The sequence below is a fragment of the Pirellulales bacterium genome, assembly GCA_036499395.1.
GTDB lineage: Bacteria > Planctomycetota > Planctomycetia > Pirellulales > JACPPG01 > JACPPG01.
Genome location: DASYDW010000122.1, coordinates 1 through 57,671, shown reverse-complemented (window position 1 = coordinate 57,671; position 57,671 = coordinate 1). Strand labels below are relative to the sequence as shown.

Annotated in this window: 36 protein-coding genes (1 of these 36 running past the window's edge); 19 read left to right on the top strand and 17 right to left on the bottom strand. The window is 61.3% G+C overall.

The features are described 5' to 3' along the window. Positions 1-4,568 carry the 3' portion of a response regulator gene (locus VGN12_22965; protein HEY4312328.1) on the top strand. 1,432 nt of this gene lie to the left of the window's left edge, so the window shows 4,568 of its 6,000 coding nt (coding positions 1,433-6,000); the start codon falls outside the window, past its left edge; its stop codon occupies positions 4,566-4,568. Between the two features lie 117 nt (positions 4,569-4,685). Here VGN12_22965 and VGN12_22960 read toward each other — a convergent pair whose 3' ends face one another. Then, positions 4,686-6,068 (bottom strand): Gfo/Idh/MocA family oxidoreductase, encoded by a 1,383-nt coding sequence (locus tag VGN12_22960; GenBank protein HEY4312327.1) that lies wholly within the window; start codon positions 6,066-6,068, stop codon positions 4,686-4,688. Positions 6,069-6,278: 210 nt separating this feature from the next. Between VGN12_22960 and VGN12_22955 the strand changes: the two genes are divergently transcribed. The 5 genes from VGN12_22955 (at position 6,279) to VGN12_22935 (ending at position 11,205) form a co-directional block, all read left to right on the top strand. After that, entirely contained in the window at positions 6,279-6,689 is a 411-nt protein-coding gene (locus VGN12_22955) for a J domain-containing protein (protein ID HEY4312326.1), read from the top strand. A 234-nt stretch (positions 6,690-6,923) separates the two neighbouring features. Next, positions 6,924-8,732 carry a PQQ-binding-like beta-propeller repeat protein gene (locus VGN12_22950; GenBank protein ID HEY4312325.1) on the top strand — a complete coding sequence of 603 codons (1,809 nt, stop codon included), beginning with the start codon at positions 6,924-6,926 and terminating at the stop codon, positions 8,730-8,732. Positions 8,733-8,977: 245 nt separating this feature from the next. Then, positions 8,978-9,799, top strand: coding sequence for a hypothetical protein (locus VGN12_22945; GenBank protein HEY4312324.1), 822 nt, complete (start codon positions 8,978-8,980; stop codon positions 9,797-9,799). A 341-nt stretch (positions 9,800-10,140) separates the two neighbouring features. Beyond that, positions 10,141-10,272 (top strand): hypothetical protein, encoded by a 132-nt coding sequence (locus VGN12_22940; GenBank protein ID HEY4312323.1) that lies wholly within the window; start codon positions 10,141-10,143, stop codon positions 10,270-10,272. A 348-nt stretch (positions 10,273-10,620) separates the two neighbouring features. Next, on the top strand, positions 10,621-11,205 hold the full coding sequence (locus tag VGN12_22935) for a PDZ domain-containing protein (GenBank protein HEY4312322.1): 585 nt from the start codon (positions 10,621-10,623) through the stop codon (positions 11,203-11,205). Between the two features lie 42 nt (positions 11,206-11,247). Here VGN12_22935 and VGN12_22930 read toward each other — a convergent pair whose 3' ends face one another. Both VGN12_22930 and VGN12_22925 read right to left on the bottom strand, forming a co-directional pair. Then, on the bottom strand, positions 11,248-12,231 hold the full coding sequence (locus VGN12_22930) for a tetratricopeptide repeat protein (protein ID HEY4312321.1): 984 nt from the start codon (positions 12,229-12,231) through the stop codon (positions 11,248-11,250). A gap of 230 nt (positions 12,232-12,461) precedes the next feature. Further along, positions 12,462-13,985: a porin gene (locus VGN12_22925; protein HEY4312320.1), complete on the bottom strand. Its 1,524-nt coding sequence runs from the start codon at positions 13,983-13,985 to the stop codon at positions 12,462-12,464. 887 nt (positions 13,986-14,872) lie between these two features. Here VGN12_22925 and VGN12_22920 point away from each other — a divergent pair. The 3 genes from VGN12_22920 (at position 14,873) to VGN12_22910 (ending at position 17,034) form a co-directional block, all read left to right on the top strand. Further along, complete coding sequence (locus tag VGN12_22920) at positions 14,873-15,265, top strand: hypothetical protein (protein ID HEY4312319.1); 393 nt, start codon at positions 14,873-14,875, stop codon at positions 15,263-15,265. Positions 15,266-15,371: 106 nt separating this feature from the next. Continuing rightward, positions 15,372-15,920, top strand: coding sequence for a hypothetical protein (locus VGN12_22915; protein ID HEY4312318.1), 549 nt, complete (start codon positions 15,372-15,374; stop codon positions 15,918-15,920). 655 nt (positions 15,921-16,575) lie between these two features. Then, complete coding sequence (locus VGN12_22910; GenBank protein HEY4312317.1) at positions 16,576-17,034, top strand: hypothetical protein; 459 nt, start codon at positions 16,576-16,578, stop codon at positions 17,032-17,034. On the opposite strand, the gene VGN12_22905 is transcribed toward VGN12_22910, so the two are convergent. Next, entirely contained in the window at positions 17,021-17,569 is a 549-nt protein-coding gene (locus VGN12_22905; GenBank protein ID HEY4312316.1) for a hypothetical protein, read from the bottom strand. The two genes, VGN12_22910 and VGN12_22905, sit on opposite strands and share 14 nt — an antisense overlap. A gap of 412 nt (positions 17,570-17,981) precedes the next feature. Here VGN12_22905 and VGN12_22900 point away from each other — a divergent pair, with 412 nt between their 5' ends. From VGN12_22900 to VGN12_22880, 5 genes are all read left to right on the top strand, one after another. Next, positions 17,982-18,665, top strand: a complete 684-nt coding sequence (locus tag VGN12_22900) for an FCD domain-containing protein (GenBank protein HEY4312315.1) — start codon at positions 17,982-17,984, stop codon at positions 18,663-18,665. Then, entirely contained in the window at positions 18,662-22,894 is a 4,233-nt protein-coding gene (locus VGN12_22895) for a DUF1592 domain-containing protein (protein HEY4312314.1), read from the top strand. The genes VGN12_22900 and VGN12_22895 overlap by 4 nt, the downstream gene beginning before the upstream one ends. A gap of 132 nt (positions 22,895-23,026) precedes the next feature. After that, a complete protein-coding gene (locus VGN12_22890) occupies positions 23,027-24,331 on the top strand; it encodes a DUF1552 domain-containing protein (protein ID HEY4312313.1) in 1,305 nt (434 codons plus the stop codon). A 2-nt stretch (positions 24,332-24,333) separates the two neighbouring features. After that, the gene (locus VGN12_22885) at positions 24,334-27,324 is read left to right on the top strand and encodes a PSD1 and planctomycete cytochrome C domain-containing protein (GenBank protein ID HEY4312312.1); all 2,991 of its coding nucleotides are present in this window, start codon (positions 24,334-24,336) and stop codon (positions 27,322-27,324) included. A 9-nt stretch (positions 27,325-27,333) separates the two neighbouring features. After that, positions 27,334-28,773: a DUF1501 domain-containing protein gene (locus VGN12_22880; GenBank protein ID HEY4312311.1), complete on the top strand. Its 1,440-nt coding sequence runs from the start codon at positions 27,334-27,336 to the stop codon at positions 28,771-28,773. Between the two features lie 50 nt (positions 28,774-28,823). On the opposite strand, the gene mgtE is transcribed toward VGN12_22880, so the two are convergent. The 7 genes from mgtE to VGN12_22845 all read right to left on the bottom strand — a co-directional run bounded on the left by mgtE (position 28,824) and on the right by VGN12_22845 (position 38,351). Beyond that, positions 28,824-30,206 carry a magnesium transporter gene (mgtE, locus tag VGN12_22875; protein HEY4312310.1) on the bottom strand — a complete coding sequence of 461 codons (1,383 nt, stop codon included), beginning with the start codon at positions 30,204-30,206 and terminating at the stop codon, positions 28,824-28,826. A 226-nt stretch (positions 30,207-30,432) separates the two neighbouring features. Next, a complete protein-coding gene (locus VGN12_22870) occupies positions 30,433-31,251 on the bottom strand; it encodes a class II glutamine amidotransferase (GenBank protein HEY4312309.1) in 819 nt (272 codons plus the stop codon). Between the two features lie 316 nt (positions 31,252-31,567). Further along, positions 31,568-32,815 (bottom strand): glutamate-cysteine ligase family protein, encoded by a 1,248-nt coding sequence (locus VGN12_22865; GenBank protein HEY4312308.1) that lies wholly within the window; start codon positions 32,813-32,815, stop codon positions 31,568-31,570. Then, on the bottom strand, positions 32,812-34,281 hold the full coding sequence (locus VGN12_22860; GenBank protein ID HEY4312307.1) for a RimK family protein: 1,470 nt from the start codon (positions 34,279-34,281) through the stop codon (positions 32,812-32,814). Before VGN12_22860 ends, VGN12_22865 begins: the two co-directional genes overlap by 4 nt. Continuing rightward, positions 34,259-35,002: a hypothetical protein gene (locus VGN12_22855; GenBank protein HEY4312306.1), complete on the bottom strand. Its 744-nt coding sequence runs from the start codon at positions 35,000-35,002 to the stop codon at positions 34,259-34,261. The genes VGN12_22860 and VGN12_22855 overlap by 23 nt, the downstream gene beginning before the upstream one ends. Before the next feature lie 408 nt (positions 35,003-35,410). Continuing rightward, positions 35,411-37,186: a redoxin domain-containing protein gene (locus tag VGN12_22850; protein HEY4312305.1), complete on the bottom strand. Its 1,776-nt coding sequence runs from the start codon at positions 37,184-37,186 to the stop codon at positions 35,411-35,413. A gap of 247 nt (positions 37,187-37,433) precedes the next feature. After that, positions 37,434-38,351 carry a sugar phosphate isomerase/epimerase family protein gene (locus VGN12_22845; protein HEY4312304.1) on the bottom strand — a complete coding sequence of 306 codons (918 nt, stop codon included), beginning with the start codon at positions 38,349-38,351 and terminating at the stop codon, positions 37,434-37,436. A gap of 186 nt (positions 38,352-38,537) precedes the next feature. Here VGN12_22845 and VGN12_22840 point away from each other — a divergent pair, with 186 nt between their 5' ends. Together VGN12_22840 and VGN12_22835 are read left to right on the top strand one after the other, a co-directional pair. After that, positions 38,538-40,886: a hypothetical protein gene (locus tag VGN12_22840; GenBank protein ID HEY4312303.1), complete on the top strand. Its 2,349-nt coding sequence runs from the start codon at positions 38,538-38,540 to the stop codon at positions 40,884-40,886. 183 nt (positions 40,887-41,069) lie between these two features. Beyond that, the gene (locus VGN12_22835) at positions 41,070-42,542 is read left to right on the top strand and encodes a hypothetical protein (protein ID HEY4312302.1); all 1,473 of its coding nucleotides are present in this window, start codon (positions 41,070-41,072) and stop codon (positions 42,540-42,542) included. Between the two features lie 42 nt (positions 42,543-42,584). Here the strand turns inward: VGN12_22835 and VGN12_22830 are convergent, their stop codons facing one another. Beyond that, positions 42,585-44,510: a polymorphic toxin-type HINT domain-containing protein gene (locus VGN12_22830; protein ID HEY4312301.1), complete on the bottom strand. Its 1,926-nt coding sequence runs from the start codon at positions 44,508-44,510 to the stop codon at positions 42,585-42,587. Positions 44,511-45,033: 523 nt separating this feature from the next. Between VGN12_22830 and VGN12_22825 the strand changes: the two genes are divergently transcribed. Beyond that, the gene (locus VGN12_22825; protein HEY4312300.1) at positions 45,034-47,346 is read left to right on the top strand and encodes a hypothetical protein; all 2,313 of its coding nucleotides are present in this window, start codon (positions 45,034-45,036) and stop codon (positions 47,344-47,346) included. An 84-nt stretch (positions 47,347-47,430) separates the two neighbouring features. On the opposite strand, the gene VGN12_22820 is transcribed toward VGN12_22825, so the two are convergent. From VGN12_22820 to VGN12_22805, 4 genes are all read right to left on the bottom strand, one after another. Then, positions 47,431-48,417 (bottom strand): ROK family protein, encoded by a 987-nt coding sequence (locus VGN12_22820; protein ID HEY4312299.1) that lies wholly within the window; start codon positions 48,415-48,417, stop codon positions 47,431-47,433. 117 nt (positions 48,418-48,534) lie between these two features. Beyond that, positions 48,535-50,583 carry a WD40 repeat domain-containing protein gene (locus VGN12_22815; protein HEY4312298.1) on the bottom strand — a complete coding sequence of 683 codons (2,049 nt, stop codon included), beginning with the start codon at positions 50,581-50,583 and terminating at the stop codon, positions 48,535-48,537. A gap of 110 nt (positions 50,584-50,693) precedes the next feature. Continuing rightward, positions 50,694-51,335, bottom strand: coding sequence for an SIS domain-containing protein (locus VGN12_22810; GenBank protein HEY4312297.1), 642 nt, complete (start codon positions 51,333-51,335; stop codon positions 50,694-50,696). 246 nt (positions 51,336-51,581) lie between these two features. Continuing rightward, a complete protein-coding gene (locus VGN12_22805) occupies positions 51,582-53,381 on the bottom strand; it encodes an MFS transporter (protein HEY4312296.1) in 1,800 nt (599 codons plus the stop codon). 353 nt (positions 53,382-53,734) lie between these two features. On the opposite strand from VGN12_22805, the gene VGN12_22800 reads away from it, so the two are divergent. Then, positions 53,735-55,129, top strand: coding sequence for an efflux RND transporter periplasmic adaptor subunit (locus VGN12_22800; protein HEY4312295.1), 1,395 nt, complete (start codon positions 53,735-53,737; stop codon positions 55,127-55,129). 32 nt (positions 55,130-55,161) lie between these two features. On the opposite strand, the gene VGN12_22795 is transcribed toward VGN12_22800, so the two are convergent. Beyond that, the gene (locus VGN12_22795) at positions 55,162-56,277 is read right to left on the bottom strand and encodes a mandelate racemase/muconate lactonizing enzyme family protein (GenBank protein HEY4312294.1); all 1,116 of its coding nucleotides are present in this window, start codon (positions 56,275-56,277) and stop codon (positions 55,162-55,164) included. A 156-nt stretch (positions 56,278-56,433) separates the two neighbouring features. On the opposite strand from VGN12_22795, the gene VGN12_22790 reads away from it, so the two are divergent. Next, complete coding sequence (locus tag VGN12_22790; GenBank protein ID HEY4312293.1) at positions 56,434-57,309, top strand: creatininase family protein; 876 nt, start codon at positions 56,434-56,436, stop codon at positions 57,307-57,309. Positions 57,310-57,671 lie beyond the last annotated feature (362 nt).

Here is a 57,671-nt window from a genome sequence, read left to right as displayed (position 1 = left end):
TGACGTATCGGTTGATTCGCCGCTGGCAAAACCAACGCGCCGATGTGGCCGCAAGCCACGTGATGCTGGTCGTAGCGTTCCGCAGCGAGGAAGTCGCCGAGGGGCACTTGCTGCGGCGCGTCGACCCCGATTTGCATCTGCGACTTTCCCCCTTCGCGCCCCCCGAGATTCGTCAACTTGTCGAATCGATGGCCGGGCCGCTACCTGAAGAGGTCGTGCAGGCCATCACGCGATTGGCCGATGGCAGCCCCTTCATGGCGTCCGCCGTGTTGCGGGGGCTGGTGGAATCAGGCGCGCTCGTGCGCGAGGCGACCGAGTGGCGCGTCGATTCGCTGGACGTCGATGACGTGCAATCGTCGAGCGCGGCGGCCACGTTCCTGGCGCGGCGCCTGCAAATGTTGCCCGAGGATACTCGGCACCTGCTCGCGACCGGCGCAGTACTAGGCAAAGAATTCGAGCTCGACGTCGCGGCGGAGTTGAGCGCGCAGTCAGCGGCAAGATCGATCGTCGCGCTGGACGTGGCACGACAGCGTCGCCTGGTCTGGGTGCGCCCCGACGGTGCCCGCTGCGTGTTTGTACACGACAAGATCCGTTCGGCGCTGCTCGAAACGCAAGTCGCAGGGGACCGTCGCACGTTGCACGGCCGGGCGGCCGGATATTTGCAGCATCATCATGGCGAGCGGAACGCCGAAATCGCTTACCACTTCGACGAGGCCGGCGATTCGGCCTCGGCATTGCCGTACGCGCTGAAGGCGGCCGGCCAGGCGCGTGCGCAATACGCCCTGGAAGTCGCCGAACAGCAATATGGCATCGCCGCGCGCGGCGCCGTCACGGCCGAGTCCAAGGTCCGCTACCAGGTGGCCGAGGAACTGGGCGGCGTGCTCATGTTGCGCGGCCGCTACGAAGAGGCAGGCTGGCAACTGGCCGCGGCCGCCACGGTCGCGGAAGGAAGCTTCGCGAAGGCACAGATTCGCAACAAGCTGGGTGAACTGGCCTTTAAACGTGGCGACATGGAGGGGGCAATCGAATCGTTCGAGGCGGCCCTCCGCGAGCTCGGGCGGTTTGTTCCGCATCGCTGGGCTGTTTTGGTATCGCAAGTGGTCCGCGAAGGGGGCGTGCAACTTATGCACACCCTGCTGCCGAGCCTGTTCGTGCATCGGCAACGACGACTGCCCAACGAGACCGAACGATTAACCCTGCAGTTACTCTCGAATCTGGCTCACGGCTGCTGGTATTGTCGCAGCCTGGTCCACGTGATGTGGGCCCACTTGCGCAATATGAACCTGGCCGAGCGTTACCTGCCAACACCCGAACTGGCGCAAGCCTATGCCGAGCACGCGCCGGGATTGACGCTGGTGGGCTACCTGAGCCGGGCCCGAAACTATGCTCAGAAATCGCTGGATATTCGCCGGCGATTTGGCGACTTTTCCGGCCAGGGACAGTCGCTGCATTATTACGGCGTCGTGGCTTATGCAGATTCGAAGTTTACGCTGTGCATTGAGAAGTGCCGCGAAGCCATCCGACTACTCGAACGCACCGGCGACTACTGGCAATGCCATATCGCCCGCTACCAGATCGCCGCGTCGCTCTACCGCATGGGCGATTTGCGCGGCGCCTTAGAAGAAGCGCAGCTCAACTACCGATCGGGAATCGAACTCGGCGACGAACAAGCCTCGGGCATCAACCTCGATCTGTGGGTCCGCGCGACCGGTCTTATTCCGGAAGCAATCCTCGACGAGGAATTGGAACGCCCGCGTCATGATGTGCAGGGCAAGGCGCAGGTACTGTTCGCCCACGCGCTGCAAATGCTCAGCTCGGGGCATTTGGACGAGGCGGAGGATCTGATCCAGACCGCGATTGACGTGGCCTACACGGCCGGGGTTCGTAATGCCTACACGCTGCCATTCTTGCCCTGGCTGGCGACGATCTTGCGTCAACAGGCCGCGGCGGTGCGCGATCAGTCGCCCGCGCGCCGCGAGGCGCTGTTACGGCGGGCCGAAAAGGCGGCACGCCGTGCCGTGCGTGCTTGCTGGCTGTGCCAGAACGACTTGCCACACGCCCTGCGCGAGTTGGGATTGATCCAGGCCATGCGCGGCGCAACGCGCCGGGCGATGCGCTCCTTGAATAAAAGTTTGGCCGTGGCCAAGAAGCAGGCGGCGCGCTTCGAATACGCACAAACCTTGCTTGCCAAGGCTGAACTTTCTGAAGAGCTAGGGCTGCTCGACGCAGCAGCCCAGAAGGCCGAAGCCCAAGGCGTACTCGCCGACCTGAACACGTTCTCGACGCCGCAAGCCGACAGCTTGGCCGCGGCGCCCCCCAGCCTGTCGCTGGCCGATCGCTTCGACGCCGTGCTCGATTGGGGGCGCCGCATCGCATCGGCGTTGTCGCCGCGTTTGATCCAAGACGAAGCACGGACCGCGGCGCTGCGGCTGCTGCGCGCCGAACACTGCCTGATCCTGCAAATCGTGCAAGAAGATGACGGGATCCGCTTCGAACGCGCCGGGGGCGGGATTCCGGGCGAATATAACGAAGCGAAGCTGCGCGAAGCGTTGCGCGTGCGGCGAGCCGTGGCGTTTATCGAAGAGCGCGGCGGCCGCAATGGCAACAGCGCCGATGCCGGCGGCGAGCGATCGGCACTCTGCACTCCGCTGTACGTACGCGGCGCGGCCGTGGCCTGTTTGTACGTCACGCACGAGCACGTCCGCGGATTATTTGGTGCGGATGAAGAGCGGCTGGCCGATTACATCGCCACGATCGCCGGTGCCGCTTTGGAAAATGCCGAAGGCTTTACGCAACTGCAAACCTTGAATGAAAGCCTGGAACAGCGCGTCGAAGAGCGCACCGCGGCGGCCGAATCACGTTCGCAGGAATTGGCTGCGTCGAATCGCGAGCTGGAACGCGTGGCACACGAACTGCTCGACGCGCAAAGCGAATTGACCGTCGCCAAGCATGCCGCCGAAGCCGCCAATCAGGCCAAGAGCCGCTTCCTGGCCGCGATGAGCCATGAAATTCGCACGCCCATGAACGGCGTTATCGGCATGACCGAGCTGACGTTGAACACCACGCTCAGCTCTCAGCAACGCAACAATCTCACGATCGTCAAGGATTCGGCCCGGGCCCTGCTGATCTTGTTGAATGACATTCTCGATTTCTCGAAGATCGAGGCCGGCCGCCTTGACCTGGAATGCATTGAGATCTCGGTTCGCGACGTCGTCGAGGATGCGGCGCGGCTGTTGGCCGTGACGGCCTCGCGAAAGGGGCTCGAACTGACCTGCCACGTGGCCTCGGACGTGCCGGAAGCATTGCTCGGTGATCCCGGACGGTTGCGACAAGTCATCATGAATCTGGTGGGCAATGCTATCAAATTCACCGAGCGCGGCGACGTCCTGGTGCGTGTCGAACTGCGACATCGTCAGGATCACACCGTCACGTTGCATTTCGCGGTCCAGGATACCGGCATCGGCATCCCGGCAGAGAAACAGCAGTGCATCTTCGAGGCGTTCCGTCAGAGTGATAGCTCGATGACAAGGCGTTTCGGTGGCACCGGGCTGGGGCTCGCCATCTCGTCACAATTGGTGACCCTGATGGGAGGGCGTATCTGGGTCGAAAGCACGGCCGATCATGGCAGTACGTTCCACTTCGACGTCGAGCTGCAGGCGGCGCCGGAAACCGCGACGTCCGAATCGCCCATTCAGACATCAACGACTTGGCAGGTCGCGCCCGGAATGCGCGTCCTGCTGGCCTCGGCGAACGAACGCGCGCGGTGCGCTTATGGCGACATGCTGGCCGCCACGGGACTCGAAGTCACAACAATCGACCCGAGCGAGGCCGACCAGCTCTCATGGGACGGTGCGGATGTCGATTCGCGCCCGGACATGTTCGTCGTCGATGTCTCGTCGGCGGATCCCACGGAATTCGACTGGCTGCGATCGGTGCGCGAACGCACGACACTCCCCTTGCCGCCGATCATGTTGCTGGTTCCGGCCGGGCAGGCCGATTGCTCGGATCAGTGCCAGGAGCTGGACATCAAACATTGCCTGACCAAACCGGTGAAACGCCGCGAGATCGTGGCCTCGATCCAGTCGATCGTCGGCGCCAGCGACGCGGGCGACGCGGATCGAAAAGTCGGCTCGATCGATGCTTGCGGACCGGAGCTGCGCGTGTTGATCGCGGATGACAGTCCCGTGAATCAAGAAGTCGCAGCCGGTTTGCTTGAACTGTTCGGCCACTCCGTCACCAAGGCCAGCTCGGGACGCGAAGCACTCGAGGCGTGGGAGCAGGGCACGTTCGACGTCATCTTGATGGATGTCGAGATGCACGACATGGACGGTCTGACCGCGACGGCCGCCATTCGCGAGCGCGAAGTCGCGACCGGTCGGCGCACGCCAATCATTGCGCTCACGGCGCACGCTTACAAAGGCTTCGAAGACCGCTGCCAACAGGCAGGCATGGACGGCCACATCTCGAAGCCACTGCAGCCCGACGAGCTGTTCCGCATCCTGGCCGCGATCAGCGCCGCGCGCGAAAGTGCGACGGCCGACGAGGCACTGGTCTCCGCGCCGCGCTAGCGGACCGTTGCGGGCCGTGCCGTACCGAGCGGCATCCTACAAAAAAACGAACCCGGTCGCCGTGAGCGACCGAGCCCGTTTGAATAGCACATCTTGATGGCGACAATGCGACGCGATTTAGTATTCGCGCGTCTTGTTGATGCCAGGCTGCGGCACAGCGTACTTGCCGTCCGAGCCGGCCAATAGCGGCGCCGGCGAATCCATCGTTAGCTTGTCGATGTCTGGCGCGAACTCGTGATCGTGCGCCAGCATCTGATCGTACGTGACGACTTGGCCGGTGTGGCAAGCCAAACGACCCATCGAGGTCACCAGGCTGGCCTCGGCCCCGCGGCGGCACTCGTTGTACGGCTTGTCCTCGCGGATCGCCTGCATCAGGTGATCCCATTCCAACTGGTACGGGTTCGGCTCGGGTTGCTTGCAGCGCCACGCCAGGTCGGCACTGTCCATCTTCTGACCGCGATAGATGCGGCAGCGGGCGGGCGAGTGGCCGGCGGTCGAGATCACGGCCGAGCCCTTCGAGCCGTGGGCGTAGCTGGCGAACTCGGGATAACACCCTTCGACCGTGCGCCCTTCGAGCATGAACTTCGAACCGTCAGCGAACGTGTATTCGGTCGTATAGGTGTCGAAATTCTGGTCAATGAAATCGCCGCGGTAATGACGACCGCCAAAGCCCTTGGCTTCGACGGGCCAGGCGTCCTTCATCCAGCAGCATTCGTCGATGTTGTGAATCAAGAAATCGCTAAAGGCGCCGCCGCTAGCCCACAAGAAGGCGTGGAACTCTTGAATTTGATAGAGCAACTCGCTGGAGAAATCGGCCGGCTTCGGCAGCGCGAACGCGTGAGCCGTGGGGCCCGCGGCGCGATAAGCTCGCATCAGGACGATATCGCCGATCTCGTCATTCTTGATGCGATCGTGCAACTCTTGCCGGGCGGTACAGTGCCGGCACATCAGGCCGACGCCGACCTTCAGGTTCTTGGCCACGGACTTGTCGGCCAACTCGAGCATCTTGCGCGTCGTGGGGCCGTCGACCGTGGTCGGCTTCTCCATGAACACGTTCAAGCCCTTGTCGATCGCGTAGTTGAAATGGACCCAGCGGAAACCGGGGGGCGTGGCCATGATCACCACATCGCCCGGGTTCAGGCAATCCATGGCTTGCTTGTAGCCGTCGAAGCTGACGAACTTGCGATCGTCGGCGACGTCGATTTTGTTCGGAGTCTCGGCAAACTGCGCTTTCAGCGCGTCGTAGCTGCCATGCAGCTTCTTGGGGAAGACATCGGCCATCGCCACGAGCTTCGTGGGGCCGGACGTCGTCGACAGCGCATTCACCGCGGCGCCAGTGCCGCGCCCGCCGCAGCCGACAAGCGCGACTTGAATCGTATTGCTCTCGGCAGCGTGTACCTTTGGCACGATCATGCCGGCCAGCCCCGTAGCGGCGGCAACGCGCCCCGTGGTCTTCAACAGCTCGCGGCGCGACAGGCCGCTCGAGGAACTTTCGCTCACGGCGAATCTCCTGGTGATTTCGGTGTCAGGCGTGGAAACGTCATGCAACCAGCGCGGTGGGCTGGTTGGGTGCGCCAAGCGCAGGCGCGGTGGGCGGTAACCCCAGTAGAGTAACCGATTTGGGTACCGGATGCAAAGATTTCTACCTGCGTTGTCGGTGCCTGTCCTGGGTTAGCGAGGTTTTGCGCGCCGCGATATAACAAACCCTCAATGGCCCAAGCTACTCCCCACTCCTGGCCCGACTCCCTTGATGCCTTGGCGTTGGTGGCTTTTATCGCGGTGGCCATCGCGCTGCCGGTGCTGGGTTACATCTTTGCTTACGTCGATTTTCGACGTTATCTGCGGTCCCTACGTCGCGCCATTTCGACGATCGTGTACCGCGATATGGGGACGCCGGAATGGGCGCGACCGAAGATTCCGCGCTGCGTCGCGGTGTTCGGTTTGGAATGGCCGTGCTCTGAGGACGAGTTGACGAAGTCCTACCGTAATAAGATCAAGACGCTGCATCCCGATCGTGGAGGGGACGAGCGGCGCTTTCGGATGCTGCAAGGGTATTTCGAAGAGGCCTTACGGCTGGTCCGCGAGCAAAGCACGGCCGCCAGCCCAGGTTCCAAAAACTAGCACGTCAGGGGGTAGCACCCTGGCAGATTTCGATGGGCTCATCCGCAGATTCTAAGAGTACGTGGCGTTTCGGCGAATTCATCTGCGTCATCTGTGAAATCTGCGGCTCAAAGTCTTTGATCCGTCGACGGCCTGAGCACTATCACGGCCCAATAATGGATTGTCGACGGCGAATAGCTCTAAACGGACCGTTGCGTAATCACTGGGGCGGCCCAGCTATCAGGAGATCGTGTCATGTCGGTTGCTACTCCAGACGCACCACAGAATCTTGGTTCGCAGGCGACGTCCCCAGTCGCCGCATCCCGACGGCCGGCCCAGATGTGGCTGCCCGTGGCGTTAGTTGCGCTGTTCTGGGCTGTGTACATGATCCCCACGATCGTCGACCTGCCGATCTTTGCCCAATTCTTTACCAGCGTGATCGCCACGTTGGTTCTGACGATTGTGTTCGGCCTCTGGTGGTTGCTGACCAAGAAAGTCACGCGGTCCGAGCGACTGTGGGGTTTGGCGGCATTATTGCTGGGAGCAGTCGTCGCCGTGGCCGTGTCGCAACAGACGCTGCAGACCGTCGGTGCGCTGCTTTTCGGACTGCCGGTGACGTTCACCGTGTGGGCGCTATGGCTGGTCGTAGGTAGCTTGGTTTCGGCCAATGTTCGCACGATCGGCCTGGTCGCGGTGATCGCGCTTAGTTGGTCTTCGGTGGCTCTCGTGCGCAGCGACGGATTAAATGGCGATCTGCACGCTAACGTCAAATGGCGCTGGGCACCGAAGGCCGAAGATCTGTATCTGGCCGAGCGCGCCGCTCAATCAGCCGACACCAAAACTGACGAAGCAACCACGGCCGACGTCCAACCGGTCCTGCTCGGCCCGGGCGATTGGCCGGCCCTGCGTGGTCCAACGCGTGATGGCGTCGTCACCGGGCTCACGATCGGCACCGATTGGGAAAAGAATCCACCCGAGCAACTTTGGAAGCAACGTGTCGGGCCGGCCTGGTCGTCGTTCGCGATCGTCGGCGACCACGTCTATACGCAAGAGCAGCGTGGCGAAAACGAGGCGACCGTTTGCCTCGACCCGGCCACAGGGCGTGAGATTTGGGCGCACGAAGATGTCGCGCGCTTTTGGGATGGCCAGGCCGGGGCCGGTCCTCGCGCCACGCCGACTTTCGTTGATGGCAAGATTTACGCTCTCGGCGCGACCGGCATTTTGAATTGCCTCGACGCCGCGACGGGCGCCGCGCTCTGGTCGCGAAACATCGTGACTGACTCCGCGGCGCCACTTCCCATGTGGGGTTATTCCAGTTCTCCCTTAGTGGTCGACGACGTGGTCGTCGTCTATGCCGGCGGGCCAGATCAGAAGGGAATCCTCGCCTATCGCGCCGGCACAGGCGAACCTGCCTGGAACGTGGCGGCCGGTCCGGTCAGCTACGGATCGGCGCAACTGGTTAACGTCGCCGGGCAGAATCAGGTTCTCTTCCTTAGTGACCTGGGACTGGTGGCGATCGCCCCCTCGACCGGCGAACTTCTGTGGCAGCACGACGCCGCGGCCAACGGTATCTGGCGCGCCGTTCAGCCACGCTTGATCGGGGAATCAGGGGTGCTGCTCGGCTCCGAGGACTTGGGCCTCGTGCGACTTGAACTTTCGAAGACGGGCTCGGCCTGGTCGGCCGAACAGCGCTACGCCTCGCGCAGCATGAAGCCGGCCTATAACGACTTCGTCGTCAGCGACGGCATTGTCTACGGCTTCGACGGCGCTATCTTTTGCGCGGTCGATGCCGAAACCGGCCAGCGCCGCTGGCGCGCCGGACGTGACGCGCGCTATGGTCACGGGCAACTGCTGCTCTTGGCCGACCAACACCTGTTGCTCGTCTTAAGTGAAACGGGAGACGTGGTCCTGGTCGAGGCCAATCCCGAGAAGCACGTCGAACTGGCGCGGATCCATGTCTTCGAGGGCACCACGTGGAACCACCCAGCCATCGCGCACGGCCGCCTGTTCGTCCGCAATGGCGAAGAAATGGCGTGCTTCGAACTGCCGAGTGCTGAGAAGTAACGAGCACTGAGCTTGTTCTTTAGCTCCGGTGCCATGCGTTTTCGCCGCAGGCGAATAAGCTGCGGCATTTGCGCGGTCCGGCAACTATGCCGGTTAATCCGTGATGCCAGCGGTTACTAAGTAAGCATCTCAACTAAATGTAACATTCTGCTTTTGCATTCGTTAACCCGACCGCGGTATTATGCGGTTGTCCCGAGGCGTCGATCGAACCGATTGTCCGTTTCTCGATCCGGGGGAGGCGTTCGATGAAGACTTCCGTGTTGGTAGCGTTCTTAATCTGCACGTGCGCGATCCGCGCTTCGGCCGTTGAGAAGACCTTCTACGTTGATCTCGAACCGTACCAAAATCGCAAGCTCGACGATAACCAAGGGCGCGGCCTGAACGGCAATAGCCTGGTCGAGTTGCCTCGCGGCGAGCAGACGCTGGCCGACATCAAATTCCAGATCGGTCCCGGGCTCATCCAATTAGGAAGCCAGGTGCTCGACACCCTGCCGGCCAATATGGACGGTATCAAGATCAAGAAGCAGTTTTCGAAGCTGCACATTTTGCAGGCCACTTGCTTCGGAATCTCGAATATCGGCGACGGCACCGAGGTGGGCCACTACCTGGTCCATTACGAAGATCAGAGCACCGAACGCATCCCGATCATCTACGGCGAGAATGTTTACGATTGGTTTTGCGCGCAAGGAGCCAAAGAGCCCAGCAAGGCGAAGGTTGCCTGGCAGGGAGAAAATGACTTTGCGAAAAGCCGCGGCTGCCACCTGCGGCTGTACGCCTCGACTTGGACCAATCCCAAGCCGGACCAGCGCGTGATGCGCATCGACTTCGTCGGGCGCAAAGATCAAACCCAGGCCGCGCCGATCTGCCTGGCCATGACGGCTGTTCAAGAGAACGATCGCGAAGCATCGGCCGACCGGACTTCGAAGGTCGACGCGAAAACTCGCGAGCGTCTTCTCAAAGCCGCATCGGCCGAGGCAAGGCTTCGGTCAGCCCTTGGCCCGCCACCGCGTGGCTGGCGCCGTCAAGAATTCAATGGCAGCGTCTACTACATCGTGCCGCTGCGGTAAAAGGGCTCTTATCTACCGAGGGCGTTTGTGCCCTGCTGTTTCGCCACGGGCGAATCAGCATGCAACATTCGTGACGCGGATCTCGAAGACGCACCGTGCTTATTGCGGGAAGCACTTACGGCTAGCGGGCGAATAACCGCGCCTTGGCGTCTCCAGAATATCGTCAACCGCCATATCCCGGATGCTCGGGCTCATGCCAGCCTGACGAGCCATCGCTGCTATTGTCGCGATACTTCGGCGCAACTCGCGGTGCGGCCGACGCTGATTCCCGATTACTTTGCGAATCGGTTAGGGGTGCTTGATAGCTCACTGGCAAAACGGTCGCCGCAGGGGACGATGCCGTGGCTTGGTTCGAAACGGCAAGCGGCGCGCTGGTGCGGGCGCTCGTCGCGCGACCATTCGCGCAACCCGATATTAAGCCGATTGCCAATAATGCCGCGATCGACAACATGCAGTTCCAGGCCATCGAATAGCATCCGCACTTTTAAGTGGTCTTGAAACCGGCGCGACGATCGCGAGCCAAGCAACTCGTTGGCATTTGCCTATTCAGAATTATCGGAAAATCCTGCCACCTGGATTACGAATCACCAGCGACAATGTAGGAGAAAGCTGCGTCGGAGGAATTGGTAAGCTTGGCAGTGATCTAGAGTAGTTGTCGCCACGTTCAGAGTACCCTTGGCAAAGTTGCTAGCGGGAAATACCGACTTTGACATCTGTAGGTTAGGCGCATATAAGTTGATTAGAGGATCGCTAGAGAAGCATCCCATCCTGTGCATCTTCGCATTTCCGCGGCTTCGCGAGCGTTTTGAAGAGAGCCTCCCATGGCAAAGGCCCCGCATTGGATTGCATTGATCGCGGGTTGCGCCAGCCTGGCAGCAGGGGCAGAAGTTGCATCCGGCCAAGTGGTACGTCAGATGCCACGCGCGTCTCAATCACGCCCGGCGGCCGCGCCCAGGCAACCAGATTCCGGCTCTGAAGCGGCATCGCAAAGGGCGTCGTTGGGTGTCGCGATGAGCGACAACACCCGGGGCGGTGTGTTGATCCTGCGCGTTCTCCCCGGCAGCGCGGCAGCAGCCATTGGGTTGCAAACGGGCGACCGGATCATGGCCATCGATGGCAAGTCGGTCTCGAATTACCGCGACGTGGCTCGCCTGGTAGCCAGCTATCGCCCCAACACGCGCGTCGAGTTGAAAATCGACCGCGGCGGCTGGTCGAAAAACGTCGTCGCCACTCTGGGTAACGCCAGCGCCCTTGCCGTCCCTGTAGCTCCGACGGGCCCTTCGGCGCAGGCCCTGGTCGCACCTCCCGCACCACGTGCGGTAACGCCGGGTATTCTCGCGCCGCATCCGTATTACGAAGACGAGACCCCCGCCGATATCGACGACCAGCACGGCTATGGCGGCTGAGACGAGATTCTTGGAAGACGGCAGCGGACCAATGCCGTAGCGTTACGACCTTTGATCTTCCGGCTCTTGCTTGAGGTCGTGCCGTTTGGCGGGACCGAATTTTGGGTCGAGTTCAAGCGCCTTCGCCATGTCGCGATCGGCCTTATCTGCGGCGCCTAGGCGCCCCCAGGCGAGTGCTCGATTGAAGTAGATCTGCGCGGTTGGGCCCAATTCGATGGCCACGGTGTAGTCCGCCAGGGCGTGCGAATAGTCGCCCTTCTTGAACCAGGCGTTGCCTCGATTATTCCAGATGGCCCGCAGGTAAGGGTTAATCGCCAGCGTGGCGCCGAAATCGGCAATCGCGCGGTCATAGTCGCCCAAGGTAGCCTGCGCGCGGCCCATGCCGCCTCTCGTCCATGCCGATCGCGGGTCGAATTCCACGCCGCGATCAAAATCCTCGAGTGCCTTGCTCGGATCGCCAAGTTCCAAGTAGAGATGACCGCGGCCGGCGTATGCCACTCCGCATTTGGGGTCGATTTGAATCGCCCGGTTCAGATCCGTCATTGCCTGGTCGTGTTGGTTAATGCGGGCTAACGCTCGCGCGCGCATGCTCAGTGCCGAGGTCGATTCCGCTTCCGGCACCAATGCGATCGCCTGACTGCAATCCGCCACGGCCAGGTCGTACTCTCGTCGCTCGTAATAGACGCGAGCGCGAGTCACCAAGGCAAAATAGGTGGGCTGTTGGTCAATCTGCTGACAATAGAAGGCCAACGCGCTGTCCATCGGCACGACGTCGTGCGCCGGCACCCAGCCGCGACCGACCCATAGCCAGGGCCCCTGGACCTTGATGACATCCAGCATCATCCCCGGCAGTACGGGGCCGATGCTGCGATCTTCGTCACGGAACGACATTCCTGCATGTCGTGCAAAGACATGAGCCCCCTCGGCAATGCCGTCGGCCCGAGCGTTGCCGTCGGCCCGAGCAATGGCAGGTACCGTAAGGAGGGCAAACGAAACGACTTGGGCCGCGCGCAGTGCGTAGGACACAGGATTCGCCCGAAAAAATGTATGGCCCCCGAACCGGCACCCCACATCCGGCTCTGAGTAGGTAATCAATCTAGCGACGAATTGTTAGGAATCGATTAGGGCAATGTGAGCAATTCGTTTGGCTCGGGCTTCATGCCGTCTAACTCGCAGGTCGGCCGAACCGTGCCCCCAAACCGCTTGGCCGCGGCGAATCGAGTAGAGCCGAACCCAAGACATCGCGCATCCGGACTTTAAAAGTCTGCTGCCACACGCATTCCAAAGCCGTAAATAATCCCTTCGGTGCCACCCCCGAGCGGACTATTTGTCGCGGCATTCGCATCTCGGAAAGTCACGTCATAGTTGGCCTGAATCTTCATATTGGGATTCAAGAACCAATTGACGCCAAAGGTCATGGCATTGAGCGCGCCGCCGTTCACCCCTTTGTCGTTAAGGTTCAGGTAGTTCCAGCGGGCCCCCACCTGCCATGCGCCTGGGCCGAAGATGCGACCATCCTTTCCGCGAAGATAAAAGGCATTCGAGCGCGGAATGACGCGGCCGACAAGCCCTTTTTGATAGTCGTAAATGCGGTGCTCGCCCGTCAGAAAGTACATCACTTGCACGTACGAGCTGTAAAAGAATAACTGCCCCAGTTGCTCGCCCGGCGCGACATCGCCCTTGGTCCCTGCCTGCGCCACGGCATTCGTCGTCCAGTTGGCTTGGAACTCGGACTGCACAAATAGCGGGCCGTACTGGAACAGGAACTCCGGGTTCAGGATGTTTTGCAGTTGCCCGCCGATCGGGCCCGTCGTTGCCCAAGTTGGCACAAGAATGTCTGGTCCATTGCGTAAGTCGCCGCGCACACGGTAGGTGATAATTCCGTTGTCAATGCCGCGGATCGCGGCGCCCATTCCAATGTGTGCAAAGTAGCGGCCCCCCGATGCTTCGTCGTACCAGGGCAATAGCGTAATCCGCCCCGCGCCTTCGGCCTGTCCGTCACCGACGTTGTACGCGTAGGCGTCGGTCACGTTCTTGAATAAGCCATAGGCGTACGTACCGCGCCGGCTGGGCAACCAGTTCCAGGCCAAGATTCCCGGCGCAAAGCCGTTTGCCGTTGGTGAAATGAAGGCGTCCTGCCCCCAGTTGCGTTCCATAAAGTCCAGGTAACGGCTGCTTTCCAAGCGCTCCAAGCTAAAGGGCTCCTTCTCATTGCCGATTTGGATATTCCCAAAAAGCGGCACCTCGCGAATGTTCCACCATAAGTCGGTGGGCGAGGGAGTATTGATCATTCGGCTCTGCGCTGTCGCGATGCCGGTGCCGACGCTGCTCTGCCAGCCATTGGGAATCTGCGGCGCCGCAACCGTGGGATCCTGCACCAGAATTTGATGCACGAAGTCGATTTCGACGCACCAATCGACAATTTCGTACATCGATCCTTCGGTACGAATGCGCAGACGGCGAAAGAACGTGCCCTGTTGAAAGGCATCGTTGTTAACCCCTGTGTTCTCCAAGGCCGCGGCCTGGTCGTTGCTGTTGAGCCAGACGTTGTCCCATTGCACACGTCCCCCCACGTGGAAGTAAAAGTCACGATTCGGTGACCGCGCCTCGGGACCAAAATTCCAGTTCCAATCCAATTTCGGCAGCGAGCCAATCTTGTAGGGCTCGGGCGGAGGAGGCGGCGGTGGCGTCGTCGCGATGCGCAATTGATCTTGCAGATAGTCAACCTGCGTCTGTTGCTGACCAACAAGCTGCTCCAACTCGCGCAGCCGTGTATCCATGCTAGGCGCCGGTTGAGGCGGCGCCGCAAGGGCAGCCGGCGCTTGGTCTTGATAGGACGCCAACAGCACAGTGGGCTGCGGCCGTTTGAGCGAGCCCGGCGCGATAGGTAGCAACCGAGGTTCAGCAGCCGCCCCGTCATTCTCGACCGGCGGCAGTCGAGTCAACTCGCGAGGCGCGCCGTCTGGCGATTGGGCCGAAGCATGGCCCGCAGCCAACAGGACAAAACAGGCCCACAGGGGGGCAAAAATAATTCTTGGAATGGAGCGATGCACTTGCGAGATTAGCTAATTGAGGAGGACCTTGCGGCCCGCATTGTCACCGTGACCGCCAATGTTTCACGGATGTACCCAAATCACCAGAAAGCGCGCGTTACTCTGTCCGGTCTTCTCTGCTCAACGAAAGGTCCACTCTCGTCAAGAGTTCCGGTTTTTTCTGGTCAGGTAGAAATTAACGATCAGCGAAACTCTGTTGGCTTTATCGGAGATGACGCAGCGAACCTCTAATCTGTCCGATCCTTACCAACGTGCGTTTTTCTCCCATTTCCGAAGCTCTAACGAGCCCTGCCACGCGGTGCATTCGTCCCAGTTGCTAGCAAATGCTTCGGCGCCTCTTCTTCGAGTTGGATTCCTGTCGCGTCGCGCCTGTTTGGCAATTCCCCCCTCGCTGCTTCAAATCTCTGCCTACCGGCCGCATGGCCACAACTGCCCTTCATAGTCCACGTGCCAACGCCAGCCATTTCCGGCGCGAGAGTTAGCCCATGCTCAGAAGCTTCTTAATAGCGGTTGTTTTCGTTCCGGTTTCCGTCATGGCGGCTCGGGGAGACGAATTTCGTTGCGCTCGCTGCGGATCGTGCCGGCATGGCAGCGTCTGCTGTCCGGTGACCGAAATGCGCGAGAAGACGACTTACGAATACAAGTTGATTTGCGAACCCGTCTGCTTGCCGGGGCCGAGCGTCAAATGCGGCGAGAAATGCGTGCCCGATAACCGCTGCCGGGGATTCCACTGGGAAACGGTGTGGAAACCGCGTTGCGGCTGCGTGCGCGAGCAGCGCACGCTCGCCAAGGTCCCGGTAAAAACCAAGGAACCCTACTACACGTGCGTTTATCGCCGCGTGTGCTGCGCGTGCGGCTACAAGGAGGGAGACGAGATAACGCCCCCCGAGAAGCAGCCGGAAGAAACGCCGCCGGAGCCCGGACCCCTGCCGAGTGAAAAACTGGCCTCGTCCAGGGCCGCGCAGCGCGACATCAGCGCGATCTCCCTAGTTCCAATCCCTCGCTGAGCGCGCCCGCAAAAATATCCCTATCGCCGTGTGAGACGCGCCTTCGAGCGGTTTCGTCGCACCAACCACGACTTGCCGAGCAACATCGGTTTCAAATAGGCGCAAAATGAACTTACGGCACGGGATCGCGTGGTGTGCCGCACTGTTCTCTACAGCAGCGGCGCTGCCGCATGCGCTTGCCGATACGTCCGCCACTTCGCGCCGGACCGTGCCGGTTACGAGTTCTGCGCCCGAGCCTCTTCCGGTGCCCGACAGTGGAGACGTAGAGTCACCACCTGCCGACGATCTCCCGGCCCCCCCGATCGCCGAGCGCGAGGAAGCCTGGCGATATCGGTATCACTTGGGTCGCTGGTGGTACTACGTCGAGCGAAAGCACTGGCTGTATTGGGATGGCCAGAGTTGGCAAGACGCGCGGCCGCAAACCCCGAAGGTCATGCCTGATGGCAGTGTGCAACGGCCCGGCCTGGCGCGTCGCGCGCTAGCGGCCTGGCCGCAAGTGCCTTCCTACCGCGAGCATCACGGCTGGATCGGCGGATTCTATTCCAGCGGCGGCGGCTACGGTTCGTCGGATTTCGGTTACGGTTATGGCATTCCCTCCTATGGACCTGGCGCGCCTTACGTCAACGGCGAACTTTCGGGACCATCGCGGCCGTAAACGCTCGAACGGGCCATCTATATCGGCGGACACGGTCCAGATTTCGACAGCAGCGTCGAGGACATCGTCCCGCTGCGATAGGAAACGTGCCGCGAATCTCGCAATGCGCGGCGCACTGAGTCGGCGCTATGACGATTTCACTATCGTTCAAGGATGACGAGTACTAGCTTCGTACCTCCGCAGCATTGCCGACGCTCGTCTGACAACACCTTTTTCCCAAGTCTTCCCGGTTTCGATCCACTGCCAATAGTGTGTGAGTTCGTGATTTAAGGACAACATATAAGCGGCAATCGCGCTGTCGCGGCCCCGCTGTTTGCTCAACTCGGCGTAATCCCCCGTGGCAATCCTGACATAGGGTTCGACGGATCGGCTAAACGGGGCGAAAAAGGACGCTGTGACCTGTTGCCCTTCGCGGGTGATGATGTACTCAGACGGAAAAAGATATACCGGTACCCGTATTGGAAACTCGTATTCCACCCGCAACCAGCGGGCGTAACGGACAAGTGCGCGACGCACGACTGAATTGCCGCGCGCTCCGCAAATCCGCAGTCCTCGCCGGGGAAGGGTTGCCGGCAACATCTGTTCCAAATTCCTTTAGACTTGCGGTCGGCCCTATAATGTATTGAGGGCAAACCTTTGGTATTGGTTCGCAGCAATGAATCTCGATGTATTTCTCGCGCGTGTCGTCCAGGGATGCCTGATGAAGGCCGACGCTTTCGAAAGAACCGCCGGCGATTTCCTCGCCGGTGCGCGTGCCCCGAACTGGAGCGGCTCAGATCTGTACGCCTTCGGTGACTTGCTTGTGTATCGCGGTGAACTCACGCGGTGGCAATTTGATGCAATCCTCAACGGGTTCACGGACTTCCACTTTGCCAACTTCAAGCTGCTCGAGCCGCTCGCCAATCAAAACGCCACGAATAAATACTTGGCGGAGGACACGAACTCCGGCCGTCGAGTGGCACTTACGTTCGGCAAACAACCCTCGGATGATGTCGGAACTCTCTTTGAAGTAACGCCGATTGACGGTGGTCAGCCTGTACATGTCGATATGGAAATCAGTTCGGCCCTTCGCTGGCGCGGTACGCAGGCGTTTCGATCAATCAGCTACCGCTGAATTCCAAAGAAACCACGTACATGCGGAACGCCAGGTTCAGCAGGAAATGGATCTTGAGCAACCGCGGGTCGTTGACTTCTGGTGATCCCTGGGGGATTACGGTGTCATACAATCCCTCCCCGTATCTTGGCCCGGCAACACGAACCGGCAGCACGCCCGTCTCGGCCGTGAATTCAATGATGCGTTTCTTCCCACCCAACGGATAAGTGAATTGCACGATGCCGAGCCGCTTCGCATCGCAGGTCACATCCCAACGCTCGCTGCCAAGAAAAGTCTTCTTGACCCAGTGCCGAAAGCCGGAACCCTCGGGCAACGGCGGCGGCAACTCGACGAGCTGACACATCTTCTCGCCACTGACGAACGCGTGCAGGACGCCTGCGTCATCATGACGTTCGAAAATTTCGAATGTTTGCCCATCAAGCAATAGCACCGCTAGGTATCCATCGAAAATCGCGGCCTGTCGTCGTGGAAAAAAAGGAGGGGCCGAGTCATCGTAGATCGCATCCCCCACCGGATAACGATCACGGTCATGCAAAGCGCAGTATCGGTGACCGCTCGACGAAGTAAGCCCAAACTCGCATTCGCGCAAGTCGACAACGCGACCCTGCCATCGCTTTCTCGATCGTCGGGCAAAGAATCCATTTGCGCTCTTCAGCAGTCCGCGCTGGACCTTTGCGGCGATCGGGCTCTCTTCTTTACGCACAGCCCAACGAGGTTCGAGAGGAGGAACGGCCGGCCGCATGGTTTTCTGCCTAGGCGTCGCAACGAGTTGCGTTTTTTGAGTGGCGACTTTGAAAGTATAATCGCTTTGCACTCGTGCCAGCCCGACGCCTCTGGCCTTTATGCTCCGCTGTTGCCGCGGATTTGACACGGCCGGTTTATCAGATAATCTAATGGCTGGTTTCCACGCAGCCTTGGCTGGCTGCCCCCGCCTGGAGCCCGCCCCGATGCTCGAAGCTCTTCCCAAGCGTAAAATCCGCGACGTCGTCGCCGAGCATCTAACCAGCTTCATCACCAGCGAACGGCTGAAACCGGGCGATCGCTTACCCACCGAGACGGCCCTGGCCGAACAGCTGGGTGTCAGCCGCTTGAGCCTGCGCGAAGCCACGAAGGCGCTTGAGTTCCTCGGCATTGTCACCAGCAAGCCGGGCGTCGGACTGACCGTCGGCTCGGTTGATTTGGAACGCGTGACGTCGTACCTCGGCTTTCATCCGGCACTGCAAGAAGCGCCGGCCTTGCAACTGATTCAAACCCGGGTTTTGATCGAAACCGGCGTGCTGCCGTACGTGATGCGGCGAATGCAGGAAGATCCGTCGGTCTATGAAAGTCTGGAGGAAATCGTCGAACAGATGCGGCGCGAACGCGACCTGGCCCGCTGGGTCGAGTTGGATATCGCTTTTCATCGACGATTAGTCGAGTCGAGCAACTTGGCGCCGCTGCTGCCGTTTAACGATCTGCTGGCCGTTTTCTTTCAGCGCTTTCGCGAGAGCGTCAAGCGTGCCGAGTGGAAGACGGCCTTCGACGGCCATCAGCGGCTGATCGAACTATTGCGCGAAGGCAAATTGGAAGCCGCCTGTAAGGAAATGGAAGAACATATCGTTTGTCACCAGCGTCGTATGGACATCGCATGAATCTGCCCCACGCACCCCGCCCCCCCGCCCTGCCCCTTGCGCGAATCCCGTTTGCCGCCGCGTTCGTCGTCGTCGCAACCACGCTTGCGCCCGCGCACGCTGACGATGCCGCGTTCGCCCGCCTGGCGGACGAATACCGCGACCAGACTCACGCCGTACTAAAGCGATTTTGTATCGAATGCCATTCGACCTCGGACCAAGCCGGCGAATTGGATCTCGAACGATTTGCCGCACTAGCCGACGTGCGCCGCCATCCGCGCGTGTGGCAAAAAGCGGCCGAAATGCTCGACAACGGCGAGATGCCGCCGAAGGACGCCGCTCAGCCCACGGCCGAAGAGCGCAAACAATTGCGTGGCTGGATCGAGCGGTATCTGCATGCCGAAGCGCATGCCTCGGCAGGCGATCCTGGTCGCGTCGTGATGCGGCGGTTGAACAATGTTGAGTACACCAACACGGTCCGCGACCTGACCAGCGTCCCCCTCTCGCCGGCCGAAGAATTTCCGGTCGACGGCGCCGCCGGCGAAGGCTTCACGAACACGGGTGACGCGCTCGTCATGTCCCCTTCGCTATTGACCAAATACCTCGACGCCGCCAAAGGAATCGCCTCGCACGCGATGCTATTGCCGGACGGCTTTCGCTTCTCGCCTGCCACGAACAAGGGGGACTGGATCGACGAACTGCTGGCCGGCATCCGCGGCATCTACGGCCGGTATAGCGACAGCGACGGTCGGGTCCCACTCGATGCCTACCTCGAAGCAATGATCGTCGAGCGCGACGCGCTCACGGCCGGCACCAAAACGATTGCCATCGTAGCCGCCGAAAGAAAGCTGAGCCCGAAGTATCTGGCCACATTATGGACGCTATTCACCACTGGCGGTGACGCCAGCACCGCGGCGGCTGATCCGGCCACGACGACGTTAGCGAATTATCCCGGCAGCGTGATCGACACACTACGCACGCGCTGGCGCAGCGCGACGGCCGAAGACGTGCCGGCGCTCGTCGCCTTGGTTCGTCCCTGGCAGACCTCGCTGTGGCGAACGAATACCGTCGGCCACTTCAAGCCGTGGCATGCATCGGTCGACCCGGTCGTGCCCTCGCAAGAGCTGCGATTGAAGTTGGCTCCGGCCGCCGATGCCGAAGAGGCGCTCGTTTACGTCTCGGCGAACGACGCAGGCGATGGTCCGGCCGGCGATGTAGTCGTCTGGCAGGATCCGCGTTTCGAAGGAGGGGGCCGGGCGCCCCTGGCGCTCAAAGACCTGCGGCGGCAAAGCGAGTATCTGATCGCGCGACGACAAGAAGTTCTCGCGGCAACGACCCGTTATCTCGATGCGTGCGTTGCGGCCCAAGCAAAAGATAAGGCCGAAGAAGTCGACGTTGCGGCGCTAGCCGCCGAACGACAGTTGGATCCGCAGGCCCTGGCCGGTTGGCTCAACTATCTGGGCACCGTGCCGCAGGGAGCCGTCGTGGTCGAAAATCATCTGACGGGTCGGATTACAACCTCCGGCGGTTACAACTTCGTGCAAGGCTGGGGGACGAACGAGTTGCCGAGCCTGGTGGCTAACTCGTCCGATCAAGAGGCGCATATCCCAGGTCTATCGCGGCCGCATGCCGTGACTGTGCATCCTTCGCCCACGCAGCAGGTCGTCGCCGGCTGGCTCAGCCCGGTTGCCACGACCATCGAAATCAGCGCTCACGTCGTGCGGGCGCATACGGCCTGCGGCAATGGCATCACTTGGGCGCTCGACGTGCGGCGTGGCTCGTCGCGTCGCCGCCTGGCCAGTGGAACCAGCGATCAACAAAAGGAGCCGATCGCCGGCCCATTCGACAACGTCAAAGTTCGCCCAGGCGATCTTGTCTCATTGGCCATCGGCCCGCGCGATGCAAATCACGCCTGCGATCTGACCGAAATCGATCTGACGCTGAAAGCCACGGACGGCACGAACCGCGTCTGGCAACTGGCGCGAGACATCTCGCCCGACGTTCTGGCCGGCAATCCGCACGCCGACCTGCTGGGCAACCAAGGTGTGTGGCATTTCTATACCGAGCCGGCAGCCGCCGATGTGCAATTCGCGCCATTGATCCCCACCGACTCGGCACTGGCGCGTTGGCGCGACGCGACCGATCCCGAGCAGAAGAAACAACTGGCGGAGGAAGTTGCGCGGCTCCTCTCCGGCCCTCGTCCCGGTCCTGGCGATGAGCCTGACAAGTTGCTCTATCGACAGGCGACGTCGTTGGTCGGCCCAGTGATGGGCATGATCGCCAGCGCCGCACGTTCGCAGCCGGCCGACTCACTTCCCGTCCCAGAACCAATGGCCGGCGCGGTTCGTTGGGGAATCGATCCCGCGCTGTTCGGCAAAAAGCCGGACGGCAGTGCCGCCGAGCCGAACTACCTGATCGTGCAGGCGCCCGCGGTGCTGACCATGCGTCTGCCGGCCGAACTGGTCGCCGGCACTGAGTTCATCGTCACCGCCGCGCTCGATCCTGCCTTGGGGGCCGAAGGCAGCATTCAGCCGCGCGTCGGCACGGCTGCGCCCGACTCGCTATCGTCGCTCCTTCCGGGCACGCCGATCGTGACGGCCGAAGGAAGCCAGGCGCGGGGGCGAGTCGCCGCCGCTCTGGCCGAGGTCCGCCGGTTGTTTCCACCGGCAGTCAGTTATCCGCGCATCGTACCCGTCGACGAAGCGGTAACGCTTCAGCTTTTGCACCGCGATGACGAACCGCTGTGCCAACTGATGCTGGATGATGCCGAGCACGCGCGGCTCGACAAGCTGTGGGACGAGCTGCGTTTCATGAGCCAAGACCCGCTGCGATTGCAAGACGCCTTCGACCAGATCATGGAATACGCCACGCAGGACAGCGATCCAGGGCTATTCGAGCCATATCGCAAGTCGATCGCCGAAGGGGTCGTATCGTTCCGGCAACGGCTATTGGATTGCGAGCCTGTGCAAGTGGACCGGCTGATCGACTTCGCCTCGCAGGCGTATCGACGACCGCTCACACCGCAAGAAGCTGACGAGCTGCGCGTGTTGTACCGCAAGCTGCGTGGCGAGGAACTTTCGCACGACGAGGCGTTTCACGTCGTGCTGGCGCGGATTTTCGTCTCGCCGGCATTCCTGTACCGCGTCGAGAACGCCGGGCCCGGTACTGAACCGCTGCCGGCCACAGACTGGGAAATGGCTAGCCGGCTGAGCTATTTCCTCTGGTCGACTGGCCCGGACGCACAGCTATGGCAACGGGCGGCGCACGGCGAATTACGCGACATCGACATTCTGACCGGTGAAGCGCGGCGCATGCTGGCCGATCCGCGCGTGCGAGCGCTCGCCACCGAGTTTGCCTGCCACTGGCTGGACGTGCATGACTTCGACAAGCTTGACGAGAAGAGCGAACAGCACTTTCCGGCATTCGCCTCGCTACGTGGCGACATGTACGAGGAGTCGATTCGCTTTTTCGCCGATCTGTTCCAGCGCGACGGTTCGCTATTGGACATGATCGACTCAGACCACACTTTCGTGAACGGCCCCTTGGCCGAGTTCTATGGCATCCCCGGCGTCAGCGGCCCCGAGTGGCGGCGTGTCGACGGCATCAAGCAGTACGGTCGCGGCGGCATACTCGGCCTAAGCACGACGTTGGCCAAAAATTCCGGCGCGTCGCGTACCAGCCCGATTTTGCGCGGCAACTGGCTGTTGGAGATGATCCTGGGCGAAAAGCTACCGAAACCACCGAAGAACGTGCCGATTTTGCCGGAGGATGAAGCCGCCACCGACGGGCTGACCGTTCGACAACTCGTCGAGAAGCATCGCAGCGCCGCCGGATGCTCGGTGTGCCACGCCAAACTCGACCCGTTCGGCTTCGCGCTGGAAGGGTTCGACGCGATCGGCCGAAAGCGGGACAAGGACCTGGGCGATCGCCCGGTTGATACCGCGGCAGATCTGCCGGACGGCACGCATGTCGACGGACTGGCCGGCCTGCGCAACTACTTGCTCACCCAGCGTAAGGACCAGATGCTGCGCTATTTCTGCCGCAAGCTGTTAGGCTATTCGTTGGGGCGTGGCGTGCAACTGTCCGACCAGCCGCTGGTGGACGAGATGCTCGTACAGCTCACCCAGCACGACTACCGATTTTCGGCCGCGGTCGAAACAATTGTCCGCAGCCAACAGTTTCGTTATCACCGCGGTGCCGCGGCCGTGGATGTAACCGAGGAGCCAAGCACGGCAGACGCCGCCCGCTAAACGATAATTATTGTCCGCCTGTTTAGACTGCCCGTCCTGACTACTTCAACCGCCGAACTTGTTTCGGCGCGTTCGATCGCACAACAACCAACCTGACAAACTCACACGCCCTGGAAGATACAGGTGTCCCCGATGCAAGATTTCCGCCTTACACGCCGTTCGGTCTTACGTGGTCTGGGGGTCACGATGGCGCTCCCCTGGCTCGAATCGTTGCCCGCCTGGGCCGAGGACGCGGGACCGGCCGCTAAGAATCAGGAACCGCCGGTTCGCCTGGCCGTGTTGTTTTGCGGCAATGGCTTTCACTCGAAGGAGTGGTGGGCCAAGGGCGAAGGGCGCGACATGCAGTTGGGCAAGGTGCTCGAACCGCTGAACGATTTCCGCGAGAAGCTGCTGTTCTTCAGCGGTTTGTACAACGAGCAAGCTCTGAAAGGGAACATTCACAGCTCGCAGACTGGCAACCTGCTCTCGGGTGCGCCGCTCGCCTCGGGGGGCGAAATCCGCTCCGGCACGAGCGTCGACCAGATGATTGCCCAGCACAACGCCCGGGCCACGAAGCTGCCGAGCCTGGTCTTGGGCTGCGAGAAGTCGAACTCGTCGGTACACAAGAATTATTCGATGCTTTACAGCTCACATATTTCCTGGACATCCCCGACGACCCCCACGCCGCTTGAGCTATACCCGGCGCTGGCTTTCGATCGTTTGTTCAAGGACGAAGTCGTCCGCGGCGACGAAAGCGTGCTCGACGCGGTCCTCTCCGACGCGCGCGACCTACGTCGCACGATCAGCACCTCGGACCAGCGCAAGCTCGACGAATACCTGGACAGCGTCCGCGAAGTGGAGCAACGCATCGAGACCGCCGGGCAAGCCGGCCAGTTACAGGGTTGGCGCCCCACGCTCGACAAGCCGAATATTCCCCGCCCCGCCGATGGACTGCCGCAAGACATTGGCGAGCACATGCGTTTAATGTGCGACATCCTGGTCCTGGCGTTCCAGACCGACACGACCCGCGTGACAACGCTGAAGCTGAATAACGACCATTCGTCGCTGCGGTTCCCGAACCTGGGCGTGGACTACATGATCCACCACCTGCTGTCGCACACCGATTCGGACGACTGGTTAAAAGTAAATCGCTTGTTCGTCGAACAATTGGCCTACATCGCCCGCAAGCTCGACAGCGTGCAAGAGGGCGAACGTACGGCGCTCGATAACTCGATGATCATGTTCTGTTCGAGCATGATGACTGGCGGTCACGATGCAACCCGCTTGCCGGTGGTAATGGTCGGACGGGGCGGCGGCAAAATAAAAACGGGCCGTGCCCTCGACTACTCGGACAAGCCGAACCGGCAGATGTGCCGGCTCTACATGTCGATGCTCGACAAAGTCGGCATCCACACGGATCGCTTCGGAGATGCCAGCCAGCCGCTTTCGGAGGTGTAAGCGTGCTTCTGGCCCGGCCGCTGATTGCGCTGGCTATCGCGCTATGGATCGTGGCCGGTGCGCGCGCGGACGAAGCTAATCCCGCCGATGGCTTGCGGCTGTTCGACGAGAAGATTCACCCCGTCCTGGCCGGCACCTGTTTTCGCTGCCACGGTGACCAAAAGGTGGCCGGCGATCTGCGCGTCAATTCACGCGAGGCGTTGATCGCCGGAGGTGATTCCGGCCCCGCGATCATCCCGGGCAAGCCCGCCGAAAGCCTGCTCATTAAAGCGATCAAACACGCCGACGATGTGTCGGCCATGCCGCCGGACAAAGAGCTGCGCGCCGATCAAATCGCGGCCTTCGAAGCCTGGATCGCGGCAGGCGCCCCTTGGCCTGAAAAGAGAGCGCAGTTTGACGCCACTAAGCACTGGTCATTCGAGCCGGTGCGCGAGCCCGCCGTACCCCCGGTGCAGGACGCGACCTGGGTGCGAAACGATATCGACCGCTTCATCCTGGAGAAACTCGAAGCGAATGGTCGGCGTCCAGCTCCTGCGGCCGATCGGCGGACGCTCATTCGTCGGTTGACGTACGACCTGACCGGCTTGCCACCGTCGGCCGAAGACGTCTTGGCATTCGAGCACGATGCCTCGCCCGAAGCCTACGAACGACTGGTCGACCGTCTGCTCGCCTCGCCCGCACATGGCGAGCAGTGGGGCCGGCACTGGCTGGACGTGGTGCGCTACGCCGACACAGCGGGCGAAAATTCCGACCATCCGCTGCCCCACGCCTGGCGATATCGCAATTGGGTCATCGGCGCTTTCACGCGCGACCTGCCCTACGACCAATTCCTCAGCGAGCAGATCGCGGGGGATCTTCTGGCACTCGATGGACCGGACGAGTTGTACGCCGATCGTGTGATTGCAACCGGCTACTTGGCGATCGCACGGCGCTTCGGTCATGACATCGAAAAGGACATGCACCTGACGCTGGAGGACACGCTCGACACGCTGGGCAAGTCGTTCCTCGGCCTGTCGATCGGTTGCTGCCGCTGCCACGACCACAAGTATGATCCGCTCACGGCACGCGACTATTACGGGCTGTACGGCATTTTCTCCAGCACGAAGTTTGCCTTTCCCGGCTGCGAACCGCAGCAACAGCCGCGCGATCTGGTGCCGCTACTGTCCCCTGCTGCGTATGAACGCCAAGTGCAAGCCGCGGCCGAGAAAATTCCAGAGGCCGACGCACAGGTCAAAAGCCTGACCGACGCCCAGTCCGCGCAGAGCGCACGTTTGCAGGCCTCGTTATTAGCGAGCGCGAAGCTATTGTCAGCACGCGAGATCGACGACGGACAGTCAGGCGATCTCACGCAGGGCGCGCAAACGCCCATGGAGAACGTCGCCGTGCGTCGCGGCGAAGTGATTCAACTGGCCATCACCCCGCGCGGCAATCATGGCGCGGACAGCACGCAGGTTGAATTCGAAATCGCGGAACTCGGCGACGCGGCACAGCGCTGGAATGCCGCCGACTTGATCGATGATCTGGCAGCGGCGAACCCGCACGCCGGCTCGCATGGCGAAGTGGGCACGTGGGGATTTCTCGACGTTTCCGCCGCGCCGACTTTTCTGGGTGAAAGCCTGGAATCGATTGAAGGGCGCACCGAGCTGCGCGGTTGGCGCAGCGGCGAAACACCGTCGGTGTTCGCCAACACGTCGCGTAAACGGGTGAAGGTGTGGACCAGCCTGCCGCCGCGACAGTTTTTCATGCATCCGGGCCCGCGAGGAGCGGTGGCGCTCGCCTGGCTTTCACCGATCGACGGTCGCGTTTCGATTAACGGTCGCGTGACGGACGCGCACCCCGGCGGAACAGACGGCGTCGGCTGGCAAGTAACGCACTACGCTGACCCGACGCTCACAAACGCGTTTCTCGAATTGGCCGCGACGGCACGACAACTAAACGACGCCAAGCGCAACCGCGACGCACTCGCCGATCGCGATCGGCAGGTACCGCGCGCTTTCGCCGTGAGCGAAGGAGAGCCCAAGAACGCGCGCCTGCAACGGCGCGGCGAACCACTGGATCTGGGAGACGAGGTGCCGCGCAAGTTCCCCGATTTTCTGGGCGGGCAACAAGTCACGGCCTCGACCGGCAGCGGACGGCGCGAGTTGGCCGGCTGGCTCGTTGATCCGGCCAATCCGCTGACAGCGCGTGTCATCGTGAACCGATTGTGGCAGTGGCACTTCGGCCGCGGCCTGGTAACAACCCCCAACGATTTCGGTTCGCGCGGCGCTCCTCCGACGCATCCTGATTTGCTCGATTACCTGGCCAGTCAGTTGGTCAAAAACGGTTGGAGTCTGCGCGCGATCGATCGTTTAATCACCACCAGCGCCACCTATCAGCAAGCGGCGACCGGCGTCACTGACAATTCATACGCCGGATTCGCGCGGCGCCGCCTGACGGCCGAGGAGTTACGCGACACGCTTCTGGCAGCCAGTGGTACACTCGATCGCACGCCGGGCGAGACGCATCCGTTTCCTCCTGAATCAAACTGGTCGTTCACGCAGCATGGCCCCTTCGCCGACGAATACGACACTCAGAAGCGCAGCGTGTACGTGATGCAAAAGCGAAACCGCCGCACGCGATTTTTCGCCCTATTCGACGGCGCCGATCCAAACGCCAGCACGCCGACACGTGACATAACGACGGTGCCGACACAAGCTCTGTTCTTTTTGAACGACCCGCTGCTGCACGAATGTGCCGCGAAGTTCGCCGCGCTCACGGTCGCCACGACAGCAGATGAGACAGCGCGTGTCGAGTTCGCGTATCGGCAGCTATTCGGCCGTTCGCCGGCAGCCGACGAACAAGTCGACGCGATCGCCTTCCTGTCCACGTATCGCGATGCGCCGGCGGTTAGCGATGCCGATCAGCCTAACAGAGCCGCGGATCGCGACGCGACAGCCTGGGCGGCGCTCGCTCGCGTATTGTTTTCCAGCAATGAGTTTTTGCACGTCGATTGAGGCCGCACGATGAACCACGCCGACGACAACTCCGCCACGCACGATCGCTGCGGCTGTTCGCGCCGGCAGATGCTTCGCTCGTTCGTGGGGGGATCGCTGCTCATGCCGGGGCTCTTGCACGAGCTATTGGCCGAGGATGCGACGCGTTCCTCGACGCCCGATCCGCTGACACCGCGCCCGGCCCATTTCCCGGCCAAGGCAAAGAACGTCATTTTTCTGTTCATGACCGGCGGCGTGTCGCATATCGACACCTTCGATCCGAAGCCGAAATTGCACGCCGATGTCGGCCGCGAAGTGAAACTCGACCATCCCGAGATTCAAAATCGCCCCGGCTACGAGCATATCTATCTCAAGCGGCCGCAGTGGGAGTTTCGACCACATGGCCAGTCGGGGACCGAGGTCAGCACGCTCTTTCCACATGTCGCGGCGTGCGTGGACGACATTGCCCTCATTCGGTCAATGCATACCGACCATTCGAATCATTACAACGCCACGCTCGGCATGCATACCGGGTCGTTTGCGTTCGCGCGTCCCAGCATCGGCTCGTGGGTCAGTTATGGACTGGGGACCGAAAACCGCAATCTGCCGTCGTTCGTCGTGATCGCGCCTCGGCAAACTTATGCCGGCTCGCAAGTCTACGCCAGCGACTTTTTGCCCGGCGCGCATCAAGGGACGCTGGTCGTGCCAGGAAAGGAGCCAGTCGCCAATATCGCGCCGCGCGTGCCGATGGGCCGACAGGAGATCGAACTAGCGGCGCTTACAAAAATGAATCGCCGTCACCTGGCTGCGCGCAGCGACGACGCGCTGTTGGCCGCGCGGATGAAATCGTTCGAGACTGCCTTCGGCATGCAAATGGCAGTGCCCGAGGGCTTTGATCTGTCGCAGGAAACCGCGACGACGCACGAACTGTACGGCCTCGAACCGGGCAGCACCAAAGGGTTTGCCTGGCAGTGTCTGGTGGCGCGGCGATTGATCGAGCGCGGCGTCCGCTTCGTCGAGTTGATCGACACTGGCTCCAGCAACAATTGGGACTCGCACGGCGACATGATGGATCATGAGCGGCTGGCCTTGAACGTCGATCGCCCGATCGCGGGCTTGCTACGCGATTTGAAACAACGCGGCTTGCTCGACGAGACGTTAATCGTGTGGACCACGGAGTTCGGTCGTACCCCGTTCAATAATCTGGCCGACGCCAAGGGGCGCGAGCACCATAACTGGGCGTTCAGCTCGTGGCTGGCTGGAGCCGGCGTTAAGCCGGGCATCGTACACGGCGCCACCGACGAATACGGCGTCCGCGTCGCGGAGGATCCAGTTCATGTACACGATTTCCACGCCACGATCCTGCACTTGATGGGCCTGGACCACGAGCGTCTGACCTACCGCCACAGCGGTCGCGACTATCGCCTGACCGATGTACATGGCCGCGTCGTGCGCGAGTTGCTGGCGTAAACCGCTAGCGCATGACAGCCGTTAGCGCCTGTCGCGCGGCAAACTGCGTTCTACATCAGGAACGCTTCGGCGATGGCGAAGTAGACCAGAATGCCTGTCACGTCCACCAGGCTGGCGACCACGGGATTCGACATCAGCGCCGGATCGAGCCCCAGACGCTTGAGTAAAAGCGGTAACGTCGCCCCCACCAGGTTGCCGCAGACAACGACGGTCGCGACCCCCATCGCCACGACCATGGCCATGTGTGCCACGGTCACGTTTCCTACAGTTTCGTCGTGGCCCCCCAGCGTGCGCAAGAATCCGATGGCGCCCACCAATCCCAACGCCCCCAGAGTCAGCCCCAGCGATGCCCCCATCATGATTTCATGCCACACAATATGAAACCAATCCGAGGGGCGCACTTCGCCCAAGGCTAGGGCCCGGGTGATGATCGTGGCCGATTGCGATCCGCAATTCCCGCCCGCCGAAATAATCAGCGGGATGAACAGCACCAGCCCTGGCACCGCGTCGAACGTTTCCTTGTACCGCAATAGCACCATCATCGTCATGAATTCGGCGCAAAACAGGATCGCCAGCCAGAAGCTGCGTTTCCCCCACATCGTCACCAGTGGCGTGCGCAGATAACTATCGTCCAGCGGACCAACGGCGCCTAAGCGATAGACGTCCTCGCTGGCTTCTTCAACGATCACGTCCGCCACGTCGTCGTGCGTGATGATGCCGACCAGACGATTCTCATGGTCCACGATCGGTAGCGCGAGCAAGTCGTATTCCATCAACTTGCCGGCGGCGATTTCCTGGTCCTCGTCCACGACCGACGAGATGACCTCACGCTGCATGAGATCGACCACGCGCCGCTGCGGCGGCGCCAGAATCAGATTCTTCAGCGACACGAATCCGACCAGACGGCGATGATCATCCAGCACGTAACAATAGTAGATCGTCTCGCGGTCCGGGGCCTCGTGCCGCAGGCGGTCGATCGCCGCGGCCGCCGTCAATTCGGCCGGCACCGTGGCATAGTCGCTGGTCATCACCGCGCCGGCGGTGTCTTCCTTGTACGCCGTCAGCCGCCGGATATCCTCGCGCTCGGCCTGGGCCAACAATGGCAGAATCTGCTGCGTCCGTTCCTCGGGAAGCCGCGTAATCAGGTCGGCCCGTTCGTCGTGCGACATCGCGCTCACGAGTGCCGCCAGCACGCTGCGATCCATCAACTGCGCGATACCGTCCTGCAGTTCCGGCTCGAGATACGAAAACACCTCGGCTCGCACCCGTCCCCCGAGGAGCGCCAACACGTACAACGATTCCTCCGGCGCCAGGTCGTCGAGCAATTCGGCCGTGGCCGCGGGATGGTGCGGCACGAAGAAATCCCGCAGCGCCTTCTCCTCACGCTCGAGCACTAGCTCGCGCAGATCCGGCGCTAATAGGGGATGACGCATAACACGGCCTTTAAAATGCGATTCGGCGGTCGGCGATTAGGAAGAAATAGTCTCGGATCTCGGTTTCGCACTCACCCAATTTCTGGTCGAGCAACAATTTCGTTCGGCGGAGCACTCCCCCTGGCTAAAGGTGCTGCGTTCCGCATTCAGTCTATCTTACGAACTGCGACTAAAGGCCGTTCCCGCCTGCGCCAAATATCCGAATTTCCGCGCCTGCGATCGATTGTCAGATTGTCCGCCAGTGAACGACCATATCCGCATCGACCGCCAGGATCTGACCGTCGGGCACCTCGGACCACGGTGCCTGGCCGATTGTTTCCGAAGCCACGGCCACACCACGAAACGTCCCGCCATCGGCACCATTCGGCCCAGCGATCAACGGCCCCGCGCGATTCGTCCAGTACAGACTATGCCTCCAGCGCGAGGCGATCAGCACCACACCATCGGTCAGCAAAAAGTTCAGTCGCGTCGGCTCGTCCGGTTGGGTTTCCTCGCTGCGGCGGGCCAGAATCCGAATCGCCGCGGCCATCTCGCCCGCGACGACCGCCAGGTCCCCGCACGGCCCCTCGGCCGACTGGCCGGCGCGCCGCAGCCGGCTCAACAGCCAGAAAAAAACTTGCTCGCTGTCGGTCGTTCCGCCCACCTGGCGCCGCAGATCGCCGTCGGTTTCGTCGATTAGCCCCTGCCGCAACTGGTCGAAACCGGTCACGGTTCCGTTATGGACGAACACCCAACTTCCGAACGTGAACGGATGCGCGTTAGCGACACACAGGTCACCCACCGAAGCCTGGCGTACGTGCGCCACTGCAACCGGCGACACGATCTGCCGCGCGGCGGTCACGAATTCGTTGTCCTCGGGCGCCGCGGTTGGACGGCGAATCACCCGCGGCTCGTGCTGCTCGAAATAGCCGATCCCCCAACCGTCGCGATGCTTCTCCCCGCGCCAATCGCCGCAACTCTGTGCGCGGAGCGCATGCGGCTCGTCAAGCAACATGCCGGAGAGCGGCAGCGGACGCGCGGCGATGTGACCGTACAATCGGCACATAGTCTGACCCGGGACGAAACTGGCGAAGAGGGAATCAGGCTCCGCGGGCCTCTTGCCAGGCGAACGGATCCAACGGGAAAGCGGCGGGAGCCAAAAACGAGCGGTGACGGTCAGCCCCTTATCGCACCAAACGACACGTCGCGCACCGAGGAATTATACTGACGAGCGACCACATGGCCTAGGTCAGAGATGGATGTGTGCCACAGGCTCCGCCCATATTCGTAGGGTGCCCTGTGGGCACCATGGGTTGCACGTACCGCGTCACCCGCCGAACGGTGCTGTGGTGTAAAAACGAAGATGGTGCAGACAGTACACCCTACAAAAACATCTCGCCGCGCGACAGGCAATCGCACAGCCGGCCGTATACCTGCGTTAGCGCTGCCCGGTCTGGCGATTCGCCTCCCAAGGCCCGCAACAGCCGCCGCGCGAGCGGTCCCTGTTGCAAAATCACCTGTAGGGCCTCGTCCGTTTCGGGTGTTCGACCCGGCCGATCGGCGACGCGATCGTTGATGTGGCGCCACAGATCGGCCAGCGTGGCCGACGAGGCGTCCAATCCGAACAGACGCAAGTATTCCGTGTCACGGACCATGGCCTGCTCGCCATCGCGAATTGCCGAGAGCAGGATCTCGGCCAACCGCTCGGCCGGCCACGCCTGCTGCTGGGCGAGCGTCGTGAACCGCCCGTCGACCAATGCCCGCAGCGCCGCCACGGTCAGACCGCAGATGGCCAGATCGGCGGCCGGACATTCCTGGATATCGAGCACCCGGATTTCGATCGTGTTGCGCTCGAAGCGCGCGATTGCTCCGCGCGCGTTGAGCCATTCTTCTTGCAGCACCCCCTCGGGATCGTGCGGCGCGATTTCGGCGTACAGCGTATTCAGAATGACTTGCCGATAGTCTGCTTCGCTGAACACCGGCTCGGGCACGACATGTCCCGTGATCGCCGGAATCCGCCGGCTGTTCGTGCGGTAGACCTCGAGCCGCGTATCGAGCGTGCCGGAGCCACGCCCTTCGACGATCGGACTGCTTGCCGCCAGGGCGGGCAGGATCGGCAGCACCAGCCGGATCGCGGCATGCAGCCGGCCAAACTCTTCGTCATTCCCAAACGGCAGATTCAGATGCACGCTTTGCAGGTTCGACCAGCCATGCCCCTGGCAATCGAAAATCTTGTTGAAGGCCTCGTAGATCTCGTTGCAATCGTGCGGCCATAGCTTTGTCTCGCGCAGCGGATCCATCCACGGGTGCATGCCGCCGGGCATCAGCTTGGCGCCATGCCGTGCCAGCAGCTCATTAATTCGACGCACCTGTGATTGAAATGAGCCGGCGAGAGGCACCAGCGAAGTGGCCGGATCGGTCGTTTTCAATTCCACCACGTGGGCGACCAGTTCATTCGACCAGGAGACGTCCCCGGACTCGACTTCGCCGACATATTCCTCGCCGCCGGTCGCGTCGCGCAGCAACTCGTCGGCGATCGCACGCACGTCGAGCGACCGTGCGTCGACGATCATATATTCCAGCTCGACGCCAAATGCTTCGAACAATCGCAATCGCAAGGCGGTGCTCACGTGATCCTCTTGCCAGCCTTCGTGGCTTCAATGCGTTCCAGAAATACGTCCATGATGCGGCTGTACAACTCGTTCTTTAAAAAGCCGTCTTCCACGCCGGCGTCGATATTGGGATTATCGTTGATCTCGATCACGTAACAGTGGCGACCGCTCTGCTTGATGTCGACGCCGTATAGCCCATCGCCGATCAAGTTCGCCGCCCGCAACGCCGTACTGATCACTTGCCGAGGGGCCTGCTGCACTGGAAATGTTTCGGTCCGGCCATAGCGGCGCTTGCCCGACGATTCGTTCTTCACGATCTGCCAATGGTCCTGCACCATGTGGTATTTGCAGGCGTACAGCGGCTGTCGATCGAAAATGCCGACGCGCCAGTCGTAGGTCGTGGGGAGAAACTCCTGGGCGATCAGCAGGTCCGACTTCTCCAGGAATCGTTCGGCACATTCGTCGAGCGCGGCCTGGCTCTCGACCTTGACCACGCCCAAAGAAAAGGCCGCGTCCGGCTGCTTCAACACGCAGGGAAAGCCCAGTTCTTGGCCGATCGTGTCGACGTTGTCCTTGTTGACGATCGCGCTGCGGGGAATCGCGATTTTGTGCCGGGTTAGCAATTCCGCCAAATAGACCTTGTTCGAGCAACGCAGAATCGACTCCGGATCGTCGACGACAACCAGCCCTTCCATCGCCGCCCGCCGGGCAAAGCGGAAGGTGTGATGCGCCACGGCCGTGGTCTCGCGAATGAACAGCGCGTCGAACTCCGCCAGCCGGCCATAATCGTCGCGGCCTATCAAGTCAGTCTGTAAGCCCACGGCCTCGGCGGCGCGGACGAATCGATCGAGCGCCTTTTCATCTGACGGTGGCAATGGCTCGTCGGGATTCACGAGCAAAGCCAGGTCGTACTTCGCCGGATTCCGCTTTCGAAGTGGCGCTCGCCGGCCGGCGAAATGCTCGGTCGCCACGTCCAGCACGAACGAACGATGCTGCTGCGGAATGCCGTCGACTGGCACCGGGCCGATCTGCCGCAACTGCCACTTGCCGTTCTTGGTGAATTGCGCTCGCAGAAGCGGCGCCTGAAACAGATTGAATAAGTGCAGGCTCAACCGGTCGTAGCGCCGGGCCAAATTTCGCCCGAAGTAAATGCTCAGCGTGAACTTGTCCGACTCGATCGGCGCCAGGCTGTTCTGGATCAAATCGTCCAGGTCGTCCGATACGAAGCGCACCACCGTCTGCGACTTCATATCCTGGATGGTCATGATGTTGGGCAGTGGCTTGTGCCCGCGGGCCGTGGCCAACAGCGTCACATAGTAGCCCAGACTTTGATAGCGATACGAACGGCACAGGTTAAACACCTTCGCACCGCGCACTTCGCCGTATTCGGGCTTAGTGAGATAACTCTTCGCGTCGACGACCGCCACCCCCGGTATCTGAAACGGCCACTCGTTGACGTTATTAACGATGATCAATACCGCCATGACTTCCTTGTTTGCGCTGCTTGCGCGGTTCAATAATCAAGAGGTTCGCATCGTAGGTGAGGATGCCCAACAGAATGGCACAGATCACGCGTTCGATGCTGACGACGTAGCGGTTGTCACCAGCCACGGGATTCGGCGCCAGCGGATCAGCGACCAGCACCTCGCGGGTGTCCCGGTTGTAGCCGCAGAGAACGACAAAATGCCCGGTCGGCTCGCCGCGCACGGTGTCCGGCTCGCAGTTGGGACCGTGTTCGCGCGCCGCGCGGTGTAGGTAAGTGGCGCTTAGCCCCGTCAGCACCGGAATCGAACGACTGAGGTATTTGCGAATCAGGCTGCCGGTTAGATCCTCGAAACGCAGTTGCCCGCCGCGTTCGAGAAATTCCAGGTAGGCCCGCGTGGCCACTTTCAGTTTCGGCGACGCCTTGTATTCCATCTGCTGCAAGAGCAGGTCCGCCAGGTCGGGCCGGGCCGGACGGAACCAAGTGGGATCGAACAGCGCCAAGTTATAGGTGTAGATCGTGGCCGTGTAGCCGCGGCGCAATGCGTGGCAGGCCAGAAAGACGTCGAGCGTACCGCCCCCTTCGACGCGCCCCACCTCCGAGATCACTTGCTCCAGGTCGATCTGGTCGCCGTGGTAGCGGTAAACAGAGTGTAGGCAGGTCGGGCCGCATGTGTAGTCATCCGGCTGCGGCAGCATCTCGACAATCAGATTCGTATCCAACGTCCCTGAAACCTCCCAATGGCCCCGCAAAGCAGGGCCCTCGCCGGCTGTAATTGCATCCCTCGCGCCTCGGCAGATTTTACCCCGTTTGCCGATTTTGCACGAGAGCAGCAGCCCGGGCCGTGAGCAGCACCGGGTACCGGGGCCGCCGCCGGAAGGGAATCAAACCCGCGCACGAATCGCCAGGAATGGCTCAGAAAGGTGGCCGACACATCACCGGCCGGTACTCAAAACCAGAGGTCAGCGGCACGTGGTCGGTCGCGCCGCCAACGGGATCAGTAGTCTTTTTCAACCACGAATGACACGAAAATGGTGAAGAAAGACTGTCCGCCGACTCGCCTCTCTGTCATTGTGTTATTCGTTCTATTCGTGGTTCCTGTCTTTTTTAGAATCGCGTTTGACGCCGCGTTACTCGCCTGCCATCGGCTGCGTCGCGACCGGCGCCGGCGACTGACCTGGCAGGGTCGTGAAATACCCGATCATCATTTCGTCCCAGGTTTGGTCTCCCCAGCGGACGTCGCGATTCGGATCGGGATTGCTGAGGTTTTGTTCCGAGTTGTCGAAATGCGCCGTGCATAGCAGTCGGGTGCCACGCGGCAGCAGCTTGGGCTCGGCCAGATCGTATCGCATCTGCCAGTTGAAATCGTACTTCGGCACATCCAGCAGGATTTCCTTCCGGCCGTCCGGATACTCGGCCTCGTAGCGGAATGCCTTGCCGCGCATGTGCATGTGGGGCGTCATCGAGACCAGCCGCACATCGTCCTTGAACTCATGACGCGAATTTACGGGATGGTTGTCCGCGCCTGCGGGAATGCGGAAATGCGTATTCGCCGCTTCGTCGCCGTCAACGCGTTCGCGGACGTCCTTGGGATCGGCGAAGACCATGCCCACGCAACTGCGGTCGAATTGCTCGCTGCCGTTGGGGGTGTAATGCACCTGGAAGACCACCTTCGAACCGGCCGGTACAAAGAGCGCTGCGCCGTCAGGATATTTGGCCGGCGGCATGCCGGGCGCGTAGCCTACCAGCGTCCCGCCGCCGAGCCCCAGTCGCGGCTGCTGCTTCGGCCGGATGAAGCCGACGATGATGTGATGCACGACCGCGCGGTTGCCCGGCCGGGCTTCGATCGCCTTCACCCATTTGTCTTCTTTGAAGAACGGGTCGGCCAGGAAATACCGATACGGCAGCGTTCCTTGCGCGGCGACCTTCACCGGCTTCTCTTGCAAGAAGACCACCCGATCCGGCTCGGGGATCTGCCATCCTTCGGCGAATTTCAGCGGCTTCGGCAAGTCCTTGGCATCCCCCTCGGGGCAACCATTATCGACCCAATCGTAAATCAATTGCTTTTCGTTGGGGCTCAACCGTGCATCATTGGCGAACTTGCCATGAGCCGGATCAGCGAACCACGGCGGCATCCGCCCCTCTTCGACCACTTCGCGGATCGTGGCGGCCCAGCCGACGACTTCCTCGTAGCTGGTCATCGGGAACGGCGCGATGTCGCCGGCATGATGGCAATTCGCACACCGCTCGTTGAGCAGACGTGAAATCTGCTTCGCGTATGTGATTGTCCCTTGCGGCTCGACCTTGGCAACGCGGCCGATCAAGCAGCCCGGCGCCTCGGTCGTCGGCTGGCTGACTTCTTTTCCGGCCAGCAATTCGTCGAGCGCTATGGTCAGATCATGCCGCGTGGCCTGCGGACGCAAGAAGCCGATGCCGTACTGATCATCAATCCGCCCGACATAGCGCACCACGCGCGACTCGTCCAGTACGAACACTTGCGGTGTGCGCGACGCGCCAAGCGCATCGGCCACCGTGTTCCCTGCGTCCTTTAACATCGGAAACGTCAGCTTATGCTGCTGGGCGAACGTGGCGATTTCGGTGAGCGCGTCCTGCCGATTGGCGTTCACGCCCAGCACCGTTACACCGCGCAGGCCGTAGTCCTTCGCGATCTGCTCGAGCCGGCCAGCGTACAGCTTTGCCAGTGGGCATTCGTTCCCCAGAAATGCCAACACAACGACCTTCCGGTCTGCGAAATCCACCAGCGTATGCGGCTTACCGTACTGGTCGTGCAGCGAAAACTCAGGCGCCTTACGGCCGATCAGGTCTTTCGCGGCCTCGACATCCTTGCCCACGGCCATCGAACTGCCGGCCAACAGAGTGCCAGCCGCCAGCAGACCGGCCAGCATTAATGAGAAAATCCTGACCATCGCGCACAGACCTCTTGGGATGTTCCGTGACAAAACGGTTCGCTCGACACGCGGCCAAGCGGTTGGCTCAGTACACTGCCGAGCAGTTCGCCCCGACCGGGCGAACCCTCGCCGGAGTTACCCGGCCCGTGGCCCGATGGTTTCACCGACGGCACGAGAATTTAGCGGAGAATACCGATCCGGCACGACCCCAACCTTTCGGTTCCTCCGCATCCGATAGCGGTATTTAACTCGCGAAAACCCTATCCATCCGCCCGGCGATGGCTTGCAAGCGTTCGCGACCGCCGCCCGGAATCTCGGCCGTGGCCCAGCCCGTGTATCCGATGCTGCGCAAAGCCGCCATCACTGCCGGCCAGTCGCAATCTCCTTCCAGCAACTCGACGTCAAATCCCTTGCCCAGCCCTTCGTCGTTCTGCTTCTTGCGGCTGAACTCCTTGATATCGAGTTTCAGAATGCGTTTGCCGAGCGTCGTGATCCAATGCTCGGGCCAGCCGTAGCGCAGCACGTTGCCGACGTCGAAGTACGCCCCCACCATCGGCGAATCGAGTTCGTCGATGTAGCGCGCCTCTTCCAACGGGCTTAGCAGGAAATTGTTCCAAACGTTTTCCAGACCGATCTTGATGCCCAATTCGTTGGCCAGCGGAAGCGCCTTGCGAATCTCGGCCTGCGAACGCGTGTAGGCGTCTGCGTAAGAAACTTCCTTATTAACGACCGCCGGCACCAAGAGCGCCGTCGTGCCGCCGTAATATTTCGAATCGCGCAGCGCCGTCTGCAGCCCTTCGAGCCCTCGCACCCGCACGGCCGGATCGGGATGCGACAGCGTGTCGCGCCAATGGACCGAATCGACGACACCGTGGATCGGCAGCCCCACTTCATCGCGCGCTCGCAGCACCTCGTCACGGTCGAGCTTGCTGGGGCTATCCATTTCGACGCCGTCGTAGCCCAGGTCTTTGAGTAGCTGAAACTTCTCCTTGACCGTGTTCCCTTCCTGGATCATGCCGTACTTCACGGCCTTCTTCATCGGCTTGGAAGAAGTATCGGCCGCGACGGCAGGCAGTGCCAGTTGCGCGGCGCTGACCGCTACGGCTGCCGCGCCCGCCGCTTTGAGAAATTCGCGTCGATCCGCTCGATCGTGGCCGTGCATTATTGCTCCTCGGTCGGAACCAAATATAGTAAGGCCGGGCGGGACGCAGTTATTTAAGCAATTGTCCCCGACCCGTGTTCGCCCTGCCATAATAGGCCCACCAACAGGGCTCAGCAACGCAACCGCGTCCCCTGCGACTGCTAAGACACCTCACGCCGAAATTCCCTCACCGTGGAGTCCAGCTCGATGCCGACCGTGCGCACCTTGCCATTTGCCGCTCTCGTTATCGCGACGACTTTGCACGCGATGTTCAACGCATTGCAAGCGGCCGAGCCGCTGCCCGGCACGCAGCCGCTCACGGTCGAAGGGGACCTGGCTTCGCAAATGGTTGATGGCATCGATCGTTTTCTGCTGCGGCAGATCGGCGAATCGGCTACTCACCGCCCGGTCCATTGGAATCGGGACACTTCGTCACCGGAAAAGTACAGCGCCTCGGTTCAACCGAATCGTGAGCAGTTGGCAAAAATCATCGGCGCCGTCGACAAGCGTTTGCCGTGCGACGCGCTCGAGGTCATCACCACCACCAGTCAATCGGCGCTCGTGGCCGGTTCGCCGAAATTCGAAGTACTGGCCGTTCGCTGGCCGATGCTGCCGGGCGTCTACGGAGAAGGCTTGTTGCTTTACCCCACGCGCGATAACCCCATCGCCGACGTGATCGCAATCCCAGATGCCGATCAAACGCCCGAGATGCTGGCCGGCTTGGCCACGGGAGACACGGCACTTCCGCCCGAGCAGCAGTTCGCTCGCCGGCTGGCCGAGAGTGGCTGCCGCGTCGTGGTGCCGATGCTCATTGATCGCGACAGCAAGTATTCGATCGGCGCCGCCGGCACGCGTCCCACGAATCAACCTCATCGCGAGTTTATCTACCGCCAGGCATACGAGCTGGGCCGGCACATCATCGGCTACGAAGTGCAAAAGATGCTGGCCCTGGTCGATTTCTTCACGGCCGACGCCCAGCGCACGAAGCAAGATCGCCCGCTCGGCATCATGGGCTATGCCGAAGGAGGGCTGATCGCGCTTGATACCGCGGCGCTCGACACGCGCATCGACGTTGCCTGCATCAGTGGCTACTTCGCCCCGCGCAATCACGTTTGGGAAGAACCGATCTATCGCAACGTGTTTTCGCTGCTGCGCGAGTTCGGCGACGCTGAAATCGCCTCACTTGTCGCGCCGCGGCCGCTGGTGATCGAAGTCAGCCGGACGCCCGAGATCTCTGGCCCTCCCAAGCCCGTCGGCGGCGGCGCGGCGCCTGGCAAGCTGACAGCGATCGACCCCTTGGCCGCGATTCGCGAGACGACTCGCCTGCACGACATGCTAGGCGGAATGCATCAGCCGTTGACGTTCATGGGAGGGCCGGGCGCTGACAACGTGCTGCCGCCGGTCAGCGAAAGCACGCTCGAAGCGTTCCTTCAATACCTGGTCAAAGACGCCGAACTCGCTGACCTCGGGCCAGCCCCAAAAGTAAATCGCCCGGCCGATGCAGAACAACTCAAACGGCAGTTCGATCAGCTCGTCGACTTTACACAGCGGCTGCTGGCCGACTCGGAAGAAACCCGTCGCCAGTATTGGGCCAAGGCGGATCGCAAATCGCGCTCGGTCGAAAAGTGGCAAGAGTCAACGGCATCGTACCGCAAATATTTCTACGACCAGGTTATCGGCCATTTCGTCCTGCCCAAGGAACCGGCCAACCCGCGCTCGCGCAAGATTTTCGACGAGCCCACCTTCACCGGTTACGAAGTGATGCTCGACGTTTTTCCGGACGTCTTTGCTTACGGCATTCTGCTGGTGCCGAAGAACCTCAAGCCCGGCGAGCGGCGGCCGGTCGTCGTCTGTCAACATGGCCTGGAAGGGCGGCCGAAATTGGTCGCCGATCCGACGGTGAACGACCATCACTACAATCAATACGCCGTGCAATTGGTCAAACGCGGCTACATCACTTACGCGCCGCAGAATCCGTACATCTTCGAAGATCGCTTTCGCACCTTGCAGCGCAAGGCGAATCCGCTCGGCAAAACGCTGTTCTCGATCATCGTGCCGCAACACGAACAAACCGTCGACTGGCTGGCGTCGCTCGATTTCGTCGATCCGGCGCGGATTGCCTTTTATGGCCTGTCGTACGGTGGCAAGACAGCCATGCGCGTCCCTTCGATCGTCGAGCGATATTGTCTGTCGATCTGCTCGGCAGATTTCAACGAATGGATCTGGAAGAACAGCTCAGCCCGCAGCCCTTACAGCTACTTACACACGGGCGAGTATGAGATGTTCGAGTTCGACCTGGGCAATACGTTTAACTATTCGGACATGGCCGGCCTGATCGCACCGCGGCCGTTCATGGTCGAACGCGGCCATCGCGACGGTGTCGCGCCGGACGAATGGGTTGCCTACGAATACGCCAAGGTCCGCCAACTATACGCCGACCTGAACATCCCAGACCGCACCACGATCGAATTCTTCGACGGCCCCCACACCATCCACGGCGTGGGAACATTTGAATTCTTGGATAAACAGTTGCATTGGTCGCCGATTGCTGAATAGTCTCACGACTAGCACGTTGCGTATTTCTAAACGGCGCGTTTGTAGTGCAGTCTGTGTTCAAATTCTGGGGACTTACATATGTCTCATCGCACGCGGGTAGCTTGGGCCGTTGCTCTATTCGGTCTTTGCGTGGGGGCAGGCTGTACGGGAGCGACCGCTGCGAATCCCGCGAAATACGAACGCATGAACGCGTTCGAGTTGTTGAAGGCGGCGGCCGCGGCACCCCTGGCCGAAGAAGCGGGATTCCTATTCTTTGCGGCGCAGGTCCGTTTCGAGATCGACAAGCAAGTCTTCCCGCCGATCGGAACAGGAGGCGACAGTCCCGCCACGCTGCAATCAGCGCTCTCGATGAGCGTCGGAATGCGCGTAGGCCCCCTCGTGAAGAATGACGCGCGCGTCCAGGCGAAGGTCGCGCAGTTGCTCGGGCAATGGAAACCTTACCTGGGGGCGGATTACGAGCCAGGGTGGGACCATAAGCCACGCATGGACGAGCAGGCAGCAACGGCGCTCGCGTCCCGTGTCCAGCAGAGGGCGATCAAAGCACTGACACCCAATACGAAGCTTTTAGAAAACGCCGAGTACGCCCAGTTGACGAAGGAGCGCAAGGAGGCGGACTTCACGATTCAGCGGATCGATGCGCAGAATCCCCCTGGCCAGCAGCGGACGCCGGAAGTGGTCAAGGAATACAAGGCCGCGGCTGACAAACGACTGGCCGCCGCCGAACGCATGCACGAAATCGAGTTCGAGCTTGCCCCCGAAATGCGTTGGCACGCGCAAGCAGGCTGGAAGGCCGAAGATTATTTCCAAGACCCAGCCGTTGTCGCGCTCTGCAAAGCCATCGAAGACAACAATATTAAGGAGATGGAACGCCTCATCACCGAAGGGGCCGACGTCAACGCCGTGGGCAAGGACGGCATGACGCCGCTGCTGTGGGCGTTTCCGGATCGCAAGATCGAACGGTTTGCCTGTCTGCTACGGCATGGGGCGGATCCCAATGTATCAATTGAATCCGACTTTGGACTCGGCCAGCGCGCGTTCCATCCCTATCCGATCGGCGGCTCCTCCGACCTCGACCGGGGTTGCCATGCCGGGCAATCCGTGATGCATCTGGCCTGTCGCTCGCCGGTGATCGATTACTTGAAACTGGTCGTCGAGCATCGTGGCGACGTCGACCAGATCGATAGGCAGACCAACCAGTCTCCGCTCCACGTCGTCACGCAGAATGGGTTTCTCGACATGAAGGAGCGAATTGAACTGTTGCTTGCCAAGAAGCCCGAGCTGAATCGCTTTTGCCGGTGGAATCTAACGTATCCGGTGACAGGGGCTGTGCAGAGTAGCCAGTTCGGCGCAGCCTTGGTTCTGCTCGAGGCGGGCGCCGATCCGAAATTGTACGAGCCCGATGGCGAGCGAAAGCTGATTCATGCGGTCCTCCATACGAAGAAACGCACGCTGCAGTATCTCCCGCCTGAGCGGGTGGCGGAGTTCGATGCACTGGTCGCCTGGCTGGCCCAACATGGCGAAACGCTCGATCAAGCGCAAGCCGATGAAGACGAGTGGCAAGCGATCTACAAAAAGTACGGCATCGCACGCGGCAAAGAAAAAATCGTTGCCCAGCGCAAGGCGAAGCAGGCCGCAGGCGGACAGGCTAAACCGTAAAGCCTACTGCCAGTTCGCCCGTCGATACGTGCCACGATCCGGTCACGGCGACGTCGACACCACATCCTCGGCCTCGTCGATCAACCCCGGCACGGTGGCCATCGTTGGCCCGCGCACGTTGATGTCGTGTACCAGGAAGGCCTGATCCGTGACAAAGTACGTATTGAACTCGGCCACGATCAAGTTGTGACACACGGCCATCCCTTGCTTTTCGATATTGTCGATGACGACCGGCCCGTGCGTCGTGTGCAGCAACTCACCAGGCTCAAGCTCCTTGGCCATCTTCCAGCCGACGCCTGATACCCAGAACAGATGTCCGTAAGTGGCGCGAATCGTTTCGCCACCGGCCGTAATCTCGACGAGGTCGCGTATCTTGGGCCCCACGGTCGTGGCTAAAACAGGCTTGTACGTGAGCTCGCCCGTTTCGACATTCTGTGCCAGCACGAACTCGCCGACCTTGATTCGTTCGATCGGCACTTGCCCGGCGATTGTCCAGACCGTGGTGCCGGCCACGAAACACGAGTGATAACGGATCTGTACCGGCGTGATCGAGCTCTGCTGTAAGTAGCTGACCGGGCGCTCGGTGGGGCGATACATCTCATTATGGCTCGCCCACCATTCCCACCACGCCTTCGGATCGTCGGATAGGTCCTCGCCCGTCGTGTTGCGTAGCGCCACCGCTGTCCGCGCGTTGACTTCGACCTGGGTTCCGTTGAATTGCTGAGCCGCTTGCGCCAGGCCAAGATCGCGTCCAAGCGTCGGGTCCGGCGTATTGTTCACACGCATTGCGCCCGTTTTACCGGTGATGCTGACGTCACGCTTAGTAGCCCCCTGCGAAACGAATTTCATGTCCCGCGATTGCCCTTCCTGAAACATCGTCAATCGGTGGGCTGGCCGATGGTCGGCGAGGAAGAATGTGTCGAAGCGAACTTCCACCGGCAATTGCAGATAGTTGAGCAGCATGGGGACCGAGGCGTATAGCGAGCGCGGACGCAATCCGTCGATCGCCGCCTGCCGAACGGCGTCATCTTGTGCCAGAACGGCATGCCGCACGAGCGAATCCGTGGCCTCCTGTCCGCGCATTCCTGACAGGCTGGCCACGACCGCCCTGCCCACAGTCCCCGTGTTGTTCCGCGACGCTCCCTCCAGGGCCGGTATCGCCTCACGATCTCGAATTGTCGAGAGTGCTTCGAATCCGCTGCTTCGCGCGGCCAGTTCGTCGCCATTGATCGATTTACAAAGTTCATCGATGCGCGGCATCCAATGATGAACCGTTACATCAAGCATATGTTCCCTGGCTTCGAGCATCGTCGCCTGCGCGGGCAGAACTTGCGTCCCATGAAAATCAACCAACTGCAGATGGTCACGCGCCTCCTTCAGTTCAGGATTTATCAGTAGCGCGACCGAGTAATGCAGCCGTTCCTGGTCCTGCAATCCTGCGTTACGACAATAGCGAGCCAGAATGAGCTGATCACCGAGCGAGTGTCGCGTACCGTCGATCTTCCGCCGATATTCTTTCAAACGCTCGCCGAAGTAGCGATCGCGCGGCAGCTCCTCGGCACCTATCCACGTGCCGTTCTGCCGCACCTCGCCCAGTTGCCAATGCGCTGGCGCATAGTCTGGATCGGCCGCTAGCGCCTTGGCGAGATAATGCGTTCGCCCTGTGGCATCCCCAGTAGCCTCGGCCGTCAACGCTTGCCGGACGAATTGCGCGGCTTCTGACGAATCAGTTTGCTGCTCTGCGGCGTGAGCGCGCGGATAGCTAACAAAAAAAGCGACACTCGCTGCTAGAAGCAGTCCCATACCAGCGCGAAACGCCAGTGAGGGTTTTAAGAATCCAGTCCGCAACCCCAGCAAGGGGCGACGTTCAAAACGGATCGCCCGCAACTCCGAAAGCAGCAGCTTCGAAGAGAGCGACTTCGAAAAGAATCGGCCTGCCGCACACGCTTGTCCCTGCGTCGCACGCATGTCTGCCTCCCGGCCTCGATGAGCCGCGTTCGAGATTGCCGCAACAGCGTCGCTAACAAACTCTGCGTCGCTCGCAACCGCGCCGCTCGCAAACTCTGCCAGCCCCCCCCTCAAGCACGCGGTCACTTCATTGCGACGGCGACGCTTCGCTGGCGTTTATACGTACCACGCGAATGGGCTAGTTCATAATTACAAATCCGAGAGTCCCTTCAGCTTACAACGGTGAAAGGTAGACGCCTTTATTAGCCGCAAACCCACGACGGGCGCCATGCTGCATTTGCCAGAACCGTTTCGCTAGCACAACTGACCTTTTCGCACGTTGCCCCTTTTGGTACTACACCGCCGTCGAATCTTCCTTTCCCTTTCTCGCTTGTTGCATTGCGCTGTTTCCCCCTCGGGGGATGCGTCGCAATTCGCTGGTGGGAATGTTTGCGCGTCAGGTCACTAGTTCCCTTCTCGACCACGCGACGACGGCAAGGCGTGCATTCGGCCCCTTTCTCGAATTTCGTTGGAGAGACGAGCTATGAAGCGGACGCTTCTGCGTTTGTCGGCATTGACCGTGGTCATGTCGCTGGGCACTTACGCCGTCGTCGAGGCACAGCGCAGTCATCGCACGGCGCAAGCCGAAGCGTCGGCCGTCGCCGAATCCGGTGGCACATCCGGCGAGCCGGCTGCGTTTGTCGTCGATGAACGAACCGTCAAGCCGATGCCGCAACCGACGGTGCTGGAAACCGCCGCTGACGATTCAGCAGGAAGCGGCGACACGACGCAAACCGGCGGCGCCGCACAGACAGGCGGCGCGAATCCGTTTGCCGGCGCGAAATGGGACTCGCGTTATCCGCCCGACTCGAGCACCTCGCCCGACACCGGCGCTCCTCCGAAGCCCGAGGCCGAAGATCCACAAGGCATTCCCGCCGCGCCCGAAGCCATGCGCCGCTACGACGCGCAACAAGCCGCCGGCCGCGGCGGACCAGGCGAGATCCGCCCGCTGACGTATGCCGACGAGCCGACGGCCGCCCAATCTCCGGATGACCCGGCCGAAGCCGCCGCATCGGAAGCGGCACGTAACGAACCGACGTTGGCGCCGCCGCGCGCCTCGAATCCGTTTGCTGCGCATCCGGACGGACCGCCGCCGGCCGCGCCCGAGGTTTCTTTCGACAGCCCGTTGCCGGAAGAGCCGTCGGCTTTCACCCCGGCCACGGAATCGGCTGCCACAGAGCAAGTGCCTGTCGCCGCGGCCGCGGGAGCTGCGACGGCCGGTGCCTTCGCCGCTACGGATCGTTATCGCCGCACGCCCGCCGCTGCGGGCGCTCAAGCGCGTGAACCGGCACTTCTGCCTGGCGAGTCTGCAGACGATCAACAGCCACCGGCCTTGGCCGATACAGGCAACTTCTCGCCACCGGCCGGCCGCACGCGCGTCGAAGGAGGCTCCGAAGGGCAAGGGCGTCCCGGTGGCCGTCACCTGGAAGGCCCGCAAGCGCCTCACCTGACGATCGAGAAAATCGCACCTCAGGATGTTCAAGTCGGCAAGCCGGCTGTGTTCGTCGTCAAGGTGCGCAACACTGGCGGTGTCGCCGCGGCGCATGTCGAGATTCATGATTCCATCCCCAAGGGAACGCAGCTCATCAGCACCACGCCACACGCCACCGAGCAAGAGGGCGACGTCGTATGGTCGCTCGGCACGCTCAAGCCTACCGAAGAAGCCACGGTGCAACTGGAAGTAATGCCCACCACCGAAGGGGAAGTCGGCAGTGTGGCAACGGTCCACTTCGCCGCTGAGTCGTCGGTCCGCACGCTCGTGACGAAGCCCGTCCTGCAACTGGATATCCGCACCGAACGCGACGTGCTGTTGGGCGAGGACATCGCGATGGCCATCTCGCTGAAGAATACCGGCACCGGAACTGCCACCGGAGTCGTACTGCGCGAGGTCGTGCCCGAAATGCTGCAGCATCCGGCCGGGCCTGAGTTGGAATACGAGATCGGCATGCTCAAGCCAGGCGAGATGCGCCAGCTCGAATTGAAAATGCACGCCATCAAGGCAGGCAAGGTTCAAAACACGATTTCCGCGATCGGCGAAGGGAGCGTTCGCGTCGATCAACAGGCCGAGTTCGAAGTCGTCGCCCCCGCTTTGACTGTCAAGATGGAAGGGCCGACTCGAAGGTACCTCGATCGCCAGGCGACCTACACCGTCACCATTTCGAATCCAGGCACCGCCACGGCCAAGGAAGTCACACTTGTCACGCATCTGCCGGCCGGTATGAAATTCGTCGAAGCCAACAATGCCGGGCAGTACGATCCCCGTACGCGCAGCGTGCAATGGCTGCTTGAAGAACTGCCAGCGAGTGAATCGGGTAGCGTCACATTGACCACCGTGCCGATCGAGGCAGGCGAGCAGGTCGTTCGCATCGAAAGCACCGCCGACCGTGGCCTCTCGGCGCAAGAGGAAAAAACGATCCTCGTCGAAGGCGTGGCCGCGATTAACTTCGAAGTCGTCGACATTGCCGACCCGGTCGAAGTCGGCGGCGAGACCGGCTACGAAATCCGCGTCGTCAACCAAGGCACAAAGTCTGCTACGAACGTGCAGGTCGTGGCGTTACTGCCTGAGGAACTCAAGCCCATCAGCGCCGAAGGGCCCGCCCGCTACACAATCGACGGGCAGCGCGTGCTGTTCGAGCCGCTGGCACAAATCGCGCCAAAAGCCGACACGACCTACCGCGTGAAAGCCGAAGGCCGCGGCGCCGGCGACGTCCGCGTGCGGGTGCAAATCCTCACCGACGAAATTCGCACCCCGGTCACCAAAGAAGAAAGCACTCGCGTCTACGCCGACGAACAGTAAGAGAAATCGCAGATTGCGTCTCTTGTAGGGTGCTCTGCGAGCACCAAGAAATCGCGCGCGATGCCGCGGTGCCCACAGGGCACCCTACCGGACGATTCTCCGTATCTGACCGGCTTCACGATTTCCTAGTGAATCGTTTTCCGCCGCAAGCGCAACGGCGCCGTAGACGACCATTTCTTCGCCGAGTTGCGCCGGCAGAATCTGGTACGTGCCACGAAAGGGCGGAAAGACGTACCGCTCGACGTCTCGTCGTAGCGGCACGTAGAAATACTCTTCGCCCAAGAGCGACACGCCACCGCCGATCACCACCGCCGCCGGCGACAACAGCGTAATGACTTGGGCAATCGCCCACCCCAGCACCTGTCGCGACTCCGCCAGCCCCGCGAGCGCGAGTTGGTTGCCGGCCACGGCCGCCTCGCCGACAATTTTGGCCGTCAGCAGTTCGAGATCGTTGCCCGTTCGCCCGTTCAGATCATCGAGGTCGGCGATCTGTGCCTGGGCCATCATCCGTCGGACCGTCGCCACGATGCCTGGGCCTGCCGCGCGCGATTCGACCGTTTCATGATCATCGTTCGCGTCCAGCCCTGGCCGCAGGTGTCCGATCTCGGCCGCGCCGTGTCCACTGCCGCGATAGACGTGCCCATCGACGATGAAACCGCCGCCGATGCCGGTACCGACGGTGATATAGAAGATCGGATCCAGCCCACGCCCCGCACCGTAATGCGCTTCGGCCAGCCCACCCAGATCGGCGTCGTTTCCCAAAACCGTCGGAGCGCTAAATTCCTTCTCGCACCACTCGGCGAGTGGAAAGCCGTTCCATCCGGCGACCTGGTGACTGGTCACGATATGCCGGCCATCGGCCGCAATCGGGCCACCGAAGCCTACGCCAATCCGCTCGATCGCGTGTCCCGCGACAAGCGGTCGCGCCGCGTTGCGAATCTGCTCGATGATCCCCGGCGCCCCATTCTCGGCGTGTACGTCCAGTCGCACGAGTTTCGCGAGCGGCGGCCCGCTGCGCTCGCCCACGCCCAACTGCAACTTCGTGCCGCCGATTTCAATGCCGAGAAACATAATATTCCACTGGTTCTGGTGTAATTCAGCGCTCAGCGCTTAGTCATTTAGGTGCAGCATACTACCGCAGCACGAGGAGCCGCGCAAGACGAATGCTGGGTGCAGGAGGTGAGAGATCTATCGCGATTCCAACTGCCACAGCAGGATACTTCCGCCGGCGGTCGAAACCGCGAGGCTCTTCCCTGAGCGAGAAAATTCCACCGCATGCGGACGGCTCGTCAGACCGCTCAGTTTCGCCAGTTCCTTCAGGTCTGGGACCGATAGAATTTGCACATAAGGATCCTCCTCATAGGAACCAACGGCTGCCAGTCGACCATCGTTCGAGAAGGCCACCGGCCCTCCATGCCTTCCCGGGAGCGATGCTCGGCCCACGACCTTGCCATCGGCAATGTTGGTCAGGGCTACAGGGTGATCAACCGCTTGCGGGCCGAACCATCGTTGCTCGAGTAACATTTGCCCCTCGGGCGACAATGCAACGGACAGTGGCGCACCTGGCGCTCCGCTTGGAAATCTCGCGATCTCGGCCCCCGACGAAGTATCTAACTCGTGTGTGCTGTTACCGAATTGCATGATCAGCCGAGAGCCGTCTCTAGAGAATAGTCCGTATCCGAGCGAAGGTGCGCCTCCGAATACAGCCCCGGGCTTCGGCAATTTTACTCCGTCCGGCTCCGTGGGCCGCTCTGTTAGCAGCTTGCCTGATCCGGTATCCCAGCGGCGCAAGCGCAGATCGTCTCCCCAAGACGCGAGTACTTTGCCGTCAGGTAGAAATCGAAGCGCCCGACACCCGCCGGTTTTGCCATGCCCTGGACTTCGCCATAATTCACTCCCCGATGCAATACTCCAAACACGAATACTGTTGTCTAGTATGGACGCGGCGACCATTGCACCGTCAGCGGAAACGTCCATGGCTCGAATCCAACAGACGTCAAAGTTCCCATTATCGATTGTCGTAACGCGAGTTTGTTTGCCGCTTGCCACGTCCCACACTCGCAATGTGCCGTCATCTCCGGACGAAATCAGCAGGTCGTCGTCGGGCGTGAATTTTAAGATGCCCGGCGGCAGCGTATGTCCTGGCAATTCCTCGCCCATGCGTTTACCCGTCGCCAGATCCCATACTGCCATTCGCGTATCCCAATCGCTTGCAGCGGCAAGCCGGGTGCCATCGCGTGAAAAAGCCAGGCTCGTGTAGTTCGACATCGGCACCTCGAACCGATGTGCGACCTTGCCCGTGGCGGCTTCCCAAACGGCAACGCCACCCCGCGCGTTGCTGCCGTTGATCGGCGCAGCGAGCAATCGTCCGTCCCGCGAAAACGCTACGGATTTTGGGTGCCAGAAATTCACATCTTCAACCGATAGCCCCCGCTTCTGCTCAGGAGCTGCTAAAGGAACGACGAACACGCCCAGTTGTTCGGATTGATAAGCCCCAACGGCGAGCGTTGAATCCTCGGGCGAGAACGCTAAAGAGAGAACCAATACGGATTGTCGCGGGTTATGGCAGACGTCGACCTCGCGTGGCTCTTCCTCTAGCTGCCATTTCCACAGTCGCACGATTCCGTCGTCCGAGCCGACGCCAATGGTTTCAGCATCCGGCGAAAATGCCATCGAGCGCACTTTCTTCTTGCCGATGCCACGCCTGGCAATCTCAGAGCGAGTGGCGACGTCAAAGACACATAGCTTCGACTCCCCGTCGACAAACCCATCAGCCGCAATCGTGCGTCCGTCCGCGGAGAGGGCGACACCCTCGCCGTGAAATTCCTCGATGTTGATTCGCAGCCGCTCACGTCCGGTGTCGGCTTCGACGATCGCCAGCCACCATAGCGGTCGTTGACCATCCTTGCGAAACGTCATACCGCGAGTGGCGAAGAATCGACCGTCAGAAGTTGCCACGGCTCGCGTAAATTGTTCGTCGCCTGAATTAAGGATGCGAATCGAGCGTTCGATGCGCCCCGTTTCGGCATCCCAACGCTCGAAAGCGCCGCCGGTGGTCAACATCGAACTGGTGTGCGTGCCAGGCAGAAATACCACGGCGAGCGCCGAATGCGTCGGTCGATAGCGTTTCGTCCCCAACCGCGCGATGACACCCGGCGGTAACGGATCCTCGTCGCCGTCGACTTCCGACGCCTGTAGCTGCTCAACAGCGAGCACACTTAGAAAAAGGCAAGCCATGCAAAGTACGCGCAGCAATACGACGTCCGAGAAAGACAGTCGGCTGTGATCGCAATGCCTCGGCACGCTGTCACTCCTTCGCGGGCGACGACACGTACAGGAGATTCTTCTTACTTCCCGTGCCCGCTGGCGGCCGGCGCGCCGTTCTTGGCGTGGCGCCCTTCGTTGTTGATGCGGGCGAAGACGTCGTTCAGCACCCAATGAAAGACGCACAGGTGAATGCTCTCGACCATGCCCATATCGTCGAGTGGCACGTGCAGACCACTGTGGGCCATGCCGCGCAGCTTGCCGCCGGCGAAACCGGTGAGGCCGAACGTCTTCAGACCGTGACGGTTCGCCCAATCGACGGCGGCCAGCACGTTCGGGCTGTTGCCCGACCCGCTGATCGCCAGCACGACGTCCCCCTTGCTGCCGTAGTTCATCAACTGCTGGACGAAGATCTGGTCGTAGCCGACGTCGTTCCCCACGGCCATGATCCAGCCGAGGTTATCGGTCAGACTGAGAACCTTGAGCCGCTTCTTAGATTCGTCCTTCAGGTCTTTCTCGTGCAGGCTGCTCTTGCCCAGATCCTCGGCGAAGTGCGAGGCCGTGGTGCCCGATCCGCCGTTGCCGAAAATGAAGACGAACTTCTCGTTCTGCCAGGCCTCGAAGATCAAGTCGGCCATTTGGCGGATTTCGGCATGCTCGACGCGATCGATTTCCTTGTGCAGTCGATCGATATACGGTCCGACTTCCAGCTTGGCACCTAACATCAGCAGTCGCTCTCCGGTAAACGTCTTGAAGTTATTTGATAGCCGGTCCAGGGTGAGGACGGTCGCGTGTCAAGATTTCCGCCTCGCGCGACAAAGTACAACCGGCCGGCAAACGAGCAGGGTTGACCCAGGATAGTTTAATGCCCAAGCATCACACGGACCAGCCATGCGGTGGGCATGCTTATCCGCCGTTAGCGGAAAAGCATGGCACGATGCCGAGGGCTTGCAGCCGGTGTGCGACGCCGCTCACCCTTCTTCGAGCGCCCGGCGGCGCCCTTCGCCGACGTTTACGAACGAGGCGATGCCTCCGCCGATGATGAAAAATACCAGCAGGCTCAAGATCGCCAGGTGTGGTTGGCCGGTCCACGCGCGAATCGAGCTGAACACGATCGGGCCGGCGAAGCTGGTGGCTTTGCTCGAAAGGTTGAAAAAGCCGAAGAATTCCGCGCTACGGCTGGCCGGCGTCATCAGGGCCATGATCGCGCGGCTCACGCTCTGGATGCCTCCCATCACCAGCGCCAGCACGGCTCCCATGATCCAGAACTGCACCCTGGTACTGATGAAAAACGCGGCAATCAACCAGCCCATGTAGACGACGATGCATGCCATTAAAGTAGGCTTTTCCCCCAGCTTGTTCGACAGCCAGCCGACAAAAAGCGCACCGGGCATCGACACAAACTGGATCATCAACACGACGAAAATCAGCTCGCCGGCGCCGATATCGAGCGCCTCTTTCGCAAAGACGGTCGACTGCGTGATGATCGTCGCGACGCCGTCGTTGTAGATCAGAAATGCGATCAGGAAGATAAACAGCGTCCGATAATCGCGCACCCCTTTCAGCGTGTGCATGACCTCACCGATGGCACGTCGACCGGTCGCCATCAACGATTCTTTGCCCGCTCGAGGCTTCACGCGATCGCGCAGAATCAACAGTGTCGGCAGGCTGAAGACGGCCCACCACACCCCCATGATCAGCAGCCCCAACCGCAACCGCGGCGCGAGGACGTTATCGCGCGATTCCAAAGTCTGGCCGGCGACCGGTCGTAAGCCGAGGGACAGCGTCTCGGGCAAGTCGGCCGCCGGGATACTCTTACTCTTTTTCAGAAGGGCTTCACGGTCGTACGCTTGGTACCCATCCTCGTGCGTCAGCCAGATCGAGCTGGCCGCGGCAATCGAAGTCGGCGTGCCGAAATCAAATACCAGCGGATGTGCCAAAGTGCCGCCGCTGACGGTTACCGCCGCCAGTGCCGCGGTCTCGCCGTGACCGGCCGCCTTCAGCTCAATGGCCAGTTCGGACGCGGCCAGCGCGACGGGATATTCATAAGACATGAACTCGCCGGCCGACGTGCGCAGCGTTTCCTGCCGATGGCCGTCGATCAACAGTTCCACGGGGCCATGTGCGTCGGTGAGGTCGCCGACCGTGATCCCCACCTTGTAATCACCCGGCGGCAACGCCACCGCGAAGTTAACATCCTGCCCCAGCACGCAATCACCCGCGAGATCCGTGGGCAAACCGATATCGCCACCGAACATCACGATCAACACTCCGATCAACAGTGCCAGCCCGCCGCCGACATATCCCATCGCAAAGCCGTAGGCCGAGATGCGATTCATGTTCGACTCATCGGCAATCTCGGGCAGAAACGCGTTGTAGATGCCCCACGCCAGCTCGAAGCTCAATACGGTGATGAAAAACAAGCCCACGAATGCCCACGACATATCGACGGGCACGAAATACATGGCGATGCCGGAAAGAGCGCCAGAGAGCGTCAACACCGATAGCCAGAATCGCTTACTCGCGTGCGCATCGCTCACCGCGCCCAAGAGCGGCGAAAGCACCGCGGCAAAGAACGTCGAAATCCCGATCGTGTACCCGTAAGCCACATCGCCCGTCACGCCGGGCAGCACGACCTGGGTGAGGTACAACATCAGGATCGTGATCTGGAACGTCGAAAAGGCGCTATTCGCCCAGTCGTACATCGTCCAGGCGAATATTTCGCGCCGCTTCACGGGGATCGCAGCGGGCGTGGTGTCAATCGTGCTCAAGGCGTCTGCCCGAAATGGTGAACGAGGTGGGAGCCTGGTCGACCTTTGTGGCACCAGGCGGGCGCATTATGGGGCCGCGCGAGCCAACCGGGCAAGGCGGGTTTGACCGTTCAGTGGTCCTTGCACATGAAGTTGCCTTCCTTCATGCGGTTGCGAGACGAGGGCAAACACCCTGGCCGCGCACCGCGACTATGCCTGTTATTCTAATCGGCATCTGTTATTCGTCTTCGACGGTGCCATATTGCCCACATGATTTCGCACGACTACGCTGAGATTCATGGCATTCGCGACGCGCATCCTTTGCCTGCTCATGCGAACCTCATAATCCAAACACGCCTAGCCGGTGTCGGCCGATGAACAGCCGTGCCATTGCTCGATCCCTCACACTGTCGATCTGTGCGTCGTTATTCGCGGCTTCCCAGGGCTGTGGCCCGGCGATGGATTCCGCGCCACCAGCGGCAACACACAGCGTCGAAACGCCCGTAGCAGATTCGACCGCGCACTTCGAAGTTCGTACCCCCGCGCGCAAAACGCTGTCGCGCGTCACCGAGCAACCTGGCAAGATCGAGGCTTTCGAAGAGTCGCTGATTTATCCCCGCACGGCCGGCTATGTGGAACGAGTGTTATTCGACATCGGCGATCACGTTACCGGCCCGCGCTACGACAATGACGGCCACCTGATGACGCCGGGGCAGGCGCTGATCGAACTTTCGGTGCCCGCGATGCATGAAGATTTCGCGCAGAAAAAGGCCCTGTGCGCGCAAGCTAGTGCGCAACTGGAACAAGCCCAGGCCCAGGTCAAAGTGGCCGAAGCCGTGGTCGCCAGCAGCGCCTCGCAAATCGAGCAGGCCAAGACGCAAGAAGAAGGGGCCGTCGCCGAGTTCGAACGCCGCATGGCCGAACACGGTCGCGTGGCCGAGTTGGGGCGCAGTTCGGCCGTATCGCAAAAGGTCGTCGACGAAAGCAAAAACCAATATCGCGCCGCCGAGGCCGCCCGGCGTGACGCCACGGCCCGAGTGCAGTCCGCCAAATCGACTTTGGCCGAGAACGAAGCCCTGGTCGTTAAAGCCCGCACTGACGAGGCCGCAGCCGCAGCCACGCGCGAGGTCGCCGCGGCCGACCTGCAGCGCGCGCACGCTCAAATCGATAGCGCCACGGTCCGCGCGCCGCTGGATGGCGTGATAACAGCGCGGACGGTCGAGGTAGGTCAGTTCGTGCAACCGGTCACCGAAGCTGGTGCCGCGCCGCTGGCGGTCGTTGTGCGTGCCAATCCGCTGCGTGTGTTTGTCGAACTACCGGAAGACGAAGCAGCGCTTGTCGACGTCGGCGATCCCGTGACCTTGCGCGTGCCCGCGGTGTCCGGCCTAACAGTCGAATCAACGATCGCGCGCACGGCCTGGGCCTTGAACAGCACGGCCCGTACCCTGCGTGCGGAAATCGACGCTCCCAACGCTGACGGCAAGCTTCGCCCCGGCATGAGTGCCGCGGTCACGATCTCGCTCGTCTCACGGCCTGACGTGCTCACCGTACCCCGCGCGGCCATCGTACGGCGAGACGGCCAGGCCACCTGCTTTGTCGTTCGCGATGGCAAGGCAATCGCCACGCCGATCTCGGTCGGGCTGGAAATCGGCGACGATGTCGAAATCATTACTGGTCTGATGGCCGACGATCCGGTCGTCGTCGCCGGCGCCGCTTCGCTTGTCGATGGTCAGCAAGTTTCAATAAACGCGGCGCCGGTTAAGTCATAATCGCGATTCGCGAGTCACGTCCGCGATCATCGCTATCGCGAATAGCGCGCAATCGCATCTCGATCGAGCTCGATTCCCAGGCCGGGGCCGTCGGGAATTCGCAGCATGCCCTCGCTGTCGAGCTTGAAGGGCTCTGTGAGAATTTCCTCGATGTACGGCACACCCGTCTGGAATTCGACCCACCGCGCCACCGGCAGCGATGCCACCAGGGCCAGATCGGCCGCGACGCCGATACCTGTGTTCCAGCCGTGCGGCACCAGCAGCACACCGTGATCGTACGCCAGCCATCCCAGCCGGCGCGCCTCGCCCAATCCGCCGCACTTAGTCACGTCGGGCTGAATGATGTCGAGCGCCCGCCCGGTGATGAACGGCAGGAACGCTTGCCGGCGCGTCAACACTTCGCCGCTGGCGATCAGCACCGGCGAATTCGCTCGCAGTTCGCGAAAGCCGGCCACATCGTCCGGCTGCAGCGCCTCTTCGAACCATACGACGCCGTAATCGCCAAGCATGCGCGCCGTTTCGCGTGCCCAGGTGACGCCGTGCGGCCAGAACTGTTCGCTGCCGCCGGCGTCGACCATGATCTCGATGTCGTCCCCCACCGTGTCGCGCGCGGTCTTGATCAGCACTTCGTCGAACTTCCGGCTGACGCGCCCAAACGGCCGCCAGCCGAGCTTGATGGCACGAAAGCCGCGCGCCCGTTGCTCCAGCAATTTCTCGCGCAACAGCGGCGGATCCTCGAACAACATCGACGCGTAAGGCTTGATCCGATCGCGGTACACCCCGCCCAGCAATCGTCCGACCGGTTGACCGAGCGCCCTTCCGCACAGATCCCAGAGCGCAATGTCGATGCCGCTGATCGTGTGTTCGACCGATCCGCCACGGCCGAGCCAGAACATTGACTGCCGCAGTTTTTCGGCGACTCGATCGGGCTCCAGCCCGCTCTCGCCGATCAGGTGCGGCCGCAGCAGCTCGAGTGATCCTTCGACAAGCGTCCGCGTGGTGTAGCAACTGCCGATGCCGGTCACCCCTTCGTCGGTACGCACCTCGACCAGCGTGTTGTATTGCACGTTCGGATCGGTGCCGCCGGGCCAGCCGTGATCGTGCGTGGCCCCCCCCAGGGCAATCGTGACAACTTCCGTGATTTTCATATTGCCTCACTCACCACGTTGATTCTGCCGGCCTTCCGCGATCGTCCGGCGCGGCACGCACGGTTGAAACTGCATCACGAGGCGAGGATACTCACCCGTCGACGACTTCCGCAAGCCGTCGCGTCACGATCCCGACGAACTTTGCGAGGAACCACGATGACCAGCCGCGCCTCGACCGAATATCGCTACGAAAAGCTGACCTGGCCCGAGATCAATGACGCGATCGAGCTGGGCAAAGTCTGCATCCTGCCGTGCGGCGCCGTCGAGCAGCATGGTCCGCATCTGCCGTTGGATGTCGACCTGATCTGTCCGACGCAAATCGCGCTCGGTGCCGGTCAGGCGGTCCCGGACAAAGTCCTGGTGCTGCCGACGGTCGCCTACGGCTACACGGGGCACGTGATGGATTTTCCCGGCACCATCAATAACGACTTCGAGCATTTCATGCACCACGTGCTCGATATTACGAAGTCGCTCGCCTATCACGGCTTCAAGAAGATCGTCCTGCTCAACGGTCATGGCTCGAACATGCCGAACCTCGACCTGGTCGCCCGGCGTACGAATCTCGAGACCGACGCCGAATGCATCCTGGCCGCGTGGTGGAACCTGTTGACGGTCGACAAGGAATTCCTGCCGCGCTGGCGGCAGAGCAAATTCCCTGGCGGCTGCGCGCATGCCTGCGAGCTCGAGACGTCGCTGTACCTGTACCTCGACGGCGATAACGTTCGTCACGACCTGATCGAGAACGGGACGATCAGCATGAACGAAGAAAACAGCCCCTTCAATTGGGTCGACCTGTTCGCGGCCGGCCCAGCCACACTCGTCTCGTGGACCAGCAGCTACTCCGAGACAGGCGTGTTGGGCGAAGCCAAGTTGGCAACTGCCGAAAAAGGACGCCAAGCCTACGAAGAAGCAGTCAAACAACTGGCCCTCTTCGTCACGTATTTTCACGGCCGCCCGGCCGACCGCCGCCAAGACCACCACCGCCGCACGCCAACAATGCCGATGCCCTGGGGCCAACGTCCGATCGGGTGAGGAGAATATTTCACCGCGGAGACACGGAGGAAGTGGGCAGCCGGCAGAGGGCCGTGAGGGAAGTGATGAGTGCAGAGCGGAAAATTCGCTTTTGCTCGACAATCTTCTAGCTTGGGGCAAAAACACTATCCCGAAGCGCGAGCGAGGGGTTTTTGTTCAAGGTGGGGTGCGTCTGTGACGCACCAGGATTTGTTTATCCGCAGATTGAGCAGATTTGCGAAGATTAGAAGCCAGGGATCAGAAGAGTGGTGTGTCTCGGACACACCCTACAAGTACTTAGAAAATCCGGCCACGAAAAGTGCGAAAAGGCACCAAGAGAAAGTTAGGGAACTGTGCCTAGAGAATTCTCTGTGGCCTCGGTG

What these genes read in the sequence shown, in the direction of transcription:
- VGN12_22955 (HEY4312326.1), top strand. Translation starts at nt 6,279, where the DNA reads ATGGCCCAAGCTACTCCCCACTCCTGGCCCGACTCCCTTGATGCCTTG.
- VGN12_22950 (HEY4312325.1), top strand. Translation starts at nt 6,924, where the DNA reads ATGTCGGTTGCTACTCCAGACGCACCACAGAATCTTGGTTCGCAGGCG.
- VGN12_22945 (HEY4312324.1), top strand. Translation starts at nt 8,978, where the DNA reads ATGAAGACTTCCGTGTTGGTAGCGTTCTTAATCTGCACGTGCGCGATC.
- VGN12_22935 (HEY4312322.1), top strand. Translation starts at nt 10,621, where the DNA reads ATGGCAAAGGCCCCGCATTGGATTGCATTGATCGCGGGTTGCGCCAGC.
- VGN12_22925 (HEY4312320.1), bottom strand. Translation starts at nt 13,985, where the DNA reads ATGGATACACGGCTGCGCGAGTTGGAGCAGCTTGTTGGTCAGCAACAG.
- VGN12_22920 (HEY4312319.1), top strand. Translation starts at nt 14,873, where the DNA reads ATGCGCGAGAAGACGACTTACGAATACAAGTTGATTTGCGAACCCGTC.
- VGN12_22915 (HEY4312318.1), top strand. Translation starts at nt 15,372, where the DNA reads ATGAACTTACGGCACGGGATCGCGTGGTGTGCCGCACTGTTCTCTACA.
- VGN12_22910 (HEY4312317.1), top strand. Translation starts at nt 16,576, where the DNA reads ATGAATCTCGATGTATTTCTCGCGCGTGTCGTCCAGGGATGCCTGATG.
- VGN12_22900 (HEY4312315.1), top strand. Translation starts at nt 17,982, where the DNA reads ATGCTCGAAGCTCTTCCCAAGCGTAAAATCCGCGACGTCGTCGCCGAG.
- VGN12_22895 (HEY4312314.1), top strand. Translation starts at nt 18,662, where the DNA reads ATGAATCTGCCCCACGCACCCCGCCCCCCCGCCCTGCCCCTTGCGCGA.
- VGN12_22890 (HEY4312313.1), top strand. Translation starts at nt 23,027, where the DNA reads ATGCAAGATTTCCGCCTTACACGCCGTTCGGTCTTACGTGGTCTGGGG.
- VGN12_22880 (HEY4312311.1), top strand. Translation starts at nt 27,334, where the DNA reads ATGAACCACGCCGACGACAACTCCGCCACGCACGATCGCTGCGGCTGT.
- mgtE (HEY4312310.1), bottom strand. Translation starts at nt 30,206, where the DNA reads ATGCGTCATCCCCTATTAGCGCCGGATCTGCGCGAGCTAGTGCTCGAG.
- VGN12_22870 (HEY4312309.1), bottom strand. Translation starts at nt 31,251, where the DNA reads ATGTGCCGATTGTACGGTCACATCGCCGCGCGTCCGCTGCCGCTCTCC.
- VGN12_22860 (HEY4312307.1), bottom strand. Translation starts at nt 34,281, where the DNA reads ATGGCGGTATTGATCATCGTTAATAACGTCAACGAGTGGCCGTTTCAG.
- VGN12_22850 (HEY4312305.1), bottom strand. Translation starts at nt 37,186, where the DNA reads ATGCTGGCCGGTCTGCTGGCGGCTGGCACTCTGTTGGCCGGCAGTTCG.
- VGN12_22845 (HEY4312304.1), bottom strand. Translation starts at nt 38,351, where the DNA reads ATGCACGGCCACGATCGAGCGGATCGACGCGAATTTCTCAAAGCGGCG.
- VGN12_22840 (HEY4312303.1), top strand. Translation starts at nt 38,538, where the DNA reads ATGCCGACCGTGCGCACCTTGCCATTTGCCGCTCTCGTTATCGCGACG.
- VGN12_22835 (HEY4312302.1), top strand. Translation starts at nt 41,070, where the DNA reads ATGAACGCGTTCGAGTTGTTGAAGGCGGCGGCCGCGGCACCCCTGGCC.
- VGN12_22830 (HEY4312301.1), bottom strand. Translation starts at nt 44,510, where the DNA reads ATGCGTGCGACGCAGGGACAAGCGTGTGCGGCAGGCCGATTCTTTTCG.
- VGN12_22825 (HEY4312300.1), top strand. Translation starts at nt 45,034, where the DNA reads ATGAAGCGGACGCTTCTGCGTTTGTCGGCATTGACCGTGGTCATGTCG.
- VGN12_22820 (HEY4312299.1), bottom strand. Translation starts at nt 48,417, where the DNA reads ATGTTTCTCGGCATTGAAATCGGCGGCACGAAGTTGCAGTTGGGCGTG.
- VGN12_22815 (HEY4312298.1), bottom strand. Translation starts at nt 50,583, where the DNA reads ATGGCTTGCCTTTTTCTAAGTGTGCTCGCTGTTGAGCAGCTACAGGCG.
- VGN12_22810 (HEY4312297.1), bottom strand. Translation starts at nt 51,335, where the DNA reads ATGTTAGGTGCCAAGCTGGAAGTCGGACCGTATATCGATCGACTGCAC.
- VGN12_22800 (HEY4312295.1), top strand. Translation starts at nt 53,735, where the DNA reads ATGAACAGCCGTGCCATTGCTCGATCCCTCACACTGTCGATCTGTGCG.
- VGN12_22795 (HEY4312294.1), bottom strand. Translation starts at nt 56,277, where the DNA reads ATGAAAATCACGGAAGTTGTCACGATTGCCCTGGGGGGGGCCACGCAC.
- VGN12_22790 (HEY4312293.1), top strand. Translation starts at nt 56,434, where the DNA reads ATGACCAGCCGCGCCTCGACCGAATATCGCTACGAAAAGCTGACCTGG.